Below are 57,671 nucleotides of genomic sequence, written 5' to 3'. Positions count from 1 at the left end.
ACCTTTCATCGAAACACAAGCAGGGGACGTATCAGCTTACATCCCAACAAACGTAATCTCAATTACGGATGGACAAATCTTCTTACAATCTGACCTATTCTTCTCTGGCGTACGTCCAGCGATCGATGCGGGTACTTCTGTATCTCGTGTAGGTGGATCTGCTCAGATTAAAGCAATGAGTAAAGTATCAGGTACACTTCGTCTTGACCTTGCATCTTACCGTGAGTTAGAAGCGTTCGCTCAGTTCGGTTCTGACTTAGATAAAGCAACTCAAGCGAAACTAAACCGTGGTGCTCGTACTGTTGAGGTATTAAAACAAGGATTACACAAACCGTTACGTGTAGAGAAACAAGTTATCATTCTTTACGCTTTAACACGTGGATTCCTAGATGATATCCCAGTAGTAGATATCACTCGTTTCGAAGAAGAATTCCATGCTTGGTTAGATTCTAATGCGACTGACTTATTAGAAGAAATCCGCACAACTAAGAAACTTGCGGATGACGACAAATTTGCAGCAGCAATTAACGGATTTAAAAAAGTATTCGTAGCTTCTGAGTAATAAAAAGTGAAGCCGACTGTTTAGCCCCATCGGCTAAGGTTCTTTCCCACAGAAGGTGATTTTTACCTTCTCGTGGGGAAGGTTCTTAGACGAAAGGGGCTAGGAGGCGGAACTAGATTAATAAAAGCGGAAGCGGCTCGTCCTGAACGTGAGGGGGAAGAAGTGAAGCCACCGAGCATTCAAGCCGCTGGAGCTAGATAATATATAAGGCATCTCAATTTCTGAGATTGCTGACGGTTATGTAAAGGAAAAGAGTAGGTGCACCTATTCTTTTCCTTCAATCATGAGCAAGAATATCTTGCAACGTAGATTAGGAAGAGGATTCTTACTAATCGTGCCAACTTCCGGAAAAAAGGTGGTGAAAACCTGTGGCATCTTTACGCGATATAAAAGCGAAGATTAACTCGACAAAGAAAACGAGTCAAATTACGAAAGCGATGGAGATGGTATCTGCATCTAAGTTAAACCGTGCAGAGCAAAATGCTAAATCTTTCGTTCCGTATATGGAAAAGATTCAAGAAGTAGTAGCGAGCATTGCGCAAGGAAGTAAAGGAATTAATCATCCAATGCTAAATGCGCGTCCTGTAAAGCGTACAGGATACATCGTTATTACATCTGATCGCGGACTAGCAGGTGGTTATAACAGTAACGTATTACGTACAGTAAGTAACGTAATTCGTGAACGTCATAATATGGATTCAAACCAATATTCAATTATTGTGCTTGGACGACTAGGACGTGATTATTTAAAACGTCGCGGCTTTAACATCATTGATGAAGTAGTTGGATTATCTGACCACCCATCATTTACTGATATTAAAGACCTTGCTTCTCGAGCAATTGCGATGTTCGCAGATGGTGCTTATGATGAGCTGTATATTTACTACAACCATTACGTAAGTAAAATTTCACAAGAAGTAACGGAAAATAAAATTTTACCGCTTACTGATGTGGCGTCTGATAAACCGACGACAGCTTATGAATTCGAACCTTCTGAAGAAGAAATTTTAAAAGTACTATTGCCACAATACGCAGAAAGCTTAGTGTACGGTGCATTACTAGACGGTAAAGCAAGTGAGCACGCAGCGCGTATGACAGCAATGAAGAGTGCTACAGACAACGCAATGGAAGTTATCGATTCACTTACACTTTCATTCAACCGTGCGCGTCAAGCAGCGATTACGCAAGAAATTACGGAAATCGTTGGTGGAGCAGCAGCGTTAGAATAGTAATAAAAAGCGTAGGCGGTTCGTTCAGAATGAGAGGGGGATGGAGCTTTTGACGTAGAGGCGATTTGTGCCTCGGAGGAAAAAGCGAAGCCACCGAACATTCTAACCGCCGGAGCTAGATTCAATAAAAAGTGGAAGCGGCTCGTCCAGAACAGGAGGGTATTGGAGCTCCTGACAAAGAGTCGCGTAAGCTATAAACTAATAAAAAATGAAAAGCTAACTGCTCGTAGAAAGTTGGCTAATTAAAAGAAAGCTAGGAGGGAACCCGATGAATAAAGGGCGCGTTACGCAAATCATGGGTCCGGTTGTAGACGTTAAGTTTGATGGCGGAAAGCTACCAGAAATCTACAACGCCCTTACGGTAAAACAGAGCAACGAAAACGGAACAAGCATTAACTTAACATTTGAAGTTGCACTTCATTTAGGTGATGACACAGTTCGTACAGTTGCAATGTCTTCCACAGATGGACTTGTTCGTGGCACAGAAGTAGAAGATACTGGTAAAGCAATTTCTGTACCAGTTGGTGATGCAACACTTGGTCGTGTATTTAACGTATTAGGTGATGCAATTGACTTAGATGGTGAGGTTCCTGCGGATGTACGTCGTGATCCAATTCACCGTCAAGCACCTGCATTCGAAGAATTATCTACTAAAGTAGAAATTCTTGAAACTGGTATTAAAGTAGTAGACTTACTTGCTCCTTACATTAAGGGTGGTAAGATCGGTCTATTCGGTGGTGCCGGTGTAGGTAAAACGGTATTAATTCAGGAATTAATCAACAACATCGCACAAGAACACGGTGGTATCTCTGTATTCGCTGGTGTAGGTGAGCGTACTCGTGAGGGTAATGACTTATACCACGAAATGAGCGATTCTGGCGTAATTAAGAAAACTGCGATGGTATTCGGACAAATGAACGAGCCACCTGGAGCACGTCAACGTGTTGCATTAACAGGTTTAACAATGGCTGAGCATTTCCGTGATGAGCAAGGACAAGACGTTCTTCTGTTCATCGATAACATCTTCCGTTTCACGCAAGCGGGTTCTGAAGTATCTGCCCTTCTTGGTCGTATGCCATCTGCGGTAGGTTACCAACCAACACTTGCAACAGAAATGGGTCAATTACAAGAGCGTATTACATCTACAAATAAAGGGTCTATCACGTCTATCCAAGCGGTATATGTACCAGCCGATGACTATACTGACCCAGCACCAGCTACAACGTTCGCTCACTTAGATGCAACAACAAACTTAGAGCGTCGTTTAACACAAATGGGTATTTACCCAGCCGTAGATCCATTAGCATCTACATCTCGTGCACTTTCTCCAGAAATCGTAGGAGAAGAGCATTATGAAGTGGCTCGTCAAGTACAGCAAACTTTACAACGTTACAAAGAGCTTCAAGATATCATCGCTATCTTAGGTATGGATGAGTTATCTGAAGAAGATAAGTTAGTTGTACATCGTGCTCGTCGTATTCAATTCTTCTTATCTCAAAACTTCCACGTAGCGGAGCAGTTTACAGGTCAAAAAGGTTCTTACGTACCTGTAAAAGAAACAGTTCGTGGTTTCAAAGAAATTCTAGAAGGAAAATATGATGACCTTCCAGAAGATGCATTCCGCTTAGTTGGTGGCATTGAAGAAGTTATTGAAAACGCGAAGAAAATGATGGCGTAAGGCCTTAGGAGGGACGAAGTATGAAGACATTTCCAGTCAGTATTGTAACTCCTGATGGACCGGTTTACGAAAAAGAAGTAGAAATGGTAAGTGTAAAAGCAGAGAGTGGGGAAATGGGGATTTTACCAGGTCACATTCCAACTGTTGCACCATTAAAAATTAGTGCAGTTCGTCTGAAACATGGTGGACACACTGATTATGTAGCAGTAAGTGGTGGTTTTATCGAAGTTCGTCCAGATAAAGTAACTGTATTATCATCATCTGCTGAAGAAGCAAACCATATCGATATCCATCGTGCAAATGAAGCGAAGCGTCGTGCTGAGCAACGTCTGCAAGATAAACAAGCACATGTTGACTTTAAACGTGCAGAAATGGCATTACAACGCGCTGTGAACCGTTTAAACGTTTCCGATATGAAATAAAAAAATCCGTAAAGGCAAAGCCTTTACGGATTTTTTTTATGTAGTTAATGGATAATTTTACAAAAATGGTATAATTATATTGGTGCTCGTATAAGTAGAGAATGTACAACAATTTATAAAGGGGATGAATAAATGATCGGTGAAATGAAGCGAGAAGCATTGCACTCTTTAAAAGGAAAATGGGGACTAGGTGTTGGATCAACGATTTTATATCATATTATAAGTTACGTCGTTTCAATGGCTGTAATGCTTATCCTATCAATTCCAGCAGTTATAATAGTTCTTTTATTGTCTATTTCAACTGGTTCCATTGAAGAAGACGCGATGGCAATTGGAGCTGCTATTACGTTTGGGCTTTTTTACTGCCTTATGATAATTTTAAGTTATGCGGCTTATGGCATTACCTCGTACGGTTATACGAATTTGTTTCTACAAATAAGCAAACGAGAAGATGCTAGAGTAGATTATTTATTTGAAGGATTTCGTGGTTTTAAAAGAATGATGAAAACGATGTGGGCTATGCTTGCGATTTTGTTATATACAGGTACATGGGTTCCGATGCTAGGAACGATTGTATTTGGGCTATTAGGTTTTCTTGATGAGAATGCAAATCCATCACTTATAATTGTTTTCTTTATTTTATTAGCTATTTCGTTTATTGTAATGGCTATTTTGTATTTTTCATATTCGATGACATATTATGTGATGGTTGAAAAAACAGAATATAGTGTTTCGCAGGCAATGAAAGAAAGTAAGAATCTGATGAAGGGGCACAAATTAGATCTATTTCTTTTATGGCTAAGCTTTATAGGGTGGGCCATTTTAGCGATTTTTACACTCGGAATAGGATTTCTATGGCTTAGTCCGTACGTGAGTACAACGACAGCGCATTTTTATCGCTACATTTCAAAGGGTGAATTGCAGTAGGAGTATGCTATACTAATAGAATTATTGTGTATAGGAGGCGAGGCTAAACATGATTAGTGATTTAAAGGGAGAAGCACTGGATTCATTAGAAGGGAAATGGGGCTTAGCTGTCGGGGCAACATTACTGATTTCGATTCTTCTTACGACCTTTAGTTTTAGTATTGAGTGGGTATTTTCTTCAATTTTTGATTGGAAAGAAACGAAAAATTCAATTTCAATAAATATCATTACATTTTTTGTTACTGGGCCTTTAACTTTAGGTGGATATTATCTTGCTTTAAATATCCTTCGTGAAAAGCAAGCTAGTATCGGTAATGTGTTCATTTGGTTTTCAGAGGGAAAGAGATTTTTAAAGTCATTTTTATTATATTTATTAGTAAATTTTTATCTTTTCTTATGGACGTTACTGTTCATTATCCCAGGCATTATTAAATCATTTTCTTATGCGATGACGTACTTTATAATAAATGACCACCCTGAGTATTCTATAAATCAAGCGATTACAGAAAGTCGTCGTATGATGGATGGGCATAAGATGGAGTATTTCATTTTATGTTTAAGCTTTATTGGTTGGTTTATATTAAGTTGTATTACACTCGGGATTGGATTCTTATGGTTAATTCCATATTTTTATACGACGTCAGCAGCTTTTTATGAAGAGATTGCAGAGGAATATTACGAGAAAAAAATTCCGATATTATAAAGTGAGTCGGACACTCTGCGTCGATGAATAGCTTTGTAGTCCGCAAATAGCATGATAAAAACACCTAGTATGAGTTATTGGTTCATACTAGGTGTTTTTTGTAGAAATTTTATAAATTGCTGACTAGTAAGTGGTTTACTGAAATAGTAACCTTGCATATATTTACAGTTGTTCTTTTGTAGAAACTTAAGTTGTTTTTCTGTTTCAATTCCTTCAGCAACGACAGAAAGGTTTAAAGTATTTGCAAGGGAAAGGATAGTGGAAACGATGGCTCTCTCTTCAGGTCGATGATCAGCTAGTTGTGTAAATTCTCTCGGTACTTTTAATGTATCGATAGGGAAAATAGATAAATAAGCGAGAGAAGAATAGCCGGTACCGAAGTCATCAATGGACGTTTGAATACCATATTCCTTTAATTGTTTTAGTCTTGATAATGTTTCTTTTTCATCGATCATCGCAATTCGTTCTGTTAATTCAAGTGTTACATACTTTGGATCGACTTTAACATCTGTTAGTATTTGTGAAATGTTCTCGATTAAATGATCTTGCTGGAATTCTTTTGCTGATAAGTTAACACTTATGTTTAAATCTTTGTAACCGAAGGAATGCCAAATTGTTAACTGACGACAAGATTCCTGTAATACCCAATGTCCAAGTGGGATGACCTGTGGAGTTTCTTCTACAATTGGAATAAACTCACACGGTGGAATATCGCCTAATAGTGGATGTTTCCAACGTAGTAATGCTTCAGCGCCAATAATCTTTTTCGTTGTAATATCAATTTGCGGTTGATATACGAGATAGAACTCTTTATTCACTAAAGCAAGTGGCAAATCTTTTTCAATTCGAGCTTTTCGTTCCATTTTTTTGTACAGTTCTTTCGTGTATAGAGAGCTACCGTTTTTGCCCCTATTTTTTGCTTCATACATGGCCATATCGGCATGTTGTAGAATCGACAATGGATCTTCACCTGCTTCAGGATATATGGCAATCCCGATGCTTGGTGAGATTTGTAAATGTTGATTTTCAATTTCAAATGGTTCATTCATAGCTTCTACAATCGTATCAGCCATTTTTTTTACATCTGGTCTTTTATTATAATTCTCAATAAGGATTGTGAACTCATCCCCAGCTAGACGGGCGAGCTTCATATTTGGTGTCGCCATTCCTTCGAGTCTTTTTGCTACTGCAATTAATAAAAGGTCGCCTACCCTATGACCGAGGGTATCATTAATAACTTTAAAGCGGTCTAAATCTAGAAACATAACAGCAAAAGGTTTTTTTGATATTTTGGATCGAGCAATTGCTTGTTCTACATATTGGTGGAATGCACGTCGGTTTGCAAGCTCTGTTAAAGTATCACGATATGCTAGAAAATTAATTTGTTCTTGTTGTTGCTTGCTTTCCGTAATATCTTTAATCATTAAATAAACTCCCGAAATATGATCCTTTAAAAAGATAGGAACAGCTGTCACATGCAAGTAGTAAATATCTCTATTTTTATGATATGCCCGTATTTCTAAAGAAATAGAATGCCCTTTTTTTACGCGATGAAAGGTGTTAATAATTTCTTCTAAATCTTCTTCGTATATGAGTGAGTAGTAAGGTTGATTTAATAATTCGTTTGTTTGATAGCCGAGTAAAGTTGTACCGGCATTATTCACTTTGAGAAAGTTACCATACAAATCTAATGTGAAGATTGGATCTGGATGATGCTCGTATAAAGATTTAAACATTTGTTGGTTATGATACAGTTCATTTTTTTGTTCTACTAAATCTTCTGTACGCAGTTCAATTTGTTTTTCGAGTTCTGAGTTGAATTGCATTTGGGCTAATAATAATATTTTATTTTGTTTTCGAACTAAACTATGGCGTATGAGAACGAAGGAGAAAGTTATCATAAGCCCAATTACTATAATAGGCGCAAAAACATATTCGACTAATATGAAAACAATAAGCATTACGACAGAAATATAAGGTAATGATAATCTGATCGCTTCCCCAAATTTAGGTGTTAATAGCACTTGTTCTTGTTTTTCAGGTTCTTTTGTATGGATAATACATGCGATTGCTACTAGTACTAAAGTTACTTGATAAAGAGGAGTAACTGTAAACATAGAATACTCGGGTATGAAGTATTTGATATAAGCATAAATCGCATCTGTAGTAGCATATAAAAGTAAAGCACTGCCAAGAAGTGCGCCAACCTTTTTGGATAATAAAGATAAAGGCTTGAATAACAGATTAATTCCTATGAGGAAAAAGAGTAAATCGGTCATTGGATAAGTAAGTTGAACAAATATGTCGATATAGGATGTTGAAGAAATGTGAATGGTTCTTTCAATAAGTAAGTAGTAACTTAAAGTGAATTGTGCTGTAACAATAATACAAATATCACATATCATAAAAAGCTTTTCTAATAAATCTCGGTTATAAATGATTTCATATAGAAAGGCGAATGCAAAGCTAATTAAAAAAAGTAAATAAAAAAAGTCGGACGGATCAACGAATGTATAGTAGTCCTTTAAAATTAAACGTTGATAGGCAACGACGATATCTCCAATGAAATAAGAGAGGGTTCCAACGTATAATATCGCCCAAAATAAACGAGGTAACCCTTCTTTCATATTTGAAAAATAAAGTATATAACTACAAGCGATAATATCAATGAATAAAGTACTCATTCCAATTAATATTTGAAAGGGAAATGAGTATTCATATAGAAAAGGCATTGCCACGTAATGAATTACTATAGATAGCAATGTAATGCTTATAAGAATACTTACATGTGTTTGTTTTTTCATCTATCTCACCCACGGTATATACATATAAATTCCTCTTTTGTATTTTTTATAGTTTCTTAAAAAACATATATAACCTATATACTTATTTTGCGCAAGTATAGCAAGTTATAAAAACAGATTTTAATAATTCTCGTTTCTGTCCCCAACATATCGACATAGGAATTTGAAGTTTGCTATAATGATTAAAATAGTTGCATTATTTAGAAAAATTTAAAAATAATAATTACTGCAACTAGGACATATTGTTTACTAAGTGAACTTGTTCTTAATTTAGGGGGGAGGGTTTCACAATGGCAAGTGTATATGAAAATAGTTATATGATCGTTTTGATTTTCTTGCTATTAGGTATATTGCTGCCGGTAGTGGCTCTTACATTAGGAAGGATGCTGCGCCCAAATAAACCAAGTGCAGCGAAAGCGACGACGTATGAGAGCGGGATTGAGCCTTTTCATGATGCGAATATTCGGTTTCATGCTCGTTATTATATTTTTGCTTTATTGTTTGTCATCTTTGATGTAGAAACTTTATTTTTATATCCGTGGGCTGTTGCATATGACAACCTCGGTTTATTTGCACTTATTGAAATGCTCATCTTTGTTGTAATGTTGCTAGTTGGATTAGCGTATGCTTGGAAAAAGAAGGTGTTACAATGGTTATAAATTTTGAGGAATTACATCCAAATGAGCGAGCGGAATTAGAACGAAATATCTTTTTTTCTACATTGGAACAGTTGAAAGGATGGGCGCGAAGTAATTCTTTATGGCCGATGACATTCGGACTGGCATGCTGTGCAATTGAAATGATGGGAGTAGGTTCATCACATTATGATTTAGATCGATTTGGGTCATTTTTTCGGACTTCACCAAGGCAATCGGACGTTATGATTGTGTCGGGAACGGTAACGAAGAAGATGGCTCCTATTGTTCGGCGCTTATATGACCAAATGCCTGAACCGAAATGGGTTATTGCAATGGGATCTTGTGCGACAGCAGGTGGTCCATATGTAAATTCGTACGCTGTTGTGAAAGGTGTAGATCAAATTGTGCCAGTTGACGTGTATATCCCTGGTTGCCCACCAAACCCTGCAGCTTTAATTTATGGAATTAATAAATTAAAAGAAAAAATTCGTTACGAAGCAAAGACTGGAAAGCAGGTGACGAATAAATGAGTGATCCTAACAAAGACTTAGAGGATTTAAAAAGAGAAGCGGCTAGGCGTGCGAAAGAAGAGGCGAGAAAGCGTCTCGTTGCGAAACATGGTGTGGAAATAAGTAAACTTGAGGAAGAAAATCGCGAAAAAGAGAAAGCGCTACCAAAAAATGACGATATGACTATAGAAGAAGCAAAACGACGTGCAGCCGTGGCGGCAAAAGCAAAAGCGGCGGCGTTAGCAAAGCAAAAAAGAGAAGGAACAGAAGAAGTGACGGAAGAGGAAAAGGCAAAAGCAAAGGCGAAGGCAGCCGCAGCCGCAAAAGCAAAAGCAGCGGCGTTAGCGAAGCAGAAAAGAGAAGGAACAGAAGAAGTGACGGAAGAGGAAAAGGCAAAGGCGAAGGCAGCCGCAGCCGCAAAAACAAAAGCAGCGGCGTTAGCGAAGCAGAAAAGAGAAGGAATAGAAGAAGTGACGGAAGAGGAAAGGGCCAAAGCGAAGGCGAAGGCAGCCGCGGCCGCAAAAGCGAAAGCAGCGGCGTTAGCGAAGCAGAAAAGAGAAGGGAAAGAAGAGGTAACGGAAGAAGAAAAGGCCGAAGCGAAGGCGAAGGCAGCCGCGGCCGCAAAAGCAAAAGCAGCGGCGTTAGCGAAGCAGAAAGCATCGCAAGGTAATGGGGATTCGGGGGATGAAAAGGCGAAGGCAATTGCAGCAGCGAAGGCAAAAGCGGCAGCGGCTGCAAGGGCGAAGATGAAGGGTACTGAAGGTAAGAAGGAAGAGGAAGTGAAGCAGGAAGAGCCATCCGTGAATGAGCCGTATTTAAATCAGTATGTTGAAGTTATTAAGGAAAAGATAGGAGAGGATATATTAGTAGATTCCTACATTAATAAACTGTCAAAAGATGTACCAACTCTTGTGGTGGAACCCGCAAAATATTATGAAGTAATGGAGTTACTGCGATTCCATGAGGGACTTGCATTTGATTATATGTCAGAGCTACATGCGACGGATTTTATGACACATATGGAAGTGTATGTTCATTTATTTTCATATGGAAAGAAACAGTCAGTAGCGGTGAAGGTGAAGCTGGATAGGGAAGCGCCGCAAGTGGAATCGGTGACAGCGCTTTGGAAAGGGGCAGATTGGCCAGAGCGGGAAGCGTATGATTTGCTTGGTATTGTATTTAAGGGGCATCCGAATTTATCACGTATTTTAATGCCTGATGATTGGGTAGGGCACCCGCTTAGGAAAGATTATGAACCGTATGATGTGGAGGTGTAGCTAAATGATCCGTACGGAAGAAATGCTTTTGAATGTAGGTCCTCAGCATCCGAGTACGCACGGTGTGTTCAGGCTCGTTATTAAAATTGACGGGGAAATTATTAAAGAAGCTACACCGGTTATTGGATATTTGCATCGCGGGACCGAAAAGATTGCAGAGAGCTTACAGTATACGCAAATTATCCCTTATACAGATCGGATGGATTATTTATCGGCTATGACGAATAATTACGTCATTTGCCATGCTGTAGAGACGATGATGGGGCTTGAAATCCCGGAGCGTGCCGAATACTTGCGAGTACTTGCAATGGAGCTTGGAAGGATTGCGAGCCACCTCGTTTGGTGGGGGACAAATCTTCTTGATATAGGAGCGGTTAGCCCGTTTTTGTACGCGTTTCGTGAACGAGAGATGATTATAAATTTATTAAACGAATTATGCGGTGCACGGCTTACTTTTAACTATATGAGAGTCGGCGGTGTAAAGTGGGATGCACCGGATGGTTGGATTGAAAAAGTGGAAGAATTTGTTCCGTATATGAGAGAACAATTGGCAGGGTATCATGATCTTGTTAGCGGCAATGAGATTTTCTTAAATCGTGTAAAAGGCGTTGGTATATATAGCGCGGAGGAAGCGATTTCGTATTCTTTAAGCGGAGCGAATTTGCGGTGCACCGGAGTAAACTGGGATCTTCGCAAAGATGAGCCGTACTCCATTTACGACCGTTTTGATTTCGATATTCCTGTTGGAGGCGTGGGGGATGCTTGGGATCGCTACGTTTGCCGCATGAAGGAAATTGAGGAGTCTTTAAAGATTGTTGAGCAAGCAGTCCAGCAGTTCCCGAAAGAAGGAGCAGTACTTGCGAAAGTACCGAAGATTATTAAGGCTCCTAAAGGGGAAGCATTCGTCCGTATAGAGTCGCCGCGAGGAGAGATTGGTTGCTATATTGCTAGTGACGGAAAGAAAGAGCCGTACCGCTTGAAGTTTCGCAGGCCGTCTTTTTACAATTTGCAAATTTTACCGAAGTTATTGAAAGGTGAAAACATCGCCAATTTAATTACGATTTTAGGTGGAGTGGATATTGTACTTGGGGAGGTTGATGGCTAATGATTGAAACGCTCTTACAATCACCTTCTAGCTGGACGAATTTCTTCATTTTTTTCGGATTAGCGGTGCTCCTATTATTTGCAGTCCTTGGTTTCGTTACATATGGTATTTTGGCAGAACGGAAAGTGATGGGTTTTATGCAAGGACGAATTGGGCCAAACCAAGTCGGAGGCCGGTTCGGTTTGCTACAAACGGTAGCTGATGTTTTAAAACTACTACTAAAAGAAGATAGTATTCCGAAAGCGGCAGATAAACCGTTGTTTATATTAGCGCCTGTTATTGCATTCGCGCCAGCATTTATGGTGCTTGCAGTCATCCCATTTACTGATAAATTTCAGTTCGCGGATATTGGCGTAGGTTTACTGTATTACATTGCTGTTTCTGGCATTACGACGATTGGCGTCGTAACGGGAGGATGGGCATCGAATAATAAATATTCCCTTTTAGGAGGGATGCGTGCAGCGGCGCAAATGATTTCTTATGAAATTCCGCTCGTAATGAGTGTAATCGGGATCGTTTTGTTAGCTGGTAGCTTAAATTTAAATGAAATCGTAGCAGCGCAGGAGAATGTTTGGTACATTTTCGTGCAACCAATCGGTTTCGTCGTGTTCTTAATCGCAGCGGTAGCAGAGTTAAATAGGACGCCGTTTGATTTACCAGAAGCAGAATCGGAACTTGTTTCTGGATATCATACGGAATACTCAGGGTTTCGCTGGGCGTTTTTCATGCTTTCAGAGTACGTATATTTTTTCGGGATGGCATCGTTAATTACAGTGCTCTTTTTAGGCGGATGGAATCCAGTTATGTTCCTTGGATTTATCCCAGGTGCCGTATGGTTTGCTTTAAAGTTTAGCAGTGTAGTTTTTCTATTAATTTGGTTCCGCGTTACGTTTCCGCGTATAAGAGGTGATCAGTTAATGGAGTTTGGCTGGAAAGTATTATTGCCAATTGCACTTGCAAATATTTTCTTAACGGCATTGATTAAGGAGTTATTCTTCTAATCTATGAGGGGGGTGCCAGTAAGAGATGAAAGGTCTATTTAAAGGACTAAAATATACATTAAGCAATTTGAGTAAAAAGAAAGTGACGTATGATTATCCGAATCAACCGTTGCCATTGCCAGACCGGTTTCGAGGGATTCAAAAGTTTTATCCAGAAAAGTGTATCGTTTGTAACCAGTGCTCCAATATTTGTCCGACAGACTGTATTCAGTTAACGGGGAAAAAACATCCGGATCCTACGAAAAAAGGAAAAATTATCGACACGTACGATATTAATTTTGAAATTTGTATTCTTTGTGATTTATGTACAGAAGTTTGTCCGACAGAGGCGATCGTTATGACAAATAACTTTGAACTCGCGGAATATTCACGGGATGACTTATTTAAAAATTTGCAGTGGCTTGATGAAAACGACGAAAACGTCAGAAAGGAGAATAAAGCATGAATGGCGAGTTTATAGCATTCTTTATACTATCCTTGTCTGCAATTATCGGCGGCGTTCTTATGTTGAATTTAACGAAAGTCATGCATATGATGCTAGCTCTCGTTCTAACATTTCTCAGCATTGCGGGTTTGTACTTTCTTTTATCAGCTGAATTTATAGGCGTTGCACAAATTTTACTTTACTCTGGTGCGATCACAATTATTATGATTTTTGGCATTATGTTAACGAAACATAACGCAGAAAATGAATCACGTCTTACTCTTCGAAAATGGATTATCTTCTTTGCGGTTGTAGCATTTGGGGCAGTTATGTATTTCGCTGTTAACAATATTGATTTTGCAAATGAAAGCGCACAAGGAAGTTTACCTCTCCATGAAAAAAACACACTTCAAATCGGTACACTTCTCTATTCAAAATATATTATTCCATTTGAGTTAACCTCAGTTATTTTACTTGTAGCACTTGTTGGCGCAATTATTCTTGCGAAGAAAGATGAGAAAGAGGAGGATTCCAATGAGTAGCGTACCTGCTTCTGCATATTTAACGCTTGCGATTATTTTGTTTTGCATCGGTTTGTTTGGAGCTTTAACGAAGCGAAATACGGTGATTGTATTAGTTTGTATTGAATTAATGCTTAACGCAGCCAATTTAAACTTAGTAGCGTTTAGTAAATTAGGTTTGTTTCCAAATGTAACAGGGCAAATTTTCTCTCTGTTTACGATGGCCGTAGCAGCAGCGGAAGCGGCGGTAGGACTCGCCATTTTAATTGCTTTATATCGTAATCGTACGACAGTTCATGTAGATGAAATGGATACGCTCAAAGGATAACATTGTGACCGAAAAGGGGGAAGGAAACAATGATCGATTATGCATGGCTCATACCGCTTTTCCCGCTTGTTTCGTTTTTGTTATTAATTATATTCGGGAAGAAAATTAGAGAAGGAAGCAGTGTACTTAGTATTTTCTTCGTCTTTCTCTCCTTTATATGTGCGGTACTTGTATTAATAGAAAGATTTACGACAGTACCAGTGAAGCATAAGTGGGTATGGCTTAGAGCTGGAGACATTGATATATCATTTGGCTTTGAAGTGACAGCATTAGGGGCTTTAATGTTGTTTATCGTTACACTTGTGAGTTTACTTGTACACATGTATTCGAAAGGTTATATGAAAGGTGAGGAAAGATTACCGACCTTTTATGCCTATTTAGGACTCTTTACATTTGCGATGCTCGGGCTTGTTATATCACCGAATTTATTACAGCTTTATATATTTTGGGAGTTAGTCGGCCTTGGTTCGTTCTTACTCATCGGTTTTTATTTCTTTAAAGAAGAAGCGAAGGCTGCTGCGAAAAAAGCTTTTATTATGACACGTATTGGCGATGTCGGTTTATTTATTGGGATGATCTTAATTTTCTGGCATGCAGGTAGTTTTGAATATGATGCAATTTTTAGAGCGATTCATACTGGGGATCTTACCCCTACGATGATTACAATAACAGCGATATTAATTTTTATTGGTGCAATGGGGAAATCAGGTCAGTTCCCGCTTCATACGTGGTTACCGGATGCGATGGAAGGGCCGACGCCTGTTTCGGCACTTATTCATGCGGCGACGATGGTCGCAGCTGGCGTATATTTAGTGGCAACGATGTTTCCGCTATTTTCAGCAAGTGCGGTGGCGATGCAAACGGTAGCAATTGTTGGCGCCTTTACTGCAATCTTTGCAGCTTCCATCGGTCTTGTACAAACGGATATAAAGAGAGTACTTGCTTATTCTACAGTTAGTCAGCTCGGGTATATGATGCTTGCATTAGGATCTGCCGGTTATGTAGCTGGTGTGTTTCATTTAACGACACACGCCTTTTTTAAAGCGTTGCTATTTTTGGCGGCAGGAAGTGTCATTCATGCCGTGCATACGCAAAATATTAATAAAATGGGCGGCTTACAGAAGAAGATGAAAGTAACTGCTGCGCTATTTTTAATCGGTACCCTTGCAATAAGTGGTGTGCCGCTCCTTTCCGGTTTCTTTAGTAAAGATGAAATTTTAGCGGCAGCTTGGATGAACGGCAATTATGTTTTATTCGTCTTAGCGATAATTGCAGCATTCCTAACAGCGTTCTACATGTTCCGCCTATACTTTCTCGTCTTTACGGGGGAAGCGAAGACGAAGGAAGATGTGCATGAATCGCCTCGCATTATGACGTATCCGATGATTGTCCTTGGCGTCCTTGCAGTTGTGGCAGGTTATATAAATACACCGTGGTTTGGAACGTTTCTCGGGGATTGGCTTACGAAAGATGTAGCATTTAAAGTGCAAGAGGCACACGGCCCAGTTTGGATTATGATTGTTGCGACGCTCGTTTCTTTGGCTGGGATTGCTCTTGCATATTTCATATATGGCAAGAAATCTATTGCTAGAGATTGGGCTGGTGGCGAGGAAGCACCTCTTTATAAAATTTTGAAAGAAAAATATTATGTGGATGAACTATACAATATGACGGTGCTTCCTATTACGAAAGGAATCGCTCATGTGCTTCGCTTATTTGAAGTGTATGTAGTCGAAGGAATTGCCGTTTTAATAGGGAGTTTAGTTAAAGGGATGAGCGGAGTCGGCTCTAGACTCCAAAACGGAAATGTACAAGTGTACGGGACTGTAACAGCTGTTTCACTTGCAGTACTCTTCATTATTTTGCTCTATACGGGAGGGGATTTACGATGAATGATTTGTTATTAACGTTCTTCATTTTTTCCCCGCTTTTAGGAATTCTCTTACTTACATTAACACCGAAAAAAGAATCGCGTACAGTGCGAGCGCTCGGTTTATTTGGAACGGTGCTTCCATTTGGAATGGCTATCGTCCTCGCTTGTACATATGCTTCCGGAAAGAGTTTGTCTCTATTTGATGAAAAAGTGAAATGGATTAAATTCGGGGATTTTGCAGCGGTGGATAAAAGGTGGTTTTCCATTTATTACGAGCTTGGTATTGATGGTTTATCGCTCGTTATGATGGTACTGACGGCCCTTCTAGCGATGCTTGCAGCAATTGCGGCATTTACGATTAAAAGAAATTTGAAAGCATTTTATATGCTGTTACTCATGTTAGAAATAGGGATGCTCGGCGTCTTCGCTGCTCAAAATTTAATGTTGTTCTTTATCTTCTTTGAAATTACATTGCCACCGATGTTTTTATTAATTGGGAAGTGGGGGAAATTGTCGAGTGAAAAGGCTGCTTATAGTTATTTAATATATAACGGTATTGGCTCCGCTATTTTGCTTATCGTTTTCTCGGTTTTATTTGCGAAAACAGGTACAACAAATATTACAGAACTGAAAGAAATATTAGCGAGTGTAGGTGCTGGCGGAGGAATGGCTGTCCCAAATAGTTTACAGTTCGGCTTGTTTCTTAGCATAATGATTGCTTTCGCAATTAAATTACCCGTTTTCCCGTTACATCGCTGGATGGTCAATGTACATATTGAAGCGCATCCGGCTGTAGTGATGCTTCATGCAGGTGTTTTACTGAAGATTGGAGCATACGGTATCATTCGCTTCGGGCAGGGGCTATTCCCGGAATACTTTCGCGAGTTTGCAACGCTCATTGCGATTTTAGGAGTTATCAATTTATTGTACGGAGCCTTCTTAGCGCTCATTCAAACAGACTTTCGGAAGGTGCTTGCTTACTCTAGTATTTCGCATATGGGTATTGTATTAATGGGCCTTGCAGCGTTAAATGCACCAGGTACACAAGGGGCGCTATTCCAAGTTGTGTCGCATGGCTTAATTGCAGCCTTACTCTTTTTCTTACTTGGTGTTATAGAACAGCGTTTTGGAACGTCGGATATTACGGCGCTTGGCGGACTTGCAAAAAGTGTACCCGTACTTAGCGGTTTCTTCTTAGCGGGAGGAATGGCATCGCTTGGATTGCCGGGAATGTCTGGATTTGTTAGCGAGTTTCTTGCCTTTCTCGGTTTATTCCAAGGGGAGCCAGTCATTGCTGCGGCTGGAGTACTTGGCATCATTTTAACCGCTGTATACGTATTAAGAGCAACCCTTCAAGTAACATTTGGTAAGAAAGAGTGGGAAGCGAAAGCTGATATACACGGATGGGAGTATGTTCCTATCTTGCTACTTATCTTCTGCATTATTGCAATTGGCGTAATGCCAGAAATACTAGGGGACCCGCTTCAAAATACATTGAAAACATTGGGGGTGAAGTAGGATGGATATGAATACGTTACTTAGCTTATCATGGCATCTCATGGTGCCAGAATTCATCATTCTCGGGGCTGCCATCCTTCTTTCCATATGTGATTTGTTTTTTAAGCTGAACCATAGATACGTAGCGCTTGGTGCAATCGCGGCGGTCGTATTAGCAATCGTGTCACTAATTACGCTATATAGCGAACCAGCGGGAGATATTTTAAATGGATCGTTTGTGTTAGATGGATTTTCAAAAGGATTTAAAACGTTGTTGTTAGGCGGGGCGGCCCTCATTTTGTGCACCGCAATGAGCGATGATAAGAAAAATCCAATTGAAGATAAGGGAGAATATTATTACTTATTTTTAATGGCGCTTCTTGGGGCTATGTTTATGGCTTCTAGCGTTGATTTCATTACACTTTTCGTCGGTTTAGAATTGCTTTCACTTTCTTCCTACATTTTAGTAGGAATACGAAAAAAGAACCGTGCATCAAATGAGGCAGCAATGAAATATGTCATTAATGGAGGAATTGGAACGGCAATTACGCTCTTTGGAATGAGTTATTTATACGGCATTACAGGATCAACTAATATTGTGGATATGCAAAAGGTATTTGCTGGGGAACTGGCTGGTGGCATTCAATTATTGCTAGCTCTTGCATTTCTACTATTACTCGTTGGGCTCTCATTCAAAATTGCTACAGTGCCGTTTCATATGTGGGCGCCTGATGTGTATGAGGGAGCGGCTACACCTGTTACTGCTTTTCTTGGAACGATTTCTAAAATTGCTGGGTTCTTACTCATTATTCGTCTGTTCCTCATGGTTTTTGCAAGTGTATCGGTGCAAGGAGACATGCAATCTTTATACGGACGTATGAGCATATACATCGCTGTGCTAGCTAGTATTACGATGATTATTGGAAATGTAGTCGCATTAAAGCAATATAACGTAAAACGCTTATTTGCTTATTCAGGAATCGCGCATGCAGGATATTTACTCGTACCGCTTGTAGCATTATCACCATTTACGATGGATAGCATGTGGTTTTACATGCTTGCGTATATGCTTATGAATATAGGCGCGTTTGCAATCATCCACGGCTTAATCTTACAAAGCGACAAAGAAAATATGACCATTTTCACCGGATTATATAAAAGGTCGCCATTTACGGCAATCGTGATGACGATTTTTATTTTATCGCTAGCGGGGATACCGGGAACAGCTGGTTTCATTGGGAAAATTAACATCTTTTTAGGTGCACTTCACGTAGAGCCAGCTCATTACGTACTAGCTTCTATTATGATGGGGACGACAGTCATTTCATTCGTATATTATTTCCGTATTTTACAGCAAATGTTTTTCCGTACGGGAGAAGTAGAAGAGAAAATTCGTTTGCCACTCAATATAAAGGTTGTGATGAGCCTTTGTGCAATTTCGATTGTAATACTAGGGATTATGCCGATGATTGGATACAATTTCTTTTATGAATATTTTCCATTAATGAAAGATTTCTTCTTCTTAGGGAACGTGGTACAATAGTGAAAATAAAAGGTGTGGAGTCGTTACTCTGCGCTTTTTATTTTTTGTGAATTACAATTGAAAATGCATATAAGTATACGCTTTTAAAGAGAAAAATTACGATGTAACATGTAAGATGCTTATTTGTATTTGAAAAAGTGTGGCTCCTACTTATTATGGTATCGTTTTTATAAGATTTCGTAAGTAGTAGCTAGGTAAAAAGGGGTCGGTTTTTTGGCACATCTTTTAGGGCAACAAGCACTGATTGCCATCGTTTCGCATTTATTGTTTATTACCATTACGTGGTGGGCCTTACAAGGTATTCACATTGAGCGTTTAATGAAGCCTGGAAAGGTGATGCAGACGAGAGTATTACTCATTTTAATTACAATTGCAATTGGGACATCTGTAAGTAACTTTTTCCTTGATTATTTAGGCTATTCAAAGAGTTTAACGTATTTAGTAAAGTAAGTGTATAGAACCTCATATCTCCGTTAACAATGGGGATAGGAGGGGATGAAATTGAAGCTTAAAGCCATTCTTATTGTTGCACTTAGTGTTGTTTTATTTTTGGTTGGATATAGAGAGATGAAACCGATAAGCGATGAACAGAAGATGGAGAACATGATCGCAGCTGTAGAGAAAAATGATGCGAAAGTAGAGAAATGGTCATGGTTAGCACGAGAAACAAAAACAATTTCTAATATACATACGTTTCAAAAGTTGTTAAACGATGTGAAGGAGAAGGCGAATATTCAAAAGTGGGAATTAGAGCAATCTCCAGATGGATATAAAGCTACATCCTATAAAAAATTTTCTTCCTATGAAGAACGAGTAGTAGTAACTTGGAGTAAGGAAAATACTAAAGAAAACACTTTCATTATCTTTGAAGTAAGCGGGGCAAAATGGGACCCGAAGTATATTCAGAAAACGAATAAAATTTTTAGTGAAAAACCTATAATTTACACTTGTGTTCAAGGTGTACTGAATGATAAGATTGAAGGTGTTTTGCAAAATAAAACCAATCAGGTTTTGAAAGATCTTTCAGCAAGAGCGATCGAACAGATAGAAGAAAGAGCATTTGTGTCAGTCTCCGCATACAATAAAAAGTGGGATGACGCTCTTTCAACAAATAGAGAGAAAATAAATGTGCAAATAGCAATACGTTCTACAAACAACAAAGATACAATTGTGGTTGGCACACCGATCATAACTTCTGAGTATTGAGTGAATAGATACTGAAAAAAGGACACGGAGGGGAATAATTTGGAAAAGATCATCGTCCGTGGCGGAAAGCGGTTAAACGGCACAGTGCGTGTTGAGGGCGCAAAAAATGCTGTATTACCTATAATCGCTGCAGCCCTATTAGCGAGTGATGGAAAGAATGTACTATCTGAAGTACCAGTTTTGTCTGATGTATACACAATTAATGAGGTATTACGTCATTTAAATGCTGAAGTCGTATTTGAAAATAACAAAGTAACAATCGATGCATCTAAAGAGCTAAACATTGAAGCACCATTTGAATATGTACGTAAAATGCGTGCATCTGTTCAAGTAATGGGACCATTATTAGCACGTAACGGTCGTGCTCGTATTGCACTTCCTGGTGGATGTGCAATTGGTTCACGTCCAATTGACCAACATTTAAAAGGCTTCGAAGCAATGGGAGCAAAAGTACAGGTTGGTAACGGTTTTGTTGAGGCATACGTTGAGGGAGAACTAAAAGGAGCTAAAATTTATTTAGACTTCCCAAGCGTGGGCGCGACAGAAAACATTATGTCTGCAGCTACATTAGCAAAAGGGACAACAATCCTTGAAAACGCAGCGAAAGAACCAGAAATCGTTGACTTAGCTAACTTCTTAAATGCGATGGGAGCGAAAGTACGCGGAGCTGGAACTGGAACGATTCGTATCGAAGGCGTTGATAAATTATATGGTGCAAACCACTCTATTATTCCTGACCGTATTGAAGCGGGAACATTCATGGTTGCAGCGGCAATTACTGGTGGAGACATCTTAATTGAAAATGCTGTACCTGAACATTTACGCTCAATTACAGCGAAAATGGAAGAAATGGGTGTTAAAATTATTGAGGAAAATGAAGGTGTACGTGTTATCGGCCCAGATAAGTTAAAAGCGGTTGATATTAAAACTATGCCTCACCCAGGTTTCCCAACAGACATGCAATCACAAATGATGGCATTATTACTACAAGCTGAAGGAACAAGTATGATTACAGAAACGGTATTTGAAAACCGCTTTATGCACGTTGAAGAATTCCGTCGTATGAATGCTGATATTAAAATCGAAGGTCGTTCTGTTATTATGAACGGTCCAAACAGCTTACAAGGTGCTGAAGTAGGCGCAACTGATTTACGTGCTGCTGCTGCATTAATCTTAGCTGGTTTAGTATCAGAAGGTTATACTCGTGTAACTGAGTTAAAGCATCTTGACCGTGGTTATGTAGATTTCCATAAGAAATTAGCTGCATTAGGTGCAACTATTGAACGTGTAAACGAAAAAGTAGAAGAAGTGAAAGAACAAGAAGTTTCTGATCTTCACGCTTAATTGAAATAGTCTCTACGTCTTTTGACGTAGAGGCTATTTTTTTGGGCTTATTACTGTTATAGTCAAGAAATTCTATACTTATGCACGTACCAGTAAAAATATTTAGAAAATTTTTGTTTTATATGGTTCCCCTTAAGTATGTTCTAAAAGAAAGAGTTGTTCCATAAGAATGAATGGAGTAAAGCTTTTTCATATTGGGGGAAATAAGATGAAATTTTCAAAGCCACTTTTTATTACAGTAGCGCTTCTCATAGCGCTCGTTATCATTGTACCTGCTGCTCTTGTGATTCCGTTTGCGAAAGCAAAAGTAGAGGAAAAAGCAGCTTCTAACACTCCTCCAGCGATAGAAAGTATACCAGCTCCAGGGAAAGTGGATACAGCGGTTCAAGTTGCTGTATATCGCGAGAAACAGAAAAAGGTAGAGTCATTACCTATGGAGGAGTATGTGACCGGTGTAGTAGCTTCTGAGATGAATGCCAGTTTTGAAATAGAGGCGCTAAAGGCGCAGGCATTAGCAGCGAGAACATTTGTAGTCCAGCGTATGCTAAGCGGAGGAAAGAAAAACAATGCGGACGTGACAGATACGGTGAAAGATCAAGTGTACAAAAGCAAAGAAGAATTGAAAAAACAATGGGGCAATAACTACGAAAATAATTTGAAGAAAATCGAGGAAGCCGTTTCGAAAACCGCAGGACAAGTTTTAACGTATGAGGGAAAACCAATCTCAGCATCATTCTTCTCAACGAGTAATGGCCGGACAGAAAATGCGGCTGATTATTGGGGAAATGATTATCCGTACTTAAAGAGTGTAGATAGTCCGTGGGATCAAGCTTCTCCGAAATTTACGAGCGAGCAAACCTTTACAGTAGCTGACTTTCAAAAACGTCTCGGTGTGAAAGTGTTAGCAGACGGAAAAGTTGGCGACATTAAAGGACGTACGGAAGGAAAACGTGTAAAAGATGTAGCATTTCAAGGGAAAACATTAACCGGAAGAGATGTGCGTGACAAATTAGATTTACGCTCCTCTGATTTCACGTGGAAACAAGAAGGAGATAAAATCGTTGTTACGACGAAAGGCTTTGGCCACGGCGTTGGCATGAGCCAATACGGAGCGAACGGCATGGCAGCAGAAGGCAAGAAATATACAGATATCGTCGCTCATTACTACAAAGGCGTTGAAATAAAGACGATGAATGATTATGAAGGAAAATTGATGGTGAAGAAGTAGGTGTCAGGGTCTCCTGGCACCTGCTTTTTGTTTAAAATATCATAATTTTCCATTAATTGTTTGATATAATAGGATAAAAAGTATTTGGGGGAGACAAAATGGCGTTACTGGAGTTGAAACAATTAGGTAAGACGAACCAGTTACCGGCAGTTGAACTGAAGGTTGAGAAGGGACAATGTGTTGTTTTGCAGTGTAATAACCATACAGCAAAAATTTTGCACCGCATTATTATTGGTGAGGAAGAAGCTTCAACTGGCAATGTGCTATTTGAAGATGAAGTGATTGGAAAGAAAAATTATTCCCGCATCGGTTTTTGTTTTTTGAAAGATGAGGCATATGATCGTTTGAAGGTAAAGGAATACTTCAAGTTCTTAATACGGCTTTATGAATCAAATATGAGTACGGAAGAAGTAGTACAATCTGTCGGTCTCCTAGATAAATTAAACGTTAAAATAGAAAAACTATCATTTTCAGAGAAACGTCGTCTTCATATTGGGCGAGTTATGATTCATAATCCGGACTTAGTTATTTTGGAAGAACCAGAGCAAAATGTAGATACAGAGAGTACGATTATTATTCGAAAAGCGATTATGAAAATGAAAGAGCAAGGAAAGGCAATTTTTATTACGTCATCATTTCTATCGGATGCCCTTTCGTTAACAGAAGATGTATACATATTAAACAATGATGGTGTGAAAAAAATAGAAATCGAACGAGAAGAAGCAGAAGAAGTCGATGAAGAAAAAGTCATTCAAATGATTCCGCAAATGAAGTTAGAAAGAATACCAGCGAAAGTAAACGATAAAATCATTTTATTAGACCCAATGGAAATCCATTTCATTGAAACGCAAAACGGAGTGACACATATTCATGTTCGTGAAGGGGATTTCGTATGCGCATTAACATTAAGTGAACTAGAAGTAAGATTAACAGGTTTTGGTTTCTTTAGATGTCATCGCTCGTACCTTGTGAATTTACAAAGAGTACGAGAAGTGATTACTTGGACTCGTAATAGCTTTAGTTTAATTTTGGATGACGAAAGAAAAAGTTCAATTCCGCTTTCGAAAGGACGAATGGATGAGTTAAAAGGTGTAATTGGGCTATAAAATTCGCTCCAATAAGCTCAAAATATGATTCATTCACCAGTAAAAATACTCCTTTTACCGGTATTTTACTGCGTAACCCCTTTGTTTTTCATATGATTGAGTCAAGAAAAGCGAAACAAACAAACGAAAAGCGCTAAAGCGACTTTCATCTATAAAAGAAAAAAAACAAAGGGGATGACGAGATGACATTGGCAATTGAAATGAAAGATGTAATGAAAAGTTTCAACGAAAAAACAGCACTTCGAAATGTAAATATTGAAGTGAAGCAAGGAGAAATTTTTGGATTCCTCGGACCGAGTGGATCTGGGAAAACGACGACAGTAAAAATATTAACTTCTCAATTACTTCATAGCGTTGGAACGGTAAAAGTATTAGGGAAAGATATTACAGGGCCAAGCAGCATCGATTATAAACGAATTGGTATTTTAACAGACAACAGCGGTTTATATGAGAGACTTAGCATTTATGATAACTTACTATTATTTTGTGACTTATACGATTGCAAAAAAGAACGAATCGATGAAGTGCTAGCACAAGTGAATCTATTAGATGATAAAAAAACATTAGTAAAGAAATTATCAAAAGGAATGAAGCAGCGCGTCACATTAGCTAGAGCAATCCTTCATAAACCGGATATCCTCTTCTTAGACGAACCAACATCTGCACTCGATCCAGTTAACGTACAAAACATTCATAAAGTCTTAAAAGATTTAAATAAAGAAGGAACGACAATTTTTTTAACGACGCACAATATGGAAGAAGCAGAGACGCTTTGTAACCGCATTGCCTTTCTATGCGGCGGAGAAATTGTAGCGCTTGATACACCGGAGAACCTTCGCTTACAATACGCGAAAGATCAAATACAAGTTGTATTAAAAGATAAGCAAAAAGAAGTCGTGCAAAAAGATGAATTAGGTGCAAAACGTATTTCAGAATGGATGAAAAAAGGTGAATTACTATCCATTCACTCACACGAACCAACGCTAGGCGATATCTTTATTGAAGTTACTGGGAGGGGATTATAATGACATTTTCAATGAGACGCGTATCAGCTATTTTTAGAAAAGAAGTACAAGATTTTAAGACGAATTCACAAGTGCTGCTAATGGCATCTTTACCAATTATATTTGCATTTATATATAGCAGGTTTGGACAAGGGAGTGCAGGGGTTGGCATTATTACTTTAATGGCCTTTCTATTTGTTGCAGGGTTTGTTCAATCAATGGTAATTGCAGAAGAGAAAGAAAAGCATACGTTACGTGTGTTAATGCTATCACCAGCTTCATCTGTTGAAGTTCTTTTTGGGAAAAGTATATTAACAGTATGTTTAACGTTAGGTATTTCTATTGTAAACTTATTCATTTTGGATGAATTAAGTGGAAATTTCTTATTACTAGCATTTGTTTTCTTATGTGGAACAATTCTATTTACTTTAATTGGAACGATGATTGGATTACTAGCTGAGTCTGTCCCACAAACATCACTAATTGGAATGCCAATATTAATGACGATGTATTTAGCTGTACAATTTGAGCCAATGGTTGAAAATAAAGTAATTAAGACAATGATTAGTTATCTTCCAACATCTCATCTCGAAAAGGCAATTAAAAGCTTAGTAGAGGGTGCAGGATTTAGTAGTATTAGTGGCCATATGATAAATGTTGGAGCTTGGCTTATTATTTCACTTATTGCATGTTTAATCGTGTATAAAAAGAAACAATTAGATTAAAAACTGAGCCAAAACGCTCAGTTTTTTCTTTTTTCTATCATTTCCTCGGAAATTTTACAATTCCTATACATATTTTTACAGATTTTGTCGAAAAGTAATTAGTTATAGGTTGTATAGGATGCGTGAATATTGTTCAAAATGATTGCTGAGGTGATGATGGAATGCGAGGAAGAAATAATAAAAAGTCGCAAAAGGTAGTACATTTATTTCAAAAAAGATGGGTATTTCCGGCACTATACATTGCTTGTGCAGCGGTAATTTTAATGGTTGCACTATGGTTCCAAGGAGCTAATCCGAAGAAGACTCCGAACCAAGATCAAGCAACGCCGTATACACAAACGGAAGATCCAGCAGTACCAGTAACGAAGTCTTCAGAAGTAGTGAAAATGCCAGCTGCCGCGAGTGCGGAAGTAGTTGTACAGAAGAAGTTCTATGAAGATGCAGCAACTGAGGCGGAACAAGAAAAAGCACTTGTCTTTTATAACAACACATATTCCCCGAACAAAGGAATTGACATTGCTGCGAAGAATGGAAAAGAATTCAATGTCACAGCTGCTTTAAGTGGTACAGTAACGAAAGCTGAAAAAGATTCACTTCTTGGTTATGTTGTAACAGTTGATAGCGGAAATGGTGTAGCAGCTTCTTATCAAAGCTTAGGCAGTGTAAAAGTAGAAAAAGGTGCACGAGTTGTACAAGGTGAAGTATTAGGAAAATCCGGTCTAAGTGCAATGAATAAAGAAGCAGGTTCTCACGTTCACTTTGAAGTACGTAAAGACAATGTGGCTGTGAACCCTGAGCGCTACTTAAATAAGTCAGTAGCAGAAATTAAAGCTGATGCAGGTGCTGCAAAGGCAACGAACGCTTCTGGTAAAAAAGCTGATGACAAATCTCAAAAAGAAGAAAAGTCAACGAGCGCGACACCAGAAAGTAAAACAGAAGATAAGTCTCAAAAAGAAGAGAAATCAACAAGCGGTTCAACTAGTGACAAAAAAGAAGAACCGAAGAAAGAAGAAAAATCAACAAATGGTTCTACAGAATCATCTAATAGTTCTTCTTCACAAGAATAAGAAAGTGAAAAAATCAGTTCTCACTAGAGAGCTGATTTTTTTATTTTTATATAAAAATACTCAATTTCGAGAAAAAAGTTGCAATAACAAGGAAAAATGACGAGATTCTCGAATATATATTACAAAAGGGAGGGGATACTGTGTCATTTTTGTTTGTTCTGTCGACTGCTATTATTTTATTGTTTGTTTTATTCACCTTATATTATTATATTGCCGGTAAGAAAGAGGTTCCCCACCATCAATTGTTAGAAGAAGAATTGGAACGAGAAGAATGACACCTTATATACAAGGTGTCATTTTTTTCGCCAAAATAGTCACTGTTAACGTATTTCTCACAAAAAAACGTAATTTTTCTTAACTTAGTCCGCAAAAATAGTGAACATGTAGCATATATCAGTAGTGCGGGCAATACAATGGTATAAACCAAAGCAAAGAGAGTGTTTGAGGTGAGAAATCGTGAATCATTTCATTATAAATCCAAGAATGTTTAACGCTTACAAACAGCACTCACACTTACTTCTTAGTCGTATGCAGCGAGGCTCATTTCACCCTTCTCACATCCAATTTAGGGAGGCGAGTGGTGTGCACGATTACATCAAAGAGAGAACTATCAAGATTGGTAAGTATATCGTGGAGACAAGAAAGACAGTGCGTGTCATTGCAAAGGAATTTGGGGTATCAAAGAGTACAGTCCATAAAGATTTAACGGAACGTCTACCAGAAATTAATCCAGAGCTCGCAAATGAAGTGAAAGAAATTCTTGATTATCATAAGTCTATTCGTCATTTAAGAGGCGGAGAAGCAACAAAACAAAAGTATAGAAAAGAAGATGTAGAAAAGCCGGTACGTCAATAAACATGCAATCGCAAACATTCCGTTTCAATTCGGTAATATTTTTCAGAAGAATTCTTTTTGCGAATATTACGTTTCTGTTAAATTTATGATAAAATCAGAAATTAGGTGTAAAAGAATTCGGGTGTAACCTGATTTTGAATATCGAGGAGGAAAAAACGGGAATGTTTGCGCGAGATATCGGAATTGACCTAGGTACGGCTAACGTATTAATCCATGTTAAAGGTAAGGGTATTGTATTAAATGAGCCATCTGTTGTTGCTATTGATCGTAACACAGGTAAAGTATTAGCAGTAGGTGAAGAAGCAAGAAGTATGGTGGGACGTACGCCTGGTAATATTGTAGCCATTCGTCCACTAAAAGATGGTGTAATCGCAGATTTCGAAATTACAGAAGCAATGTTAAAGTATTTCATTAACAAATTGGACGTAAAGAGCTTCTTTTCAAAACCTCGCATTTTAATTTGTTGTCCAACAAATATCACATCAGTAGAACAAAAAGCAATTCGTGAGGCTGCTGAACGTTCAGGTGGTAAAACAGTATTTTTAGAAGAAGAACCAAAAGTAGCCGCAGTTGGTGCTGGTATGGAAATCTTCCAACCAAGCGGTAACATGGTTGTTGATATTGGTGGAGGTACAACGGATATCGCTGTACTATCTATGGGTGATATTGTTACCTCTTCCTCTATCAAAATGGCTGGCGATAAGTTTGATATGGAGATCTTAAACTACATTAAACGTAAGTATAAGCTATTAATCGGAGAACGTACTTCAGAAGATATTAAAATTAAAGTTGGTACAGTATTCCCAGGTGCACGTAGCGAAGAACTTGAAATTCGCGGACGTGACATGGTAACAGGTTTACCACGCACAATTACAGTATGCTCAGAAGAAATTACAGAAGCATTAAAAGAAAATGCAGCTGTTATTGTACAAGCTGCAAAAGGCGTACTAGAGCGCACACCACCAGAATTATCAGCGGACATCATCGACCGCGGTGTCATTCTAACAGGCGGTGGAGCTTTACTACACGGCATTGACATGCTCCTAGCAGAAGAACTAAAAGTACCAGTATTAATTGCTGAAAACCCAATGCACTGCGTTGCGGTTGGTACAGGTATTATGTTAGAGAATATCGATAGATTACCACGTCGTGCTTTAAAATAAAATTAAAAAGTACCTATGCAAAACATGAGAGTGTATTTTGTTTTGCATGGGTACTTTTTGTTGTTTTATATAATTATTATATGCGATTTTTTAGGTAAACCATAATATTATTATTAAATGTGAATTTATGGATTTTAGGAAAGGTATTTAATTCATGAAAGTTTCATAGTATTCTTAGATATGTGTAAATCTTACATTTAGATTTTTTTTGAGAATATTTAATTTTAAGATTTAAATAACGATGATTGTTTAAGTAATACTAACATCATAAGTGAGCGGAGATTAATTTAGTATGAAAAAAATTTTAATGGTAACACAAAATTTTTATCCGGAAATTGGTAGCGCCTCTAATAGGATGAAAAATATATACTTGGAATTAAATGAGCGAGGTTATGATGTAAAGATATTAACTTCTGATCCTAGTTATCCAAATCGTAATTTATACAAAGATTCGAGTTATTGGTATGATGAAAATATAGAAAAAGATATAGTACGTATCCATCCGAAAACGCGAAAATATACAAGAAACCTTTTTCGAAGGTTGATGTTGTACATAGAAGTTGCCTTTAGGCTAATTTTGGCCATATGTAAAGATAAAGAGAAATATGATTATATATTTGTTTCCACACCATCCATCTTTATTCCTGTAGCAGGGATGTTTGCGAAACGAAAAATGAAGGCGAAATTAATTGTAGATGTAAGGGATTTATGGCCGGAATCCCTAATAGGAATAGGTTTTTTTAACGAAAAATGGATATTAAAATTTGCTTATAAATTAGAGTATAAAATCTATCATGCTGCCGATAACATTATTATTAATAGTAAAGGGTTTTATTCTTATATTTCCTCTACAGGTATTGCCCCTAATCGTATTTCATTTATGCCTAATTCTTTAACGGAAAAAGAATTATCTACTGTTCCAAAGAAGAACAATAGTGATCAATTAACTGTGATTTATACAGGGAATATAGGATTAGCGCAAGATATAGAAAAATTAATTTTGATTGCAGAGCATTTGAAAGAGTATAAGAATATTACATTTAAGATTATTGGATATGGTTATCAAAAGAGAGAACTTGGAGAGAGTATTAAAGCAAAGCAACTTCCAAATATACAATTGATTGATCCAAAAAACCGTGAAGATACCCTTGCTGAAATTGTTAATGCAGATATAGCATATGTGAGTTTAGTAGAAAAAGATGTATTTAAAAAGGTTCTCCCAGGGAAAGTAATGGATTATATGAGTATGAGAAAACCGATTGTTGCAGATGTTGCTGGTTATGCAAAAGAGGTTATTGAAGAAGCTCAGTGTGGTTTTGTTACTGAAGATAGAACAGCTGCTGAACTAGGCGCTTATATTATTAAGTTAGCACAGGATAAGCAGTTACGAAATCGACTAGGAGAGAATGGATATCAATATGCATTTCGAACATTACGCTGGAAAACAAATATTGAAACTTTATTGAAAATACTGGAGGAAAGAGATGTCACAGAAGAAAGTGTGCATGTTTGTATGGAATCACTTCACAAATGATGCACGTGTATTAAGAGAATGTACAGCCTTGGCGGAATCTGGGTATGAGGTTGATTTAATTTGCATTCATGATTGGAAAAAAGAGGATCTTCCTTTATGGGAAACGCCTCAAGAGGGCTTTACAGTAACTCGTGTGAAGAATAGAGTCCCGATATTACAAAAAGTATTTGGGTTGGCTAAACGTGTCAAAAGGGTGGCGATGAAAAATATCGCTACAATGGCTGTACTTAGCTTATTATTGGTATTAGGAATTTGGAAATTTCCTATGATAACAGTTAGTTTACTATTACTAGCTTTATTACTTTCGCAGAGAAAGGTTGCTACTTTATTTGTGAGAGGAGCAATTTTGTGTAGGATGGTTCGAGCGGGATTAAAGAAGAAGTATGATATATATCACTCGAACGATTTAAATACGTTACCACAAGGATTTATATGTGCAAAAATATTGAGAAGGAAAAAGTTGATTTATGATTCTCATGAAGTACAGACGAGCAGAACGGGATATAACAGTAATATTTATGGGATTATGGAGAAATTTTTTATTAAATTTTGTGATGTAATGATTATGGAAAATCATACAAGAGCAAAGTATACAGAAGAATTATATGGGTTTTATCCAAAAGTCATTCATAATTATCCGTTTGTTTCGCGTCCAGAACTGAGTAAATCAATTGAATTACATGGAATGTTAAATGTTTCACGAGATGAACCAATCCTTTTATATCAAGGTGGAATTCAAATTGGACGTGGTCTTGATAAATTGGTACAAGCAGTTCCTTTATTTAAACGGGGGGTTGTGGTGTTCATTGGTGATGGCCGTATTAAGCCTGAATTACAACAAATGGTGAAAGATATGAAATTAGAAGATCGAGTGAAATTTATACCAAAAGTACCAGTACAGGATCTAATTCACTATACGAAAAATGCTTATTTAGGGTTTCAATTATTAAATAATGTTTGTTTTAACCATTATTCGGCTTCTTCTAATAAATTATTTGAATATATGATGAGTGGTGTACCTGTTGTTACTTGTAGTTTTCCTGAAATTCAAGGTGTAGTTGAAAAAGAAAATATTGGAGTTTGTGTTGATTCTCATAACCCAGTATCAATTGCTCAAGGAGTAAATTATTTGCTAGATCATCCTGAAAAAAAAGAGGAAATGCAAAGGAACAGTTTTAAAGCGAGAGAGAAGTATAATTGGGAAGCAGAGAAAAAATTATTCCTTAATATTTACGAAAATATTGTATAGCTGATAATTAGTTCTATTTTAAAGTAGTATGATTTATTTCTCAAAATGGGTGTCTATACATTTGTTTTTGTTATTAAATAATTAGCTTAATATACGAAAAACGGGGTAGGAGGATTTTTAATGAGTCAAAGATTTGTAGAAGTTGATGATTTCAATAAACCAAAAGCAAAAAACAGACGTTCTTCTAAAAGAAAGAAAAAACGTTATGAATTTAAAGAAGCAGAAGTTAGCTCAAACTCAAGGTTGTTAAAGGCGAAAGTAGAAACAAGCAAGGCAACAAAGGCGAAAGTAGAAACAAGCAAGGCAACAAAGGCGAAAGTAGAAACAAGCAAGGTAACAAAGGTGAAAGTAGAAACAAGCAAGGCAACAAAGGCGAAAGTAGAAACAAGCAAGGTAACAAAGGTGAAAGTAGAAACAAGCAAGGCAACAAAGCCGAAAGTAGAAGAAACTAAGACAACAAACCCAAAGTTAGCAGAAATACAGGTAGAAAAACCTAGAGTTATGGAAACAGGAAATAAAGATGAGTTATTAGGCCTTAAAATAATTGTTTTACAAGATCAAGTGAAATATTTTGAAAAGCTTATTATTGGAAAAAATAAGATGATTAAAGACTTAAAAGAAAAGAACAAAGAAATGCAAACAGAAAATAATAATGTATTACAAATTGGTATTCAATTAAAAAATGAATTAATAAGTCAAGTTAATGCACGAGAAGAAGAGTTAGAACAATTTGTTCAATTACAAGGTTTACATACAAATATCGAAAAAAAGCATGAAAAGCTAGCGAGGCAATACCAAGTTTTAGAAAGAAAATATCAAGGTTTAAGTCAATCTAAGTTAGGGAAATTGACACTAAAATATTGGGAATTCATGAATAGATTTAGAAGGGAACAAAAGTAATGTTACAAGTTGCACAATTGAAAAATAGGTTACAGGAAGTTCAACAAGTAAAGAATACATTATTAAATAACCCTGTTTTAAATAAATTGGGGGATTTTGATAAAACTAAATTAGTCATTTCAGAGTTGCAAGATAAAAAATGGTTTATTAGTAAAGATTATAAGGAAATTATTAAATTAGCCGGAAATATTGCGACAGTAAAACAAGAACGAGAGAAATTCATTTATATTTCCTATGGTGAAAAGAATATTAATTTTACCAAAAGACCAGTAAATGAGTTATTTGATTTGGATCCTAATAAAATGTATCGTGTGAATTTCAAGGGTGAAAAATCAGGAGAGCTAGAAGTTAATTTATATATTATTATGTACCCTAAAACAGGAAATCCTCGAAGTGAGATTATTCCGTTAGATAGCGAATGGAAGTTTAATTTATTACCAAATACAGAATCAATTCGAATTGGAATGAAATTTATTGGTGAAGGTACAGTGGATTTTCAAGGAATAGAAATTCTAGAATGCAATCCGATACAGAAACTAACGTTTATAGAAGGGGAAGTAAATGAAGTCAATAAACTCGATAAATTCTCCCAATATGTAAAGGATGTAGAAAAACATCGTAACCAATTGCAAGTTTCAAAAGATACAAAGATTGCTGTTATATTAGATGAGTTTAGTTATGAATGTTTTAAATATGAAGCCAATCTTTTACCTATTACGCAAAAAAATTGGAAAGAAGTTATAGAAAAAGAGAGCCCCGAAATGTTATTAGTAGAATCAGCTTGGGCGGGTAACAAGGGTGCATGGAATTATAAGGTTGCAAATCTTCATAAAAATAATAAGCACCCTCAACTAAGAGAATTAGTTGATTTTTGTAAATCAAAAGGAATTCCTACTGTATTTTGGGATAAAGAAGGAAAAGATAACTTTGAAGTATTTAAAGAGGCTGGAAGTTATTTTGATTATATTTTCGTTACAGATGAGCATAATATAGACAATTTTAAGAATTGCGCTAAACATGATCGTGTATATCCTCTGTCTTTTGCAGCACAACCTAGGATACACAACCCAATTAATAAAAATAGAGGTAAATTAGGAACAGTTGCGTTCTCTGGTTCTTGGTACGGAAATAAGCACCCAGATCGTATAAAGGATGTAGAGAATGTAGTAGCACCTGCAGTTGAATTTGATTTAGATATTTATGACAGGTTTTATGGGGTAGAGATGAAAACAGCTACAGATAGAACATGGCCTGATCTATATCAAGACTCTATTATTGGAAATTTAAGTTATGATAACATGGTGGAAGCGTATAAAAATTATGATGTTTTCTTAAATGTGAACTCAATTCAAAATAGTAAGTATATGTTTTCGCGCCGTGTATATGAAGTTTTGGCGAGTAAAACAATGGTGATTTCTGGGGATTCTGTAGGGGTTAGAGAGCAGGTTGGAGATTACTTATATATATCAGATGCGCCAGAAAAAACAAGGAATATGTTGAAGGTATTGTTGCAAAACCCATTAAAATTGGAGCGTGAGGCAAAGTTAGCTCAGCGTTTTATTATGGAAAACCATACTTATAGTCATAGATTAGAAGAAATGTTTGATATTATCGGAATACAATATCAAAAGAAAAAAGAAAAGCTTGTAAGTGTAGTAGCTATTACAAATAGACCTCAATTTATGGATAATATTTATGAGAACTTATCCAATCAAACTTACGAAAACATTGAACATATCATTATTTTAAATAATAATAATATGAATATTAAACAATGGGAAAAGAAATTTGAAAACCTAAGGAATACTAGGATATTTAAAGTGGATGAAAAGAATTCTTTAGGCGCATGTCTTAACTTTGCTGTTGGGAAAACTAAAGGTGAATTTATTGCAAAGATGGATGATGATGATTATTATGCACCAAATTATTTAAAGGATATGCTTATGTCTTTTGATTACACAGATGCATCAATAATTGGGAAAAGCACATATCTTGTACATTTTGAAGAAAATAATGCACTAGTAAAGAGAAAAATCGGTGCAGGTGAAGAAAGATATTCAAATTTTGTTGCGGGGGCTACACTAGTATTTAAAAAAGAAGTATTTGAAAAGTTGAAGGGCTTTGATGATCGTAATACTGGTGAGGACACGAAATTTATTGAAAAAGCACTAAAAAATGGATACAAAATTTACTCTAATGATAGCTATAATTTTTGTGTAATACGTCGCAAAAATAAAGCAACTCATACTTGGCAAATTACTGATGATGATATGTTAAAACAAGGGCATACAGTCGCCTTTACAAAAGATTTTCAAACGTATGTAACAGTATAAATAATTATTTCAGTATAATTATCGACTAGCGGATGGAGGATTTTAACATGTTATCAGTTTATGTAGCACCATTGGATATAGCAGAGGATACCGTTTCATTTCAGTGGGAGTCAAATAAAGAAGTACCAATATTTAAGAAGAATAATTTTTATTTTAGATATGAAGGTATAAATATAGAGAATACATCATCTAAAGTACATTGGAACAGTTTTTTATCTTTAATGCTTCCACTTTTGAAACAGGTGAATGAACAAGTAGTATTGACTCTTCCAGAGGCAATACCTTGTGATATTGTAGAGACATGGATAAACTATCACGAGGTCTCGAATGTAAAGGTATTTCCTCTAATAAATGAGCCTTCGAATTTAGAGGAAGATAGAAAGAACATGCAACAGGATTCTTCTAAAATAGGAATATTGTATGGTGGAGGGAAAGACTCGAGTTTTACATTGTCGATGCTTTCTGAAATATACGGTATAGAAAACATTGTATTAATATCGTATGTATTCCCAATGGATAAAAACGCAACGGAAAAAATAGATTTACGTAGGGATAAATTCATTCTAGAACCATTGAAAAATGAATTAGGTGTGAAATATCAAAAAATTTATACTGATTTTAGGGCAACTTTAGTGGATCAAGCGACTGCTAATCATGTACATACAGCGTTGTATACAGGTACAGCTGTCCCAGTAATTCAAGAATATAATTTGTCTTTAGTAACATATAGTTATGAATTTATTCTGTATTGGACTCATTATTATAAATCAGAAGAAAGAAAGTTTGGATTTAAGCGATCTAGACCAGAATTTGACGACTATATTTCTCAAAGAACAAATGCATCGTTCAATACTAGTTTTGCTATTAAAAACTTTAATTACTTTATTTCAGAAACAGTGGCTTTTAAAGTATTAGGACAGAGATATCCTTATATGCTGAAATACTTGTTAATGTGCGAAACGACAAGTGATACGAACACGAAATGGTGTCGAAAATGTCACAAATGTGCAGAATATGCGTTATATAGTTTGTGTTATCAATTGGAACAAAAAGAAATAGATTATGAAGATTTCTTTACAAATAGTCCTTATATTCAGCGTGTTTTAGAAAAAACAGAAAATGCTCCTATTTTAGAGGGCGAAGGAAACTGTCAGTGGGATATAGCTGTAGTGTCTATCGGACATTATCAATCATTTTGTCATATTATCGGTTCAATCGACCCTGAGTATGTTAAAGGGAAAGTTTCCCAGTCGGCTTTCGATAATTTTATGAAGTTAAAAAGTCGTTTTGGGAAAAGGACATATCCTATTTTTGAAGGGATTATTCAGCCAGCATTTGAAGTACTTAATCCACCAAAAGCTAAAGAGATTAAACAAATCCTATTAGAGCATTGTAGTTTAGTTACTGAAATGCCGGAATATCTATTAAGAGGAAACGCAAAGATTGGAATAGATTATAATGCTAGAAGCGAGATTTCAACAATTTTTAATTCTGATTTTAATAGTTATGAATATTTAAACGAGATAGCAATTGGATTAGTCAGCGGTTTTGAAGAGGGAAAATGTACTGGAATTCCTTTCGAACTGGATAATATTCAAGCTGGAAATATTGAGAAACCTGAAAAGGAAATAGAGTTAAAAAGTGAACAAGGCAAGAGTGGATTAGAATTTTATATGGATAAATCTAATCCTAGTAGAGGGGACTTTATTCAATGGTCACAAAGTGTTCCAACAGTTTCTGGGAAATCTTATAATATTAAATTGAAAGTATTATCTCCTTACGAAGATCCAAAATATAAAGGGAGAATGAAATATTATATTTTATTAAACGATCAATTATTAATAGAAGAAGATATTGCAATGTGGAACAAAAAAAACGAGATCAGTATTTATACAGTTTCACAATTAACTGATATGAAAATTTCTGTTGGTATAAGATCCGTTCGGAATTGTGAATCTTGGAATTGGGGATATGCAGGGCGTATAAAGATTAGTGATTTTTCTGTTGAAGAATGTAAAAATGCACCAAATATTTGGGTGTCTTGTACAAGTCCATATTCTGTTGTTTCAACTGAGGTTTAATTTTATTTTCTAGTAAATTGTATATGAGGAGAGGAAAAAATGAAAATTTGCACAATGGGTTTAGGTTATATTGGATTACCGACATCAGCAATGTTTGCACAATATGGTACAGAGGTAGTAGGTGTAGATATTCACCCAAAAGTAGTGGACAAACTAAATAAGGGTGAAATTCATATTGAAGAACCAGGTCTCGGAGAAGTTGTAAAAGAAGTAGTTGCAAATGGAAAATTCCGTGCATCTTTAACACCAGAAGAAGCAGATGCGTTTATTATTTCTGTTCCAACACCAAATAATGATGACGAGCATAAATCTTGTGATTTAACATATGTTTTAACAGCTACGAAAAAAGTATTACCATTTGTAAAAAAAGGTAATGTAATTATTGTTGAGTCTACGATTGCGCCACGTAGCATGGATGACTATGTAAAACCGTTAGTGGAAGAAGCTGGATTTAAAGTTGGAGAGGATATTTATCTTGTTCATTGTCCAGAGCGAGTTCTTCCAGGGCAAATTTTACACGAATTAGTACATAATAACCGTATTGTTGGTGGTGTTACTCCTGCTTGTGCAGAAGCTGGAGCTCGTGTATATGGTGTATTTGTAAAAGGTGAAATCATTAAAACAAATGCAAAAACAGCAGAAATGTCAAAGCTTATGGAAAATACATTCCGTGATGTAAATATTGCGCTTGCAAACGAGTTAACAAAAGTTTGTAATTCATTAGACATTAATGTATTAGATGTAATTGAAATGGCTAACAAGCATCCACGTGTGAACTTACATTACCCAGGTCCGGGTGTAGGGGGACATTGTTTAGCAGTTGATCCATACTTTATCGTTGCTAAAGCACCTGAATTAGCAAATATTATTAAACTTTCTCGTGAAACGAACGTTTCTATGCCACATTATGTGACTGAAAAAGTAAAAGAACTACTGGAAGGTGTTGAAAATCCAAAGGTAGCGGCATTTGGTGTGACATATAAAGGGAACGTAGATGATATGCGTGAAAGTCCAGCGATGGATGTAATTGATTTAATCCGAAATGAAGGAATTACAGTTTCAGCACATGATCCACATGTAGAATCTGATTTCTTTGAATTACATTCTGCAGAAGAAGCTGTTAAGGATGCACATTTAATTCTAGTATTAACGGATCATGATGAATTTAAAACAATGAATTATGAAGCATTAGCATCAAATATGGCGAAACCGGTTGTTCTTGATACACGTAATTGTGTACAAGCTGTTTCAACTGATGAAATGAAAATTATTAACTTTGGGAACTTGTATGAGGCGTTATCTGAAAAAGTGATGACAGTATGAAGTCGTTAAAGACTGTTATTCAAGAACAATTTGATAATGTATACTTAATTCGGAGGCTATCTTTATATCAGTTAAAACAAGCGTATGCAGGCAATTTATTAGGTGTACTATGGATTTTTTTAAATCCTTTTACACAAATTGGCGTATATTGGTTAGTTTTTGGGTTAGGAATTAGAGGGGGGGCGCCAATCAATGGCGTTCCTTACTTTATTTGGATGATTTCTGGAATAGTACCATGGTTCTTCATTAGTTCTGGGATAACAAAAGGAGCAAATGCAATACATGGTCGTTTAAGTACAGTATCTAAAATGAATTTTCCATTGAGTATTATTCCGACATATGTAATCGTTTCTCAGTTATATACACATTTAATCTTAGTGGTGTTTGTACTTATAATTATTCTTTTAAATATAGGATGGAGTACTATAAGTATTTTAGGTTTGATATATAGTTTGATGTCTTCTGTATTATTTTTAATCGGATTATCTTTTGTGACATCAACATTATCAACAATGCTTCGAGATATTCAATTGTTAATTCAATCTGTTACAAGAATGTTATTCTTTTTAACTCCAATCTTTTGGGAACCAAAAGAGAATATGTCAGATTTATTTTTGTTTATAGTTAAGATTAATCCTCTATACTATTTATTAGAAATATACCGAGGTGCTTTAATTTATAATAATATGTCTGTAGTTTTTTCATGGTATACATTATATTTCTGGGGGATTTTAATATTATTATTTGTTTTTGGATCCATGCTTCATGTCCGATTCCGTAGGCAGTTTGTTGATTACTTATAAAAGGTGAATAATCCAATGAATTATAAAGTGAAGTTAGAACATGTAACAAAAAAATATAAGATGTACAACAAGCCTTCTGACAAATTAAAAGATCTATTTTTTAGGAGTGGAGATGGTGAGTATCATTATGCCCTAAATAATGTATCATTTGAAGTACCAGAAGGCGAGATTGTTGGAATTGTCGGTTTAAATGGCTCAGGAAAAAGTACACTATCTAATCTAATTGCTGGTGTAACAATGCCAAATAAAGGGACAGTTGATATTAAGGGCACTGCAGCGTTAATTGCAATTTCTTCAGGATTAAACGGCCAATTAACAGGTCTTGAAAATATTGAATTAAAAGGCTTGATGATGGGGCTTAGTAAAGAAAAGATCAAGAGAATTATTCCTCAAGTTATTGAATTTGCAGATATTGGTAAGTTTATATATCAGCCTGTCAAAACCTATTCAAGCGGAATGAAATCGAGACTAGGCTTTGCAATTTCAATTCATATTGATCCTGATATTTTAGTAATTGATGAAGCACTTTCTGTAGGCGATCAAACGTTTACGCAAAAGTGCTTGGATAAAATGAATGAGTTTAAAGAACGTGGTAAGACGATTTTCTTTATTAGTCACTCCATTTCCCAAGTGCAAAGTTTCTGTACAAAAGCGATTTGGATTCATTATGGGCAGTTGAGAGAATACGGAAATGTCAAGGAAGTAGTCGATCATTATAGTGACTTTTTAAAGCAATATAATCAAATGACTGCAGAAGAGAGAAAACAGCTCCGTGAAGAACAAATGTCACAATTTCAGCATGGCTTATTACAAGAACAGTTTACAAAAATTCACAAGCCTCGTCGTAAATTTAAATCGAGCCGCCATAAAGTGAAAAATAAAAGTAAGATAATTGCAGGGATGTGTTTAGCCACAATAGCGGGAATCATTACAGCAGGGATTTATTATAATGATTTAATGCCATCTAGTAAGGAAAATAAAGATATAGAAAAAGTGGTTGCAAGTAAGAATGTAACTGAAGAGAAGCAAGCTGAAAAAGAGGAGAAATATATAATAACTAGTAATGAAATTAGTATTCGTAAAGAAGCAAGTATAAATGGTGAACGCATAGCTGTTGCAAACTTTGGGGATATTTTTACTGCATTTGATCCTAAAGCAGCTACTGTAAGTACTGAGTGGATCCAAATAAAATTACCAAGTGGAGAAACTGGATGGCTGAGTACACAATATGTCGTACCTTTTGCGTCTAAGCAGAATATGATAGAGGATTCAAAATTAGCTGAGTTACTTTCATTACTAAAACGTGTGTATGGAACGCAAATTGAGGAGGCGCCTTCTTATCTAGGCAAGACAGAAAAGGAATTACACACAACATATCCAAATGCATTAAAACAATTACAGAAGGTAGCGGGAAAAACAATTGTTAAAGATGGAAGTATCCGATTTGGTATTTTACAAGATAAGGTAGTAGATATTACACTTCAAGATATTTCGCTGTCTGTTGCGAAACTTCATGAATTATTAGGGAAAGAAAGCATGAGTAATAATGAAGAAAATAACTATTTTTATGAGACAAATAGTTACTATATTGCAGCCCGTTCGGATCAGACGCATAAAGAAATTCAATCTATATCAATTGTAAAGAAATGATTAATAACAAAAAGAGCCAAATTGAACTGCACCCCAATTGTTAGACACAGTCTAACAATTGGAGGTGCAGTTTTTCTATGGCTAAATTTACAGCTGATGAAAAAATACAAATCGCATATGATTTGGCTCTTTTTTATTTACTTATTGAAGTGTTGTAAAATTGCTTCTACAATTCGCTCTGATGCACGGCCATCACCGTATGGGTTAGATGCTTTCGACATCTTATCATGAGCTTCTTTATCTGATAACAATTCATCAGCAAGACTAAAGATTGTCTCTTCGTCTGTTCCTGCTAATTTTAATGTACCCGCTTCAATACCTTCTGGGCGCTCTGTTGTATCACGAAGAACAAGAACCGGTACACCGAGTGATGGTGCTTCCTCTTGTACTCCACCAGAATCAGTTAACATTAAGTATGAACGAGCTGCAACATTATGGAAATCAATTACATCTAGCGGCTCAATTAAATGAATGCGGCCATGATCGCCTAAAATATCATTTGCAGTTTCACGAACAACAGGGTTCATATGAACAGGATATACAACTTGTACGTCTTCATGCTTATCAACAAGACGTTTAATTGCACGGAACATGTTACGCATTGGCTCTCCTAAGTTTTCACGACGGTGAGCTGTCATAAGTACAAGGCGATTATTTCCAATTTTCTCTAATACAGGATGACTATATGTTTCTTTTACAGTCGTTTTTAGTGCGTCAATCGCTGTATTTCCTGTTATGAAAATGCGTGACTCATCTTTATTTTCTTTCTGTAAGTTCGTTGCTGATTTTGCGGTAGGTGAGAAATGAAGATCTGCTATTACGCCTGTTAATTGGCGGTTCATCTCTTCTGGGTATGGAGAATACTTATCCCATGTACGAAGTCCTGCTTCGACATGACCTACTGGAATTTGATTATAGAAAGCAGCTAAACTTGCAATAAATGTTGTCGTTGTATCACCATGTACAAGTACAATATCCGGCTTTGCTTCTTTCATTACTTTATCCAAACCTTCTAAGCCACGCGTTGTAATATCAATTAAAGTTTGGCGGTCCTTCATAATATTCAAATCGAAATCTGGCGTAATTCCAAAGATACTTAATACTTGGTCTAACATTTGACGATGTTGCGCCGTTACAGTCACAATCGATTCAATTTTGTCTGAATGCTTTTGCAACTCTAATACAAGAGGTGCCATTTTAATTGCTTCTGGACGTGTCCCGAAAATTGTCATTACTTTTAAACGTTCAGTCATTTCATTGCCTCTTTCTTTTACCAGTTAAAAAATCTAGTAGTATTATTACTGTATTATTATACATGAAAGTTATCAGAAAGAGGTGGAATCATTCTTAATAGAAGATATTGAAATTTAATTGAATGGCAATTTTTTATAATGAAATTGAAGAGTAAGAGAAATATTAATATTAGATTGATTTTGTGAAAAACATTTTAATAAATGAAAAAAATATATATAAGTGATAAAGATAAGATAATATATTTTTGGTATTTTTATTTTAATGTTAAAATATAATAATTTAAAGAAAATGGGAGATAAAAAGAGAAAATGCTAATAATTATCCTGAAAAAAAACAAAAAAGGTGTAATATTAGGTTTTTCTTTCAAGATTTTCTCCTATATAATGATTTATGAATACGACATTAAAGGCTAATAATATTTAATATAATTCGCCTTTCCCTAACTTGGGTATACACTCTTTTCAACCTCCGTGTCAGTGATAATACATATTGAAAAGAGTGTATACATTTTTTTATTTTGGGGAGTAATTTTGAACCCCTTTTTTATAATGACAAATGAGATTTAAAATGGGATAATGATAGTATAACTTCAGGTGGTATGACCAATCTTGTTTAAGGAGAGAAGTGTATGCTAGATATTCAACAAATTAAAGAAATAATTCCTCATCGCTATCCATTTCTACTAGTGGATAAAGTTTTAGAAGTAGAAGAAGGAAAGCGTGCTATTGGGATAAAGAATGTTACAGCTAATGAAGAATTTTTTAACGGACATTTTCCAGATTATCCTGTAATGCCGGGCGTTTTAATTGTAGAGGCTTTAGCACAGGTTGGTGCTGTTGCTATGTTGAAGAAAGAAGAGAATCGTGGTCGTTTAGCATTCTTCGCCGGTATCGATAATTGCCGTTTTAAACGACAAGTCCGTCCAGGTGACCAACTTCGTTTAGAAGTTGAGATGACGCGTGTACGTGGAGCAATCGGAAAAGGAAAGGCAATTGCTACTGTAGATGGTGAAATTGCTTGTGAGACAGAAATAACGTTCGCTCTTGGAGAGAAAAAAGAATAGTAAACGTAAAATGTTTTTTTATACAGATAGGTGGATACAAGGCTATGTTTACAGCCTTGTATCCACCTATTTTATTTGTGTAGTAATATGTGATTTATTTAGCAAAGAAGTTTAGTTATAGGAATACTTTAGAGTGCTAACAAGAGTTTTAATTAAATAAGTCAGAGGGAATTTTGGGATAATGGACAGGGAATTCATATGAATTTGAAGGTATTTATAGCGTGATGAAAGAATAAAGTAAAGGTAGGGAATATATACATTAAATTGTTAAGTGTATAGGGGACGGAACTTTTGAAAGATTATACAAGTTCACAGCAATTTCATAAGAAAAACACAACTTTTTAGTGAAAGAAATATAAAATGAGTTTATCAAAATAGAGAAAAGAGATGATAAATGTGAAGCTATACGAGGTTTTACATGATTATGAGAATGGAAAGTTTAAAGATGGCGATATGTTTTTATATCAAAATAATCCAAGGATGATCGCAATTTTTAAAGCGGGTAATTTTGTTTGGAGTGATGACCATGTAGCTGTTAATTGCAAAGATATTTCAAAAGATATTTGGTATATCAGAGAAAAGTAGTGAAGGGTTAAAGGTGCTATGCATAAGGGTTCATCCGTAAAAATATCTGAATGTTAAGTTATTTTTAAACTATACGTGGAACAAGTAATTTCTATAATAATAGAAGAAATCCATCTTAATGCGAGAGGATGGCCAAACTGAAAAAATAATTAAAAATAAGAAGAATGAATCTTATTATTTTATATGATAATATGCCTTAGAGCAAAAGTAGAGTCCATCATATTAGATGGACTCTACTTTTGCTCTAAGGCATGATTTTATAACAAAGACTTTTAATTTATCTTTTATTTTTAATCGAGAATAATGTAATATAGTGGGGAGTATAAAAATAGATATATTATTTTTAAATTTTGATAAAGAGGGTAAAGGTATGAAAAAGAAAATTTTATTTTGGGTACTCGGTATTCTTGGAGTACTAATCATAGGTGGAGGAATTTATGCCTATAATGTATATTCTTCTGTATCTAATACATTAAAGGAAGTTCATCAACCTTTAAAACGTGATCAAAACAACAATAAAGTTGGAGAAAAGATTAGTAATAGTGAACCAGTGTCAATTTTATTACTAGGAGCAGATGAGCGCGGTGATGATAAAGGGCGTTCAGATTCTTTAATGGTAATTACATTAAATCCTAAAAATAACTCTATGAAAACAGTAAGTATTCCGCGTGATACTTATACAGAAATTGTTGGAAAAGGTAAAAGCGATAAAATCAATCATGCTTATGCATTCGGCGGAGTAGATATGTCTGTAGCGACAGTGGAGAAATTCTTGAATGTTCCTATTAATTATTATATTGAAGTGAACATGGAAGGCTTTAAAGATATCGTTGATGCAGTCGGTGGGGTAGATGTAAATAATGATTTAGAATTTACGCAGGATGGACATCATTTTGCGAAAGGAACTATTCATTTAACTGGTAATGAAGCTTTAGCATATACACGTATGCGTAAACAAGATCCACGTGGTGATTTTGGTCGTCAGATGCGCCAACGTCAAGTAATGCAAGGTGTTATCAAAAAAGGCGCAAGCTTCTCTTCTTTAACAAGTTATGGAGATGTGTTAACAGCAATTCAAAAGAATGTGAAGACAAACTTAACGCAAGATCAAATGTTTGATATGCAAAAGAATTATAAAGATTGCTTAAAAAATAGTGAGGATATCCAAATCCCGGGTGACGGTCACAAGGCCGCTGATGGTATTTGGTACTACTATGTTCCGGATGCAGCAAAACAAGATTTAACGAATAAACTAAGAGCGCATCTTGAAGTGACTAAGTAATAAGTAATGACTCAAATTCTTTAGACGGAATTCGGGTTCCCAAGTGCTAAAGGCCACGAAGTTTGGGCACAATATGTAACGGATTATTTCGTTGCTAAGTAATAAAGGTACACAAAAGGTATACGAGCAATCGTATACCTTTTATAATAAGAGAGTGAATTATAGTAGGAGGAAGACAATGAGTTCAACCCTAATTTGCGGCGGAGCCGGCTATATCGGTTCTCACGCTGTGAAAAGGTTAGTAGACGAAGGTTTATCTGTAGTAGTAGTAGATAACTTACAAACGGGTCATGAGGATGCAATTACGGAAGGTGCTAAGTTTTATAATGGCGACCTTCGTGATAAAACATTTTTAAGAGATGTGTTTACAAAAGAAAATATTGAGGCGGTTATGCACTTTGCTTATTAGAGGTAATGGATGAGTTTAAGGTAGATAAGTTTATTTTCTCTTCTACTGCGGCGACGTATGGTGAGGTAGATGTAGACCTTATTACTGAGGAAACGATGACAAATCCAACGAATACGTATGGAGAGACGAAGTTAGCAATCGAGAAGATGCTTCATTGGTATAGCCAAGCTTCTAATTTACGTTATAAGATTTTCAGATACTTTAACGTGGCTGGTGCAACTCCAAATGGTATTATTGGGGAAGATCACCGTCCAGAGACGCATTTAATTTCTCTTGTATTGCAAGTGGCGTTAGGTCAACGTGAGAAGATTATGATGTTTGGTGATGACTATCATACACCAGATGGTACTTGTATCCGTGATTATATTCATGTTGAAGATTTAGTGGCAGCTCATTTCTTAGGTCTTAAAGACTTGCAGAACGGCGGAGAGAGTGATTTCTATAACTTAGGAAATGGTAATGGTTTCAGTGTAAAAGAAATCGTTGATGCAGTTCGTGAAGTTACAAATCATGAAATTCCTGCTGAAGTAGCGCCGCGTCGTGCGGGAGATCCAGCACGTTTAGTTGCTTCTTCTCAGAAAGCGAAAGAGAAGTTAGGTTGGGATCCTCAGTATGTAAATGTGAAGACAATCATTGAGCATGCTTGGAATTGGCATCAGAAGAAACCTAATGGGTATGATAAGTAAGACTAATAAGTGAAGGAGAGGGTATTGTCGTTCAACATATGTTCGACAATACCCTCTCTTTTTTTATAAGATTTTTGCTATACTAAACTGTACTATAATACAGGATGGAAGGAGGAGAACAATGAAAATACTTGTAGTGGATGATGAGTCGAGTATTCGTAATTTGATTCGGATGCAGCTTGAGATGGAAGGGTATGAAGTGCTTACGGCGGCTGACGGGAGAGAAGCTTTAGAGAGATGGAAGGAAGGGCCGGATGTTTTGATTTTGGATGTTATGCTTCCGGATACAGATGGGTATGAGTTACTTCGTTTGTTCCGGGAGAAGGATCGGGATATTCCAGTGCTCATGTTAACTGCGAAGAGTCAGATGAATGATAAATTGCTTGGCTTGCAGCTTGGTGCAGATGATTATGTGACGAAGCCGTTTAATTATGCGGAGCTTATTCTTCGGGTCAAGAATATGACGCGACGCGTGAAGAAGAAAGAGGTAACGGTAAGCCATGAAGTAATTGGGGCGGGAGAGATAACGATTTGTCCTAAGGAAAGAAAAGTGCATGTGAGTGGACAAGAGATTCAGTTAACATATAGAGAGTTTAATTTATGTCAGTTGTTTGTTTCAAATCCGCAGCGTGTATTTATGAGAGATGAGTTACTTGAGAAAGTATGGGGATTTGAGTATATCGGAAATACGAGAGCGGTTGATATTATGGTGCAAAGACTGCGGAAGAAGTTAGGGAGTAGCGGGGAATATATTAAGACAATTTATGGCGTTGGCTATAAACTGGATTGTTAAGTGGTGATGGTATGTCTTTAAAAAGAAATATGGTGTTTGGAATCGTTGGACTGTTAATCCCGATATTCGTTCTTTTGTACGCAGTTGTTTATATTACGTTAGAGAAGAATATGTATCATAATGCGGCAAATTCTTTAGAAAAGTTAAGTGTAGAAGCACAAATTTATACGATGAATTATTTAGAGAAGGAAGCAGAGGTCGAGACGCTCGGTCCGAATTCACTTTTAATTGCTTCGTATTTAGCGAAGCGCATGGATGTCCGTGTACAGATGATTGGGAAGAATGGAGATGTTGTGGCGGATACGCAAAAGGGAGCGCTTCTTCATCGGAATATTGATATTGAGAGTTCCTTGAAGGGGAAGAAATCTTATGTGTTTGAAGAGGGAGACCCGGCTCCAATTCTTTTGTTTTCAAGCCCGGTTTATTATGGAAACGATGTCATTGGAAGTGTTCGTTTTATAAATGAGTTAACTGGTGAGAAGGAAGTTTTAACAAATGTCGGCTGGACGTTCTTAATGACGTCTCTTTGTCTTGTAGCTGCAGGTATTTTCTTTGCAATTCGTTTGGCGAAGTCTCTTCATAAGCCGATTGATCAGTTAAGACAAATGGCGCACCGGCTTGCGAATGGTGATTATAAAAGTAAGATTGAGCTAAATGAATATGTGGAAATTGCTCAGCTTTCCGCATCTTTTAATGCGATGGCCGATGGAATTGAACTGCATATTAAGCAATTGAAAGAGGAGAAAGAGAAGCAGAAAGATTTCTTAGACCGCATTACGCATGAGCTGAAAACACCGCTAACGGCGATTATTGGCTATGTGGATTTAATTCCGAAGTTAAAGGTGAAGGAAGATGTACAGGAGAGCTTGCGTTATGTAGCTGTAGAAAGTGAGCGTTTATTGTCACTTGTAGAGGAATTACTTAAGTCTTCAAAGTACGGGACGAGTACGTTTGAAATATCACCTACAGTTGTGAATATAAAGGAGTTAGCCGAAGAAGCAGTTTCAATCGTGAAACCTCGTCTGCAGAAGTTTGAGATTGAAGTTATCAATGAGTTAACAGATGTATATGTTGTTGCCGATTTCGATAAGACGAAACAGATTTTCTTAAATGTGCTTGATAATGCGATAAAATATAGCGATGCTACGCAAATTCGTATGAATGTCATTGTAAATGAGCGTGAGGCGAAAGTGTTTGTTCATGATGATGGCATTGGTATAGATGAAGGTGTACTGGCAGAGTGGAATGAATCGCCAGAAGGGAAGGTACTTTCTTCTAGTTACGGGAACGGGTATGGTTTGTATATTTGTCAGGAGATTATGAATAAGCAGGGCGGAAGTATGCGAATTGAGAGTAGTGAAGAGGTTGGTACTACCATATTTATTACATTCTTACTTCCGAGACGGATGGAAGACATAAAAAACTTGAAAGCGGTTAAATGATACATTTATGAAACAATTATGCGATATTTTCGAAACAACGTTTTTTTATCTTGGAGGTAGGCAGAAATGAAAAGGCTATCATTTCAAATTCTTATGTTTGTCTTTTGTATCATTGTTTCTCTTATTTTGTTTTATGTGATGGAGAAGCAAATATATAATCGGATCACAATTGTGAATGACAAACAAGCTGTTTTACAAAGAGTGAATGAATCCCTGCCTACTGAAATGAAGGTTAGGCATGAAAAGTGGGGAGAAATTGTTATAACGGATGAAGTTCGTTTGCATACGATTGTTTCATTCTTTGACCGAATTCAAATCAATCCGAGTGAAGCTAAGAATCAAGAACAAGTATTTACTGGAGAAGTAACGTACTTGAATGGACAGAAACGTACTTTTGCAGTAGGTGACTTGTTCCAGTACGGGGCTGATATGTACGGAAAGAATGGTGCGGATCCAATGATTTCAGCATTGCAAACGTATTTGTTAAGCCTGTATTACACACCAGAACGTATTCATGATTTTTTTGCGTCAGCACAGGATGTCATAGTACGTCAAGGTGATGTAGAACGTGCGGTGAATGTTACGCACATACTTGATTCGATTCGGTATGCAAAGCAAATTACAGATTACGGAGAAATTCAGAAGTTATTACAATCACAGAATGAACCGATCGCTTATGTTACCGCTTATAAAACTGGTAAGCGTATAAAGAATGAGCGTGAAGACATTCTTACTATTTCTGTGTATCCATCGTATTTTGTTGTGCAATATCTCGGTGATAATAATGGGAATGTCATGTATATGAAAAGCTCCCTCGCAAATGTATTTGTAAAGGAGAATGTGTCATGAGAAAGATAGCCTTTTTCTTCTTTTTGCTAGTAATTGGAGGAGCGATGTCTAGTTGCTCTCGAGATACAACCTCTATTAAATATAATAAAAGTGGTCTCCCTATTTTGGATGATCGTCATCTTGTTGCGTATGTAGCGGCTCGCGAGGAAGTTGGAGAAGCGTTGCTTTCATCATTTTGTAAACCACGCGGCTGTACGTATGAGTTTATTCGTCTTTCGACAGAAGAGCTTCTTCGGAGGGTAGAAGAGGAAGCTGGAAATCCGAAAGCGGATATTATTATTGGCGGTACGGTAGACGCGCATCAAATGATGAAGCAAAAAAAACTATCTATTCCTGTTACGAGTCAGCATGCGAACCGTATTTCAAAAACTGTGAAAGATAAAGATGGTTATTGGTACGGTTATGAAGTAGAGAAGCTGGCAATTGCGATCAATAAAGAGCGGTGGAACGAAGAATTAGCCCCGCTCGGACTTCCTTATCCATCAAGGTGGCAAGATTTATTAAATCCAGTATATAAGGGAAAGATTGTTATGCCAGATCCAAATGTTTCAGGAACAGCCTATACGTTTTTTCAATCACTTATTGATACTGTGGGTGAAGAGAAAGCGAAAGAATATGTTAAGAACTTTGCAGGGCAAGTTGGTGAAGTAACGGTGAATGGTTACATGCCAGTAGAGCTTGTTGCGAGTGGTGAGTATATGATAGGCATCAATTTCATGGGAGATCAGAGAATGCTTCAAAAACAAGGTTTTCCAGTTGTAAGTATCGTACCTGAGCAAACAGGGCTATCTGTTAATGCGATTTCGAAACTAAAGCGTGCACCGAATGGTATTATTGCGGATTTATTTATTGATTATTGTTTATCAGAAGAAGCGGGTCACATTTTAGAAAAGGTTTCGTTTGGCGTGCCAACGATGTTTGCGAAGAACGAGAAAGAAATAGAAGGACAGCCGGTTAGAAGAACGAACCAACATATATCAAATAGTGGAATAATCGAGATATGGAATAGACAACGTCTCTCTCAGAAGTGAGAAAAGGAGACGAAAGAATATGTTTAAATGGCTCAAGCCAGCACCTGCAATTGAAAGATTGCCTGCGGATATGATCGACCGTGTATATCGATTACTACGTATTCGTGTGTTAATCGGAATTTCAGTTGGATATGCTGCTTATTATTTAGTTCGTAGTAACTTTACGTTATCAAGTACGTATTTAGTACAAGAATATGGTTTTAGTACAGCTCAAATTGGTCTACTAGGTTCAGTAATGGCAATTGTTTATGGATTTAGTAAGTTCTTTATGGGGAATTTATCAGATAAAGCTTTCGCCCAGCGCTTTATCGCAGTCGGTTTATTCTTATCAGGGCTTGTAAATATTTGCTTCGGTTTTGCATCTTCATTTGGGATGATTGTTACATTACTTGTTGTGAATGGTATTGTACAAGGTATGGGTGCACCTCCTTGTAGTATCGTTATGACGAAATGGTTCTCGAAGAAAGAACGTGGTACGAAAACAGGTCTTTGGAATATTTCACATAACGTTGGTGGAATGCTTGTGCCACCACTTGTCGGAATTGGTGTAGGTATTTTTGGTGAAAATCATTGGCAAGGCGGCGTGTTTATTTTCCCAGCGATTATCGCAATGGTAATTGCAGTTCTTGTTTGGATTAATGCGAAGGATACACCGGAATCAGAAGGTCTTCCTCCAATTGATGAGTATCGTAATGACTATGAAAATCTTGAAAAAGCAGATCATGCTAACAAGATGTCACCAAAAGAAATTTTAATGAAGTATGTAGTGAAAAATAAATTTGTATGGTTCTTATGTATTGCAAATGCATTCGTTTATTTAATTCGTTTCGGCGTTATTAACTGGGTTCCACTTTATTTAACGACAGTTAAAGGTTTCTCAAAAAATGAAGCACATGCGGCGTACGCAATCTTTGAAGGTATGGCAATTCCAAGTTCATTAATCGTTGGTCTTTTAAGTGATAAATTATTTAAAGGAAAACGTATGCCATTATGTATCATTAGTATGGTCGGAGTTGTTATTGGTACGTTTGTATATTGGCAAGCAACTAGCATACTTGTTGTAAGTATTGCAGTTTCTATTATCGGTTGTTTAATTTATGTACCACAATTCTTAATCGGTTTAAGTGCGATGGAATTAGTACCGAAATTTGCAGTAGGTACGACAGTTGGTATGTGTGGTCTGTTCGGTTACGTAGGCGGAAGTCTTGTAGCAAACGCAGCAATTGGTGTTATTGTTGATCGTTCTGGCTGGGATGGTTGCTTCATCTTACTATTAACAGGTGCCATTTTGTCAACAATCTTCTTGTTCATCGTTCAACGTGGACATGAAAGCAAAGCGCCTAAAGCAGCGTAATATTTTGTTTGAAAAGCTATCCAATTATTATTTTGGATAGCTTTTCTTATATTAAGATAATCTTTCCTTAAATCTATCTTAAAAGACATAATGTCATATTTCTAATCATTGGAATTTTTGTTACAATATAAATGGATGTGTAAAACTTTGTAAAAAGAATGTAATAATATGTAATTCATTTTCAGAAAGTTTTATACAATTTTATATTAAACTATTAAGTTATAAAAAGGAGAGAGAATATGGTACCAAATACGGTTCGTACTCCAAACAAGAAGAAGAAATGGATTATTATCGGGGTTATTGCACTAATTGTTATTGTAGCAGCAGTTAATATTTTTGTAATGCAAGGGAAGAAGAAGGGGGCATCAACATCTGCTGATGCTGTAAGTTTCGAGAAGGTAACGGAGCGTAAGCTGAATAATACGAAGTTAATTTCTGGTCAGGTGAAGCCTGGGAATATTGAAAGTTTTTATGCGGATCCAGCCAAAGGAAAAGTGAAAGATATTGAGGTAAAAGAAGGGCAAGAGGTAGAGAAAGGTGCGAAGTTATTCTCTTATGATAATGAAGAGATTAATCTTCAAATGAAGCAAGCTGAGCTGGATCAGAAGATGGCAGATATGCGTTATGATCAAGAGAAGAAGAAAATTGATTCGCTGAAGAAAGAAATTAAGAAAGCGAAAGATAGCGGAGCTGGGAAAGAAGTAACAGATCCGATGGAAGAGCAAGTAAGTGAGCTGGAGATAGCGCAAAAGACAACGGATCTTGAGAAAGAGAAAGGGAAGTTGCAGAAAGAAGAGTTAAGTAAAAAGCAGAAAGAGCTTACGATTTATAGTAACTTTGCTGGCGTTGTTCAAAAGTTAGATAAAGATGCAGCACAAAGTTCATCTCAAACGTTAGGTGGTCAAGGGAAAGCATTTTTACAAGTGGCTTCTAAAGATCCATTCCAAATTCAAGGTACGTTAACAGAGCTTCAAAAGTCACAAATTCAAAAGGATCAAACATTTACTGTAACTGCGAAAGCAAATAATAAGAAGAAGTGGACAGGTAAGATTACAGAAGTAAGTGAATTCCCAACAAGTGCAGAGATGGCGCAAGCTGGCGGTATGGGTGAAGCGACTCAAAATATGTCTCAATATACATATAAAGCAAGTCTTGATAGTCAAGATGGTTTATCTCCAGGTTATCACGTTTCTCTGCAAGTAAATTTAGAGAATAAGAAGATGGTTGCTGTTCCGACTAAGAGTATTGTAGAAAAAGATGATGATGCATTTGTTTATGTTGAGGATAAAGGAAAGCTTCGTAAACAAAATGTGAAAAAAGGTTCTACTGATGGAGACTGGACAGAGATTACTGAAGGCGTAACAGTGGGGCAAAAGGTGGTTAAAAATCCTTCCGACGATGTGTATGACGGAATGGAAGTGAAAGAGAAATGATTACGTTAAATAATATTGCTAAAACGTATTATCAAGGAAAATTGGCAGTGCCGATTTTGCATGGTATTAGTTTAACAATTCAAGGCGGGGAGTTCGTTTCGATTATGGGACCGTCTGGTTCTGGTAAGTCAACGCTTATGAATATTATCGGCTGTTTAGATCGTCCAACAGAAGGCGAATATATGTTGAATGATGTGAATATCTTAACAGCAGACGAGTCAAAGCTTGCTTTAATTCGTAATGAATATATCGGTTTTGTGTTTCAGCACTTTAATTTGCTGCCGCGTCTTTCAGCAGTCGAAAATGTTGAGCTTCCGCTCGTATATGGTGGCATAAAGAAAGCAGAACGTCGCCAGCGTGCTTTAGAGGCGTTAAGTAAAGTTGGATTAGCAGATCGCGTGCATCATTTACCGAACGAATTGTCAGGTGGACAGAAGCAGCGTGTAGCAATTGCAAGAGCGATTGCAAATAATCCAACGTTCATTATGGCCGATGAGCCGACTGGTGCGCTTGATACGAAGTCTGGTGAGCAAGTTATGGATATTTTCACGAAGCTTAATGCAGAAGGTACAACGATTGTTATGGTTACGCATGAAGAGGAAGTAGCAGCGTATTCTTCCCGCCGCATTGTACTGCGAGACGGGAAAATTACAGAAGATAGAAGGTGTGCGGTATGAGTTTACTAGATAGTATAAAAATTGCCCTCTCTTCTATTTTAGCTCATAAACTGCGTTCAGCTCTTACGATGCTCGGTATTATTATCGGTGTTGGTTCCATTATTACTGTCGTTGCGATTGGGCAAGGCGGGGAAGCAATGCTGAAGTCGAAATTCGCAGGTTCTGGTGGTAATAATCTTATGCCAATTCAATTTCAACCAGATATTAATGATGAGTTTGCTATGGGTGGATTTGAAATGCCAAAGTTAACGGAAGAGGATATTTTGGAAGTAAAACAAGTGAAAGATGTTTCACACGTTATTACGACAAACCGGAATTCAGAGGTGCTTGATGTAAATGATAAAAAGGCAAATCTGAATGTTATTGGTCTTGATAATGAATATTTTGCAGTTAATAAAGTAAAGGTTGTAAAGGGACGTACTTTAAGTGAATCAGATATTACTCATGCAAATAACGTTGTGATGATTAGCACAAAAACAGAAGAAACGTTATTTAAGGACGTAAACCCAGTTGGACAAATTATTGAGATGAAGGGGCAGCCAATGCAAATTGTCGGTGTGTATACATCTGATAATGAGTTTATGGGATTTGAAATGGAAGAAGCGCTAATCCCTCTTACGTTATGGCCTGTTTTATACGGAACAGATGAGATTCAAAACATCGCAATTCAAGCTAAAAATGTAGACGATTTAGAAGCAGCTGGGAAACAGGCTGTTGATGTATTAAATAGTCGTAAGCCAAGTGAAATTCCAGGTAAATATGAACTGGTGAACTTAAAAGAATTCCAAGAAAATGTTTCTAAAGTAACTAATATTATGACGATGATTATCGGTGGTATCGCGGGTATTTCATTAGTCGTTGGTGGTATTGGCGTTATGAACATTATGCTCGTATCTGTAACGGAGCGTACGCGTGAAATTGGGATACGTAAAGCACTTGGGGCAACGCGTAGTAAAATTTTATTACAGTTTTTAATTGAAGCAGTTATGTTAACACTTCTAGGCGGCTTAATCGGAATTGGTCTTGGATATGGCGGAGCATATATCGTTTCCACATTCGCAAAATGGCCACCTCTTGTTTCATGGGAAGTTGTCGTTGGCGGCGTATTATTCTCGATGACACTCGGTATTATTTTTGGATTAATTCCAGCAAATAAAGCTGCGAAATTAGATCCAATTGAAGCATTACGTTATGAGTAATTACTAGTGTAGTAGAACTACACACTACCGTTCTAGTGGGCGGTTCGTAGCCTCTATGTGAGGAAGTGAACCGCCCGTTAGAACGGGTTATATACATAGAAGGAGGCGTTATAATGGAAGCAAATATTAATACGCAAGATGCAGGTGGAAAGAAGCCATCATTATTTGGAATGATTACTTCTCCAGGTGAACAGTTTGAGAGAATGAAGACGAGTAATGCAGTTTGGGGGGCTTTTTGGTTACTTGTTTTGTTAGGTGGACTTGTTGGGGGATTTGCTGCTTATGTATATTCTCTAACACCTGAAGCTATTAAGCTTAATAAGGAACTAGGTGTTACTGTTTCAGCTGGAATGACATATGGTATGGGATTCGGTGTTGGTGCTCTTGGTATGGGATTTAGTTTCTTACTAAGTGCTGTAGTGTATAAAGTATTAATGGTATTTATGAGCAATGATACTTCTTATAAAAAATTATTGGCGATTACTGTATATTCAAGTGTTATTTCCTTAATTGGTGTATTAATAAATATAATTTTAGCTTATATTTTAGGTGGGTCGGGTCAAGAAATGTACACTGGCCTAGGACCAATTTTCGCCTCGAGTAGTGGTGTTGTAAAAGGTATTGTAAGTAAATTTGAAGTGTTTACAATTTGGGGATATGTAGTTACATGGCTAGGTCTTCAAATTACAGCAGGCTTAACTAAAAAACAGGCGACAATTATTACGATTGTTTTCTTTGTCTTAACTCTTGGAATGGGAGCTTTACAAGGTATGTTCCAATAAGGAAATAAAAATAAAAAAGGTGGCTCTTCCAAGAGTCACCTTTTTTATTTTTAACCATACTTCAAATATCGCCGTTGAAATTTCAAATACAACCTAGTGTAATTTCAAATTTCAGCGATACTATTTAAAATTACCCACAGTGAAATCCTTTCTTTATTTTTATATTGTGAAGGTACCGCGGAATATTAGAAAGGTATACCTTTTAGAAACGGGTACTGTGTGAAGCCAGCGACTTTTAAAGAGGCAGTTGTGTTGTATGAGGGAATGATCGTAAATCAAATAAAGAAGTTAGGGATCTATCAAGATTATGAAGAGTATTATCAATGTGGGTTAATCGGTCTTTGGCATGCGTATGAAAAATTTGATGCGGAGAAAGGGAGTTTTCCTGCATATGCAGTTGTAACGGTGCGTGGTTATATATTAGAGAGGTTGAAAAAAGAATTCACAGTGCAAGAAAAGTGTGTATGTGTAGGAGGGTATGAAGATATCTTTCATTTTGAAGATATTGAAATGAAAGTGAAGGATTTTATGAGTGTATTAGATGAGAAGGAGAAGTATATTATTTTTGAACGTTTTTTTGTAGGGAAAACGATGGGGGAAATCGCTTTAGAGACAGAGATGACCTATTATCAAGTGAGGTGGATATATCGGCAGGCGCTTGAGAAAATGCGAAATAGCTTAAGAGGATAAATAGTATCATAAGAATGGAAGGCAAGTGATATTGCTTTCCATTCTACTTATTTTGTTAAGGTAGTAAATGTAATAAGAGGTTTTTAAATTGTAGTGAATCTTGCATGTTCATACGTGATAATACATATCCAGCTTTTAATAATTGTTGTTTTAACTTATGGGGACTGATATGTATAGTTGTAGTTGTGCCATTTGAAAAATGAATGGTAGCTTTTTTACTCTGTTTGAAAAATTCTATGTCATCTATATGATTATAAAATAGCCATATACAGTTTGGAGAAGAAGGAGACTCTGTTGGGAAAGCACAAATATATTCTCTATGATTAATTGGAATCGGGACATTTTGTTTGAAATGAAAGTTTGTTTGAACTGCTTTACGTCTGCCTTGATAAGTAGTGTGTACATTGGTTAGACAAGATTTCTTTATGAGCTGGAGAGCGGTTTGACAGGAGTAAAGATGGTTCCCACTACTGTCGATCATTTTTGTGCAATAAGAAGGATGCTTGTAAGGCTCTAACATCATTGTAGAATTAGAAATAATAATAGCATTTTCGTCATTCATAAATTTAATTCCTCCTTTATAAATGATAATAATTCTCAATATAATTATATACGAATTAAGTAAATTAATTGTTAATCTTTTATTTCATATTGTAAATTTTGGCTATTCGTTTACAATCAATAGATGTTAGTCTTTCTAATTTGCATCGCTTGTACATATATATGAAAATAGAAAAGAGTAGGCGGTGAGATAGTATGAAGAAAAGGTATATTATTATGGCTCTAGTTGTTGTTCTTCTAGTATATTTAGCAAATAGTAATCCAAGTAAAGGTGAATATACGGATTGGGCAGCGAAGCAGTTTATGAAACGTAACGATGTAAGTAAGAAGCTAGACGAAGTGCAAAAGGAAAATGAAGAGGGTCTCCTTGGTGATTTAGCATCGGCTGGTAAGAAGTTGGCGAAAAAATATGTTGAGCCGCAAGTTGGATTATTAATCGATCATTATACGAAGCGAGATGATTATATATTCTTCTCAACATATAAGACGGAATTTGATATCGGCGGAGAACACTATAAATATGTATGCGTCGGTTTTTCAAAAATCTTTATTCCAATTGAAATGCCGAAGAAAAAAGACGAATCTGCAAAATGATGCAGATTCGTCTTTTTGTCTATAAGGTAATAGGAACTTCAGATACAGTCCTTTCTACGAGACGAGCTCCTTTTTTTCGGGTATTTTCATTAATTGATGAAAATACAGATGAGGCAAGGATTGTATCCATTACTTGATTTACGACTTGTGCATCAATAGGTGTGATCGGCTTCTCGATAGAAAAGACAACTGTTTTTCCATCTTCTTTCGCGAAAATTAATTCTAGTACTTGCATACGTTGTTTCCTCCTTTTTATTTATCTTGTAATCAGTGGGGACATCCCCACTGATTACATTGCCACCTTAAAGGCTAGAAAGATCTGATGTGCTAACAAGTTGTACAGCGTGAAGTGGTGATGCTTGTAGAGAAGCTAGA

The 57,671-nt window shown here is 36.6% G+C and carries 56 protein-coding genes and 1 pseudogene (2 of these 57 cut by a window edge); 52 read left to right on the top strand and 5 right to left on the bottom strand.

The window, feature by feature from the left end; translation table 11 throughout:
• The 7 genes from atpA to MR147_RS13780 all read left to right on the top strand — a co-directional run.
• Positions 1-562, top strand: partial view of a F0F1 ATP synthase subunit alpha gene (gene atpA / locus MR147_RS13805; protein WP_000027518.1) — the 3' portion only. Its footprint begins 947 nt before the window's first position; 562 of the gene's 1,509 nt are visible here — the last part of the coding sequence; its start codon lies off the left edge, out of view; the stop codon is at positions 560-562.
• A 72-nt stretch (positions 563-634) separates the two neighbouring features.
• On the top strand, positions 635-763 hold the full coding sequence (locus MR147_RS27050) for a hypothetical protein (RefSeq protein WP_270795457.1): 129 nt from the start codon (positions 635-637) through the stop codon (positions 761-763).
• A 167-nt stretch (positions 764-930) separates the two neighbouring features.
• Complete coding sequence (atpG, locus tag MR147_RS13800) at positions 931-1,791, top strand: F0F1 ATP synthase subunit gamma (RefSeq protein WP_000157696.1); 861 nt, start codon at positions 931-933, stop codon at positions 1,789-1,791.
• A gap of 268 nt (positions 1,792-2,059) precedes the next feature.
• The gene (gene atpD / locus MR147_RS13795; RefSeq protein WP_001032600.1) at positions 2,060-3,469 is read left to right on the top strand and encodes a F0F1 ATP synthase subunit beta; all 1,410 of its coding nucleotides are present in this window, start codon (positions 2,060-2,062) and stop codon (positions 3,467-3,469) included.
• Between the two features lie 20 nt (positions 3,470-3,489).
• Positions 3,490-3,891, top strand: a complete 402-nt coding sequence (gene atpC, locus MR147_RS13790; RefSeq protein WP_074608098.1) for a F0F1 ATP synthase subunit epsilon — start codon at positions 3,490-3,492, stop codon at positions 3,889-3,891.
• A 132-nt stretch (positions 3,892-4,023) separates the two neighbouring features.
• On the top strand, positions 4,024-4,818 hold the full coding sequence (locus MR147_RS13785; protein ID WP_242304418.1) for a DUF975 family protein: 795 nt from the start codon (positions 4,024-4,026) through the stop codon (positions 4,816-4,818).
• Between the two features lie 49 nt (positions 4,819-4,867).
• Positions 4,868-5,521, top strand: a complete 654-nt coding sequence (locus tag MR147_RS13780; protein ID WP_242304416.1) for a DUF975 family protein — start codon at positions 4,868-4,870, stop codon at positions 5,519-5,521.
• A gap of 74 nt (positions 5,522-5,595) precedes the next feature.
• On the opposite strand, the gene MR147_RS13775 is transcribed toward MR147_RS13780, so the two are convergent.
• Positions 5,596-8,325, bottom strand: a complete 2,730-nt coding sequence (locus MR147_RS13775) for a putative bifunctional diguanylate cyclase/phosphodiesterase (protein ID WP_242304414.1) — start codon at positions 8,323-8,325, stop codon at positions 5,596-5,598.
• A gap of 290 nt (positions 8,326-8,615) precedes the next feature.
• Here MR147_RS13775 and nuoA point away from each other — a divergent pair, with 290 nt between their 5' ends.
• The 30 genes from nuoA (at position 8,616) to tagH (ending at position 40,612) form a co-directional block, all read left to right on the top strand.
• On the top strand, positions 8,616-8,984 hold the full coding sequence (gene nuoA, locus MR147_RS13770; protein ID WP_000179275.1) for an NADH-quinone oxidoreductase subunit NuoA: 369 nt from the start codon (positions 8,616-8,618) through the stop codon (positions 8,982-8,984).
• Positions 8,975-9,493, top strand: coding sequence for an NADH-quinone oxidoreductase subunit NuoB (gene nuoB / locus MR147_RS13765; protein ID WP_000236331.1), 519 nt, complete (start codon positions 8,975-8,977; stop codon positions 9,491-9,493). Before nuoA ends, nuoB begins: the two co-directional genes overlap by 10 nt.
• Complete coding sequence (locus tag MR147_RS13760) at positions 9,490-10,749, top strand: NADH-quinone oxidoreductase subunit C (RefSeq protein ID WP_242304412.1); 1,260 nt, start codon at positions 9,490-9,492, stop codon at positions 10,747-10,749. Before nuoB ends, MR147_RS13760 begins: the two co-directional genes overlap by 4 nt.
• Before the next feature lie 4 nt (positions 10,750-10,753).
• Complete coding sequence (gene nuoD / locus MR147_RS13755) at positions 10,754-11,854, top strand: NADH-quinone oxidoreductase subunit NuoD (protein WP_074608103.1); 1,101 nt, start codon at positions 10,754-10,756, stop codon at positions 11,852-11,854.
• Entirely contained in the window at positions 11,854-12,855 is a 1,002-nt protein-coding gene (gene nuoH / locus MR147_RS13750; protein ID WP_000573430.1) for an NADH-quinone oxidoreductase subunit NuoH, read from the top strand. The genes nuoD and nuoH overlap by 1 nt, the downstream gene beginning before the upstream one ends.
• Before the next feature lie 25 nt (positions 12,856-12,880).
• Complete coding sequence (nuoI, locus tag MR147_RS13745; protein ID WP_000677191.1) at positions 12,881-13,300, top strand: NADH-quinone oxidoreductase subunit NuoI; 420 nt, start codon at positions 12,881-12,883, stop codon at positions 13,298-13,300.
• Positions 13,297-13,821, top strand: a complete 525-nt coding sequence (locus MR147_RS13740) for an NADH-quinone oxidoreductase subunit J (protein ID WP_001012801.1) — start codon at positions 13,297-13,299, stop codon at positions 13,819-13,821. The genes nuoI and MR147_RS13740 overlap by 4 nt, the downstream gene beginning before the upstream one ends.
• A complete protein-coding gene (gene nuoK, locus MR147_RS13735; RefSeq protein WP_000100082.1) occupies positions 13,814-14,128 on the top strand; it encodes an NADH-quinone oxidoreductase subunit NuoK in 315 nt (104 codons plus the stop codon). Before MR147_RS13740 ends, nuoK begins: the two co-directional genes overlap by 8 nt.
• A gap of 29 nt (positions 14,129-14,157) precedes the next feature.
• Entirely contained in the window at positions 14,158-16,020 is a 1,863-nt protein-coding gene (nuoL, locus tag MR147_RS13730) for an NADH-quinone oxidoreductase subunit L (protein ID WP_074608105.1), read from the top strand.
• The gene (locus MR147_RS13725) at positions 16,017-17,519 is read left to right on the top strand and encodes an NADH-quinone oxidoreductase subunit M (RefSeq protein ID WP_074608107.1); all 1,503 of its coding nucleotides are present in this window, start codon (positions 16,017-16,019) and stop codon (positions 17,517-17,519) included. Before nuoL ends, MR147_RS13725 begins: the two co-directional genes overlap by 4 nt.
• Positions 17,520-17,526: 7 nt before the next feature.
• Positions 17,527-19,041, top strand: coding sequence for an NADH-quinone oxidoreductase subunit NuoN (nuoN, locus tag MR147_RS13720; protein ID WP_396022892.1), 1,515 nt, complete (start codon positions 17,527-17,529; stop codon positions 19,039-19,041).
• Positions 19,042-19,254: 213 nt separating this feature from the next.
• Positions 19,255-19,491 (top strand): DUF1146 family protein, encoded by a 237-nt coding sequence (locus MR147_RS13715; RefSeq protein WP_000940742.1) that lies wholly within the window; start codon positions 19,255-19,257, stop codon positions 19,489-19,491.
• 51 nt (positions 19,492-19,542) lie between these two features.
• On the top strand, positions 19,543-20,247 hold the full coding sequence (locus tag MR147_RS13710; RefSeq protein ID WP_396022890.1) for a YwmB family TATA-box binding protein: 705 nt from the start codon (positions 19,543-19,545) through the stop codon (positions 20,245-20,247).
• 39 nt (positions 20,248-20,286) lie between these two features.
• The gene (gene murA, locus MR147_RS13705; protein WP_074608113.1) at positions 20,287-21,591 is read left to right on the top strand and encodes a UDP-N-acetylglucosamine 1-carboxyvinyltransferase; all 1,305 of its coding nucleotides are present in this window, start codon (positions 20,287-20,289) and stop codon (positions 21,589-21,591) included.
• A 208-nt stretch (positions 21,592-21,799) separates the two neighbouring features.
• Entirely contained in the window at positions 21,800-22,819 is a 1,020-nt protein-coding gene (gene spoIID, locus MR147_RS13700; RefSeq protein ID WP_074608115.1) for a stage II sporulation protein D, read from the top strand.
• A 98-nt stretch (positions 22,820-22,917) separates the two neighbouring features.
• The gene (locus MR147_RS13695; protein WP_074608117.1) at positions 22,918-23,925 is read left to right on the top strand and encodes a LytTR family transcriptional regulator DNA-binding domain-containing protein; all 1,008 of its coding nucleotides are present in this window, start codon (positions 22,918-22,920) and stop codon (positions 23,923-23,925) included.
• A 182-nt stretch (positions 23,926-24,107) separates the two neighbouring features.
• Positions 24,108-24,950 (top strand): ABC transporter ATP-binding protein, encoded by an 843-nt coding sequence (locus MR147_RS13690; RefSeq protein WP_000170842.1) that lies wholly within the window; start codon positions 24,108-24,110, stop codon positions 24,948-24,950.
• Positions 24,950-25,654, top strand: a complete 705-nt coding sequence (locus MR147_RS13685; RefSeq protein ID WP_074608119.1) for an ABC transporter permease — start codon at positions 24,950-24,952, stop codon at positions 25,652-25,654. The genes MR147_RS13690 and MR147_RS13685 overlap by 1 nt, the downstream gene beginning before the upstream one ends.
• Before the next feature lie 161 nt (positions 25,655-25,815).
• A complete protein-coding gene (locus MR147_RS13680; protein ID WP_074608121.1) occupies positions 25,816-26,721 on the top strand; it encodes a stage II sporulation protein SpoIIQ in 906 nt (301 codons plus the stop codon).
• 140 nt (positions 26,722-26,861) lie between these two features.
• A complete protein-coding gene (locus MR147_RS13675) occupies positions 26,862-26,996 on the top strand; it encodes a hypothetical protein (protein WP_000008903.1) in 135 nt (44 codons plus the stop codon).
• A 307-nt stretch (positions 26,997-27,303) separates the two neighbouring features.
• Positions 27,304-27,576, top strand: coding sequence for a sporulation transcriptional regulator SpoIIID (gene spoIIID / locus MR147_RS13670; protein WP_000544012.1), 273 nt, complete (start codon positions 27,304-27,306; stop codon positions 27,574-27,576).
• A gap of 161 nt (positions 27,577-27,737) precedes the next feature.
• Positions 27,738-28,739, top strand: a complete 1,002-nt coding sequence (gene mreB / locus MR147_RS13665; RefSeq protein WP_048557352.1) for a rod shape-determining protein — start codon at positions 27,738-27,740, stop codon at positions 28,737-28,739.
• A 292-nt stretch (positions 28,740-29,031) separates the two neighbouring features.
• Complete coding sequence (locus tag MR147_RS13660; RefSeq protein WP_074608123.1) at positions 29,032-30,273, top strand: glycosyltransferase family 4 protein; 1,242 nt, start codon at positions 29,032-29,034, stop codon at positions 30,271-30,273.
• The gene (locus tag MR147_RS13655; RefSeq protein ID WP_074608125.1) at positions 30,224-31,522 is read left to right on the top strand and encodes a glycosyltransferase; all 1,299 of its coding nucleotides are present in this window, start codon (positions 30,224-30,226) and stop codon (positions 31,520-31,522) included. The genes MR147_RS13660 and MR147_RS13655 overlap by 50 nt, the downstream gene beginning before the upstream one ends.
• Positions 31,523-31,642: 120 nt before the next feature.
• The gene (locus MR147_RS13650) at positions 31,643-32,422 is read left to right on the top strand and encodes a hypothetical protein (protein WP_242304410.1); all 780 of its coding nucleotides are present in this window, start codon (positions 31,643-31,645) and stop codon (positions 32,420-32,422) included.
• Positions 32,422-34,755 carry a glycosyltransferase gene (locus MR147_RS13645; protein ID WP_080493688.1) on the top strand — a complete coding sequence of 778 codons (2,334 nt, stop codon included), beginning with the start codon at positions 32,422-32,424 and terminating at the stop codon, positions 34,753-34,755. Before MR147_RS13650 ends, MR147_RS13645 begins: the two co-directional genes overlap by 1 nt.
• A gap of 47 nt (positions 34,756-34,802) precedes the next feature.
• Entirely contained in the window at positions 34,803-36,836 is a 2,034-nt protein-coding gene (locus MR147_RS13640; RefSeq protein WP_074606541.1) for a hypothetical protein, read from the top strand.
• A gap of 39 nt (positions 36,837-36,875) precedes the next feature.
• Positions 36,876-38,159, top strand: coding sequence for a nucleotide sugar dehydrogenase (locus tag MR147_RS13635; protein WP_061686773.1), 1,284 nt, complete (start codon positions 36,876-36,878; stop codon positions 38,157-38,159).
• On the top strand, positions 38,156-38,962 hold the full coding sequence (locus tag MR147_RS13630) for an ABC transporter permease (protein ID WP_048557359.1): 807 nt from the start codon (positions 38,156-38,158) through the stop codon (positions 38,960-38,962). The genes MR147_RS13635 and MR147_RS13630 overlap by 4 nt, the downstream gene beginning before the upstream one ends.
• A gap of 15 nt (positions 38,963-38,977) precedes the next feature.
• Positions 38,978-40,612 carry a teichoic acids export ABC transporter ATP-binding subunit TagH gene (gene tagH / locus MR147_RS13625; RefSeq protein ID WP_074606543.1) on the top strand — a complete coding sequence of 545 codons (1,635 nt, stop codon included), beginning with the start codon at positions 38,978-38,980 and terminating at the stop codon, positions 40,610-40,612.
• Between the two features lie 137 nt (positions 40,613-40,749).
• Here tagH and wecB read toward each other — a convergent pair whose 3' ends face one another.
• Positions 40,750-41,865 (bottom strand): non-hydrolyzing UDP-N-acetylglucosamine 2-epimerase, encoded by a 1,116-nt coding sequence (wecB, locus tag MR147_RS13620; RefSeq protein ID WP_074606545.1) that lies wholly within the window; start codon positions 41,863-41,865, stop codon positions 40,750-40,752.
• Positions 41,866-42,494: 629 nt separating this feature from the next.
• On the opposite strand from wecB, the gene fabZ reads away from it, so the two are divergent.
• From fabZ to MR147_RS13550, 14 genes and pseudogenes are all read left to right on the top strand, one after another.
• Positions 42,495-42,929, top strand: coding sequence for a 3-hydroxyacyl-ACP dehydratase FabZ (fabZ, locus tag MR147_RS13615; protein ID WP_000884319.1), 435 nt, complete (start codon positions 42,495-42,497; stop codon positions 42,927-42,929).
• A 387-nt stretch (positions 42,930-43,316) separates the two neighbouring features.
• A complete protein-coding gene (locus MR147_RS13610) occupies positions 43,317-43,514 on the top strand; it encodes a hypothetical protein (protein ID WP_061129269.1) in 198 nt (65 codons plus the stop codon).
• A 370-nt stretch (positions 43,515-43,884) separates the two neighbouring features.
• Positions 43,885-44,796: a polyisoprenyl-teichoic acid--peptidoglycan teichoic acid transferase TagU gene (tagU, locus tag MR147_RS13605; protein ID WP_074606547.1), complete on the top strand. Its 912-nt coding sequence runs from the start codon at positions 43,885-43,887 to the stop codon at positions 44,794-44,796.
• A 178-nt stretch (positions 44,797-44,974) separates the two neighbouring features.
• Positions 44,975-45,891 (top strand): annotated as a pseudogene (gene galE, locus MR147_RS13600) (UDP-glucose 4-epimerase GalE).
• Between the two features lie 121 nt (positions 45,892-46,012).
• Entirely contained in the window at positions 46,013-46,684 is a 672-nt protein-coding gene (locus tag MR147_RS13595) for a response regulator transcription factor (RefSeq protein ID WP_074541150.1), read from the top strand.
• A gap of 11 nt (positions 46,685-46,695) precedes the next feature.
• Positions 46,696-48,126 (top strand): HAMP domain-containing sensor histidine kinase, encoded by a 1,431-nt coding sequence (locus MR147_RS13590; RefSeq protein WP_074606549.1) that lies wholly within the window; start codon positions 46,696-46,698, stop codon positions 48,124-48,126.
• A gap of 66 nt (positions 48,127-48,192) precedes the next feature.
• The gene (locus tag MR147_RS13585) at positions 48,193-48,975 is read left to right on the top strand and encodes a DUF3919 family protein (protein WP_074606551.1); all 783 of its coding nucleotides are present in this window, start codon (positions 48,193-48,195) and stop codon (positions 48,973-48,975) included.
• Entirely contained in the window at positions 48,972-50,006 is a 1,035-nt protein-coding gene (locus tag MR147_RS13580) for an ABC transporter substrate-binding protein (RefSeq protein WP_074606553.1), read from the top strand. The genes MR147_RS13585 and MR147_RS13580 overlap by 4 nt, the downstream gene beginning before the upstream one ends.
• 19 nt (positions 50,007-50,025) lie before the next feature.
• Complete coding sequence (pgtP, locus tag MR147_RS13575; protein WP_000477605.1) at positions 50,026-51,360, top strand: MFS transporter; 1,335 nt, start codon at positions 50,026-50,028, stop codon at positions 51,358-51,360.
• A gap of 239 nt (positions 51,361-51,599) precedes the next feature.
• On the top strand, positions 51,600-52,793 hold the full coding sequence (locus MR147_RS13570) for an efflux RND transporter periplasmic adaptor subunit (protein ID WP_074606555.1): 1,194 nt from the start codon (positions 51,600-51,602) through the stop codon (positions 52,791-52,793).
• Positions 52,790-53,470 carry an ABC transporter ATP-binding protein gene (locus tag MR147_RS13565; RefSeq protein WP_074606557.1) on the top strand — a complete coding sequence of 227 codons (681 nt, stop codon included), beginning with the start codon at positions 52,790-52,792 and terminating at the stop codon, positions 53,468-53,470. The genes MR147_RS13570 and MR147_RS13565 overlap by 4 nt, the downstream gene beginning before the upstream one ends.
• Positions 53,467-54,669, top strand: a complete 1,203-nt coding sequence (locus tag MR147_RS13560) for an ABC transporter permease (RefSeq protein ID WP_000054372.1) — start codon at positions 53,467-53,469, stop codon at positions 54,667-54,669. The genes MR147_RS13565 and MR147_RS13560 overlap by 4 nt, the downstream gene beginning before the upstream one ends.
• A gap of 113 nt (positions 54,670-54,782) precedes the next feature.
• Positions 54,783-55,451, top strand: coding sequence for a YknW family membrane protein (gene yknW, locus MR147_RS13555; protein ID WP_074606559.1), 669 nt, complete (start codon positions 54,783-54,785; stop codon positions 55,449-55,451).
• Between the two features lie 219 nt (positions 55,452-55,670).
• Positions 55,671-56,141: a sigma-70 family RNA polymerase sigma factor gene (locus MR147_RS13550; RefSeq protein ID WP_074606561.1), complete on the top strand. Its 471-nt coding sequence runs from the start codon at positions 55,671-55,673 to the stop codon at positions 56,139-56,141.
• Between the two features lie 55 nt (positions 56,142-56,196).
• On the opposite strand, the gene MR147_RS13545 is transcribed toward MR147_RS13550, so the two are convergent.
• Complete coding sequence (locus MR147_RS13545; protein ID WP_074606563.1) at positions 56,197-56,703, bottom strand: competence protein ComK; 507 nt, start codon at positions 56,701-56,703, stop codon at positions 56,197-56,199.
• 194 nt (positions 56,704-56,897) lie between these two features.
• Here MR147_RS13545 and MR147_RS13540 point away from each other — a divergent pair, with 194 nt between their 5' ends.
• Positions 56,898-57,296, top strand: coding sequence for a DUF4359 domain-containing protein (locus tag MR147_RS13540; protein ID WP_000747726.1), 399 nt, complete (start codon positions 56,898-56,900; stop codon positions 57,294-57,296).
• Positions 57,297-57,315: 19 nt separating this feature from the next.
• On the opposite strand, the gene MR147_RS13535 is transcribed toward MR147_RS13540, so the two are convergent.
• Entirely contained in the window at positions 57,316-57,531 is a 216-nt protein-coding gene (locus MR147_RS13535; protein WP_001197597.1) for a DUF2922 domain-containing protein, read from the bottom strand.
• 67 nt (positions 57,532-57,598) lie between these two features.
• Positions 57,599-57,671, bottom strand: the final stretch of a protein-coding gene (locus tag MR147_RS13530) for a DUF1659 domain-containing protein (RefSeq protein WP_000257702.1). The gene runs 152 nt beyond the window's last position; the window shows 73 of its 225 coding nt (coding positions 153-225); its start codon lies beyond the right edge, outside the window; its stop codon occupies positions 57,599-57,601.

The organism is Bacillus cereus group sp. BfR-BA-01350 (assembly GCF_022663775.1).
GTDB classification, from domain to species: Bacteria; Bacillota; Bacilli; order Bacillales; family Bacillaceae_G; genus Bacillus_A; species Bacillus_A paranthracis.
The sequence above is the reverse complement of the archived record's forward strand: the minus strand, read 5'-3'. Positions and strand labels throughout refer to the sequence as shown.

What these genes read in the sequence shown, in the direction of transcription:
- atpD (WP_001032600.1), top strand. Translation starts at nt 2,060, where the DNA reads ATGAATAAAGGGCGCGTTACGCAAATCATGGGTCCGGTTGTAGACGTT.
- atpC (WP_074608098.1), top strand. Translation starts at nt 3,490, where the DNA reads ATGAAGACATTTCCAGTCAGTATTGTAACTCCTGATGGACCGGTTTAC.
- MR147_RS13785 (WP_242304418.1), top strand. Translation starts at nt 4,024, where the DNA reads ATGATCGGTGAAATGAAGCGAGAAGCATTGCACTCTTTAAAAGGAAAA.
- MR147_RS13780 (WP_242304416.1), top strand. Translation starts at nt 4,868, where the DNA reads ATGATTAGTGATTTAAAGGGAGAAGCACTGGATTCATTAGAAGGGAAA.
- MR147_RS13775 (WP_242304414.1), bottom strand. Translation starts at nt 8,325, where the DNA reads ATGAAAAAACAAACACATGTAAGTATTCTTATAAGCATTACATTGCTA.
- nuoA (WP_000179275.1), top strand. Translation starts at nt 8,616, where the DNA reads ATGGCAAGTGTATATGAAAATAGTTATATGATCGTTTTGATTTTCTTG.
- nuoB (WP_000236331.1), top strand. Translation starts at nt 8,975, where the DNA reads ATGGTTATAAATTTTGAGGAATTACATCCAAATGAGCGAGCGGAATTA.
- MR147_RS13760 (WP_242304412.1), top strand. Translation starts at nt 9,490, where the DNA reads ATGAGTGATCCTAACAAAGACTTAGAGGATTTAAAAAGAGAAGCGGCT.
- nuoD (WP_074608103.1), top strand. Translation starts at nt 10,754, where the DNA reads ATGATCCGTACGGAAGAAATGCTTTTGAATGTAGGTCCTCAGCATCCG.
- nuoH (WP_000573430.1), top strand. Translation starts at nt 11,854, where the DNA reads ATGATTGAAACGCTCTTACAATCACCTTCTAGCTGGACGAATTTCTTC.
- nuoI (WP_000677191.1), top strand. Translation starts at nt 12,881, where the DNA reads ATGAAAGGTCTATTTAAAGGACTAAAATATACATTAAGCAATTTGAGT.
- MR147_RS13740 (WP_001012801.1), top strand. Translation starts at nt 13,297, where the DNA reads ATGAATGGCGAGTTTATAGCATTCTTTATACTATCCTTGTCTGCAATT.
- nuoK (WP_000100082.1), top strand. Translation starts at nt 13,814, where the DNA reads ATGAGTAGCGTACCTGCTTCTGCATATTTAACGCTTGCGATTATTTTG.
- nuoL (WP_074608105.1), top strand. Translation starts at nt 14,158, where the DNA reads ATGATCGATTATGCATGGCTCATACCGCTTTTCCCGCTTGTTTCGTTT.
- MR147_RS13725 (WP_074608107.1), top strand. Translation starts at nt 16,017, where the DNA reads ATGAATGATTTGTTATTAACGTTCTTCATTTTTTCCCCGCTTTTAGGA.
- nuoN (WP_396022892.1), top strand. Translation starts at nt 17,527, where the DNA reads ATGAATACGTTACTTAGCTTATCATGGCATCTCATGGTGCCAGAATTC.
- spoIID (WP_074608115.1), top strand. Translation starts at nt 21,800, where the DNA reads ATGAAATTTTCAAAGCCACTTTTTATTACAGTAGCGCTTCTCATAGCG.
- MR147_RS13695 (WP_074608117.1), top strand. Translation starts at nt 22,918, where the DNA reads ATGGCGTTACTGGAGTTGAAACAATTAGGTAAGACGAACCAGTTACCG.
- MR147_RS13690 (WP_000170842.1), top strand. Translation starts at nt 24,108, where the DNA reads ATGACATTGGCAATTGAAATGAAAGATGTAATGAAAAGTTTCAACGAA.
- MR147_RS13685 (WP_074608119.1), top strand. Translation starts at nt 24,950, where the DNA reads ATGACATTTTCAATGAGACGCGTATCAGCTATTTTTAGAAAAGAAGTA.
- MR147_RS13680 (WP_074608121.1), top strand. Translation starts at nt 25,816, where the DNA reads ATGCGAGGAAGAAATAATAAAAAGTCGCAAAAGGTAGTACATTTATTT.
- mreB (WP_048557352.1), top strand. Translation starts at nt 27,738, where the DNA reads ATGTTTGCGCGAGATATCGGAATTGACCTAGGTACGGCTAACGTATTA.
- MR147_RS13660 (WP_074608123.1), top strand. Translation starts at nt 29,032, where the DNA reads ATGAAAAAAATTTTAATGGTAACACAAAATTTTTATCCGGAAATTGGT.
- MR147_RS13655 (WP_074608125.1), top strand. Translation starts at nt 30,224, where the DNA reads ATGTCACAGAAGAAAGTGTGCATGTTTGTATGGAATCACTTCACAAAT.
- MR147_RS13650 (WP_242304410.1), top strand. Translation starts at nt 31,643, where the DNA reads ATGAGTCAAAGATTTGTAGAAGTTGATGATTTCAATAAACCAAAAGCA.
- MR147_RS13645 (WP_080493688.1), top strand. Translation starts at nt 32,422, where the DNA reads ATGTTACAAGTTGCACAATTGAAAAATAGGTTACAGGAAGTTCAACAA.
- MR147_RS13640 (WP_074606541.1), top strand. Translation starts at nt 34,803, where the DNA reads ATGTTATCAGTTTATGTAGCACCATTGGATATAGCAGAGGATACCGTT.
- MR147_RS13635 (WP_061686773.1), top strand. Translation starts at nt 36,876, where the DNA reads ATGAAAATTTGCACAATGGGTTTAGGTTATATTGGATTACCGACATCA.
- MR147_RS13630 (WP_048557359.1), top strand. Translation starts at nt 38,156, where the DNA reads ATGAAGTCGTTAAAGACTGTTATTCAAGAACAATTTGATAATGTATAC.
- tagH (WP_074606543.1), top strand. Translation starts at nt 38,978, where the DNA reads ATGAATTATAAAGTGAAGTTAGAACATGTAACAAAAAAATATAAGATG.
- wecB (WP_074606545.1), bottom strand. Translation starts at nt 41,865, where the DNA reads ATGACTGAACGTTTAAAAGTAATGACAATTTTCGGGACACGTCCAGAA.
- fabZ (WP_000884319.1), top strand. Translation starts at nt 42,495, where the DNA reads ATGCTAGATATTCAACAAATTAAAGAAATAATTCCTCATCGCTATCCA.
- MR147_RS13610 (WP_061129269.1), top strand. Translation starts at nt 43,317, where the DNA reads ATGATAAATGTGAAGCTATACGAGGTTTTACATGATTATGAGAATGGA.
- tagU (WP_074606547.1), top strand. Translation starts at nt 43,885, where the DNA reads ATGAAAAAGAAAATTTTATTTTGGGTACTCGGTATTCTTGGAGTACTA.
- MR147_RS13595 (WP_074541150.1), top strand. Translation starts at nt 46,013, where the DNA reads ATGAAAATACTTGTAGTGGATGATGAGTCGAGTATTCGTAATTTGATT.
- MR147_RS13590 (WP_074606549.1), top strand. Translation starts at nt 46,696, where the DNA reads ATGTCTTTAAAAAGAAATATGGTGTTTGGAATCGTTGGACTGTTAATC.
- MR147_RS13585 (WP_074606551.1), top strand. Translation starts at nt 48,193, where the DNA reads ATGAAAAGGCTATCATTTCAAATTCTTATGTTTGTCTTTTGTATCATT.
- MR147_RS13580 (WP_074606553.1), top strand. Translation starts at nt 48,972, where the DNA reads ATGAGAAAGATAGCCTTTTTCTTCTTTTTGCTAGTAATTGGAGGAGCG.
- pgtP (WP_000477605.1), top strand. Translation starts at nt 50,026, where the DNA reads ATGTTTAAATGGCTCAAGCCAGCACCTGCAATTGAAAGATTGCCTGCG.
- MR147_RS13570 (WP_074606555.1), top strand. Translation starts at nt 51,600, where the DNA reads ATGGTACCAAATACGGTTCGTACTCCAAACAAGAAGAAGAAATGGATT.
- MR147_RS13565 (WP_074606557.1), top strand. Translation starts at nt 52,790, where the DNA reads ATGATTACGTTAAATAATATTGCTAAAACGTATTATCAAGGAAAATTG.
- MR147_RS13560 (WP_000054372.1), top strand. Translation starts at nt 53,467, where the DNA reads ATGAGTTTACTAGATAGTATAAAAATTGCCCTCTCTTCTATTTTAGCT.
- yknW (WP_074606559.1), top strand. Translation starts at nt 54,783, where the DNA reads ATGGAAGCAAATATTAATACGCAAGATGCAGGTGGAAAGAAGCCATCA.
- MR147_RS13545 (WP_074606563.1), bottom strand. Translation starts at nt 56,703, where the DNA reads ATGAATGACGAAAATGCTATTATTATTTCTAATTCTACAATGATGTTA.
- MR147_RS13540 (WP_000747726.1), top strand. Translation starts at nt 56,898, where the DNA reads ATGAAGAAAAGGTATATTATTATGGCTCTAGTTGTTGTTCTTCTAGTA.
- MR147_RS13535 (WP_001197597.1), bottom strand. Translation starts at nt 57,531, where the DNA reads ATGCAAGTACTAGAATTAATTTTCGCGAAAGAAGATGGAAAAACAGTT.